The sequence below is a fragment of the Natrialba sp. PRR66 genome (assembly GCF_034808065.1).
In the GTDB taxonomy this organism is placed as follows: Archaea; Halobacteriota; Halobacteria; order Halobacteriales; family Natrialbaceae; genus Natrialba; species Natrialba aegyptia.
This window is the reverse complement of the sequence record NZ_JAXHGN010000003.1, coordinates 626,894-678,397: the sequence shown is the minus strand read 5'-3', so window position 1 is coordinate 678,397 and position 51,504 is coordinate 626,894. Positions and strand designations below refer to the sequence as shown.

General features: G+C 64.0%; 58 protein-coding genes (1 of these 58 running past the window's edge). 26 read left to right on the top strand and 32 right to left on the bottom strand.

From position 1 onward, the window contains the following. Nucleotides 1-130 precede the first annotated feature (130 nt). The 3 genes from SM755_RS13835 to SM755_RS13825 form a co-directional block, all read right to left on the bottom strand. Nucleotides 131-586, bottom strand: coding sequence for a zinc ribbon domain-containing protein (locus SM755_RS13835; RefSeq protein WP_323173162.1), 456 nt, complete (start codon nucleotides 584-586; stop codon nucleotides 131-133). A 149-nt stretch (nucleotides 587-735) separates the two neighbouring features. Continuing rightward, nucleotides 736-1,458: a type I 3-dehydroquinate dehydratase gene (locus SM755_RS13830; RefSeq protein ID WP_323173161.1), complete on the bottom strand. Its 723-nt coding sequence runs from the start codon at nucleotides 1,456-1,458 to the stop codon at nucleotides 736-738. Between the two features lie 102 nt (nucleotides 1,459-1,560). Continuing rightward, nucleotides 1,561-2,541, bottom strand: coding sequence for a transcription initiation factor IIB family protein (locus tag SM755_RS13825; protein WP_006664828.1), 981 nt, complete (start codon nucleotides 2,539-2,541; stop codon nucleotides 1,561-1,563). A 215-nt stretch (nucleotides 2,542-2,756) separates the two neighbouring features. Between SM755_RS13825 and SM755_RS13820 the strand changes: the two genes are divergently transcribed. The 3 genes from SM755_RS13820 to SM755_RS13810 all read left to right on the top strand — a co-directional run bounded on the left by SM755_RS13820 (nucleotide 2,757) and on the right by SM755_RS13810 (nucleotide 4,466). Beyond that, complete coding sequence (locus SM755_RS13820; protein WP_323173160.1) at nucleotides 2,757-3,299, top strand: inosine/xanthosine triphosphatase; 543 nt, start codon at nucleotides 2,757-2,759, stop codon at nucleotides 3,297-3,299. A gap of 193 nt (nucleotides 3,300-3,492) precedes the next feature. Further along, complete coding sequence (locus tag SM755_RS13815; RefSeq protein WP_006110412.1) at nucleotides 3,493-3,714, top strand: hypothetical protein; 222 nt, start codon at nucleotides 3,493-3,495, stop codon at nucleotides 3,712-3,714. Between the two features lie 77 nt (nucleotides 3,715-3,791). Then, complete coding sequence (locus tag SM755_RS13810; RefSeq protein ID WP_323173159.1) at nucleotides 3,792-4,466, top strand: HAD-IA family hydrolase; 675 nt, start codon at nucleotides 3,792-3,794, stop codon at nucleotides 4,464-4,466. A gap of 60 nt (nucleotides 4,467-4,526) precedes the next feature. Here SM755_RS13810 and SM755_RS13805 read toward each other — a convergent pair whose 3' ends face one another. The 4 genes from SM755_RS13805 to SM755_RS13790 all read right to left on the bottom strand — a co-directional run bounded on the left by SM755_RS13805 (nucleotide 4,527) and on the right by SM755_RS13790 (nucleotide 8,466). Then, nucleotides 4,527-5,165, bottom strand: coding sequence for a MarR family transcriptional regulator (locus tag SM755_RS13805; RefSeq protein ID WP_323173158.1), 639 nt, complete (start codon nucleotides 5,163-5,165; stop codon nucleotides 4,527-4,529). A 204-nt stretch (nucleotides 5,166-5,369) separates the two neighbouring features. Beyond that, a complete protein-coding gene (locus SM755_RS13800; protein ID WP_006664832.1) occupies nucleotides 5,370-6,563 on the bottom strand; it encodes an SPFH domain-containing protein in 1,194 nt (397 codons plus the stop codon). A 65-nt stretch (nucleotides 6,564-6,628) separates the two neighbouring features. Continuing rightward, a complete protein-coding gene (locus SM755_RS13795) occupies nucleotides 6,629-7,393 on the bottom strand; it encodes an NfeD family protein (protein WP_323173157.1) in 765 nt (254 codons plus the stop codon). A gap of 101 nt (nucleotides 7,394-7,494) precedes the next feature. Beyond that, nucleotides 7,495-8,466 (bottom strand): NDP-sugar synthase, encoded by a 972-nt coding sequence (locus SM755_RS13790; protein ID WP_323173156.1) that lies wholly within the window; start codon nucleotides 8,464-8,466, stop codon nucleotides 7,495-7,497. A 157-nt stretch (nucleotides 8,467-8,623) separates the two neighbouring features. Between SM755_RS13790 and SM755_RS13785 the strand changes: the two genes are divergently transcribed. Continuing rightward, nucleotides 8,624-8,917, top strand: a complete 294-nt coding sequence (locus SM755_RS13785; protein ID WP_323173155.1) for a transcriptional regulator — start codon at nucleotides 8,624-8,626, stop codon at nucleotides 8,915-8,917. A gap of 295 nt (nucleotides 8,918-9,212) precedes the next feature. Further along, nucleotides 9,213-9,587, top strand: a complete 375-nt coding sequence (locus SM755_RS13780; protein WP_323173154.1) for a hypothetical protein — start codon at nucleotides 9,213-9,215, stop codon at nucleotides 9,585-9,587. Between the two features lie 48 nt (nucleotides 9,588-9,635). Here SM755_RS13780 and SM755_RS13775 read toward each other — a convergent pair whose 3' ends face one another. From SM755_RS13775 to SM755_RS13750, 6 genes are all read right to left on the bottom strand, one after another. Further along, on the bottom strand, nucleotides 9,636-10,121 hold the full coding sequence (locus SM755_RS13775) for a Rieske 2Fe-2S domain-containing protein (protein ID WP_323173153.1): 486 nt from the start codon (nucleotides 10,119-10,121) through the stop codon (nucleotides 9,636-9,638). A gap of 79 nt (nucleotides 10,122-10,200) precedes the next feature. Beyond that, complete coding sequence (locus SM755_RS13770; RefSeq protein ID WP_323173152.1) at nucleotides 10,201-11,106, bottom strand: aminotransferase class IV; 906 nt, start codon at nucleotides 11,104-11,106, stop codon at nucleotides 10,201-10,203. Then, nucleotides 11,103-11,834, bottom strand: coding sequence for an aminodeoxychorismate/anthranilate synthase component II (locus SM755_RS13765; protein WP_323173151.1), 732 nt, complete (start codon nucleotides 11,832-11,834; stop codon nucleotides 11,103-11,105). Before SM755_RS13765 ends, SM755_RS13770 begins: the two co-directional genes overlap by 4 nt. Continuing rightward, the gene (locus tag SM755_RS13760; protein ID WP_323173150.1) at nucleotides 11,827-13,686 is read right to left on the bottom strand and encodes an anthranilate synthase component I family protein; all 1,860 of its coding nucleotides are present in this window, start codon (nucleotides 13,684-13,686) and stop codon (nucleotides 11,827-11,829) included. The genes SM755_RS13765 and SM755_RS13760 overlap by 8 nt, the downstream gene beginning before the upstream one ends. A 129-nt stretch (nucleotides 13,687-13,815) precedes the next feature. Further along, a complete protein-coding gene (locus SM755_RS13755) occupies nucleotides 13,816-14,628 on the bottom strand; it encodes a helix-hairpin-helix domain-containing protein (RefSeq protein WP_323173149.1) in 813 nt (270 codons plus the stop codon). A gap of 85 nt (nucleotides 14,629-14,713) precedes the next feature. Next, nucleotides 14,714-15,529, bottom strand: coding sequence for a shikimate dehydrogenase (locus SM755_RS13750; RefSeq protein ID WP_323173238.1), 816 nt, complete (start codon nucleotides 15,527-15,529; stop codon nucleotides 14,714-14,716). A 146-nt stretch (nucleotides 15,530-15,675) separates the two neighbouring features. On the opposite strand from SM755_RS13750, the gene SM755_RS13745 reads away from it, so the two are divergent. The 3 genes from SM755_RS13745 to ftsZ all read left to right on the top strand — a co-directional run bounded on the left by SM755_RS13745 (nucleotide 15,676) and on the right by ftsZ (nucleotide 19,442). Then, entirely contained in the window at nucleotides 15,676-16,728 is a 1,053-nt protein-coding gene (locus SM755_RS13745) for a calcium/sodium antiporter (protein ID WP_323173148.1), read from the top strand. Nucleotides 16,729-16,791: 63 nt separating this feature from the next. Then, nucleotides 16,792-18,135, top strand: a complete 1,344-nt coding sequence (locus SM755_RS13740; protein WP_323173147.1) for a D-aminoacyl-tRNA deacylase — start codon at nucleotides 16,792-16,794, stop codon at nucleotides 18,133-18,135. 158 nt (nucleotides 18,136-18,293) lie between these two features. Then, nucleotides 18,294-19,442, top strand: a complete 1,149-nt coding sequence (ftsZ, locus tag SM755_RS13735) for a cell division protein FtsZ (protein WP_323173146.1) — start codon at nucleotides 18,294-18,296, stop codon at nucleotides 19,440-19,442. Between the two features lie 150 nt (nucleotides 19,443-19,592). Here ftsZ and SM755_RS13730 read toward each other — a convergent pair whose 3' ends face one another. Together SM755_RS13730 and SM755_RS13725 are read right to left on the bottom strand one after the other, a co-directional pair. After that, the gene (locus tag SM755_RS13730; protein WP_323173145.1) at nucleotides 19,593-20,303 is read right to left on the bottom strand and encodes a hypothetical protein; all 711 of its coding nucleotides are present in this window, start codon (nucleotides 20,301-20,303) and stop codon (nucleotides 19,593-19,595) included. 132 nt (nucleotides 20,304-20,435) lie between these two features. Continuing rightward, nucleotides 20,436-20,771 carry a 2Fe-2S iron-sulfur cluster-binding protein gene (locus SM755_RS13725; protein WP_006664847.1) on the bottom strand — a complete coding sequence of 112 codons (336 nt, stop codon included), beginning with the start codon at nucleotides 20,769-20,771 and terminating at the stop codon, nucleotides 20,436-20,438. 220 nt (nucleotides 20,772-20,991) lie between these two features. On the opposite strand from SM755_RS13725, the gene SM755_RS13720 reads away from it, so the two are divergent. Continuing rightward, a complete protein-coding gene (locus SM755_RS13720) occupies nucleotides 20,992-22,407 on the top strand; it encodes a geranylgeranyl reductase family protein (RefSeq protein WP_323173144.1) in 1,416 nt (471 codons plus the stop codon). Between the two features lie 240 nt (nucleotides 22,408-22,647). Here SM755_RS13720 and SM755_RS13715 read toward each other — a convergent pair whose 3' ends face one another. Both SM755_RS13715 and SM755_RS13710 read right to left on the bottom strand, forming a co-directional pair. After that, the gene (locus SM755_RS13715) at nucleotides 22,648-23,829 is read right to left on the bottom strand and encodes a M48 family metalloprotease (RefSeq protein ID WP_323173143.1); all 1,182 of its coding nucleotides are present in this window, start codon (nucleotides 23,827-23,829) and stop codon (nucleotides 22,648-22,650) included. A 156-nt stretch (nucleotides 23,830-23,985) separates the two neighbouring features. Then, the gene (locus SM755_RS13710; protein WP_323173142.1) at nucleotides 23,986-25,257 is read right to left on the bottom strand and encodes an amidohydrolase; all 1,272 of its coding nucleotides are present in this window, start codon (nucleotides 25,255-25,257) and stop codon (nucleotides 23,986-23,988) included. Nucleotides 25,258-25,441: 184 nt separating this feature from the next. On the opposite strand from SM755_RS13710, the gene SM755_RS13705 reads away from it, so the two are divergent. Next, on the top strand, nucleotides 25,442-26,164 hold the full coding sequence (locus tag SM755_RS13705) for a class I SAM-dependent methyltransferase (protein WP_323173141.1): 723 nt from the start codon (nucleotides 25,442-25,444) through the stop codon (nucleotides 26,162-26,164). 39 nt (nucleotides 26,165-26,203) lie between these two features. Here the strand turns inward: SM755_RS13705 and SM755_RS13700 are convergent, their stop codons facing one another. Then, a complete protein-coding gene (locus tag SM755_RS13700) occupies nucleotides 26,204-26,545 on the bottom strand; it encodes an uS10/mL48 family ribosomal protein (protein WP_006664852.1) in 342 nt (113 codons plus the stop codon). Between the two features lie 109 nt (nucleotides 26,546-26,654). Here SM755_RS13700 and SM755_RS13695 point away from each other — a divergent pair, with 109 nt between their 5' ends. Both SM755_RS13695 and SM755_RS13690 read left to right on the top strand, forming a co-directional pair. Beyond that, complete coding sequence (locus tag SM755_RS13695) at nucleotides 26,655-27,092, top strand: bis(5'-nucleosyl)-tetraphosphatase (RefSeq protein WP_006664853.1); 438 nt, start codon at nucleotides 26,655-26,657, stop codon at nucleotides 27,090-27,092. A gap of 191 nt (nucleotides 27,093-27,283) precedes the next feature. Next, nucleotides 27,284-28,333 (top strand): DUF5787 family protein, encoded by a 1,050-nt coding sequence (locus tag SM755_RS13690; protein ID WP_323173140.1) that lies wholly within the window; start codon nucleotides 27,284-27,286, stop codon nucleotides 28,331-28,333. A gap of 339 nt (nucleotides 28,334-28,672) precedes the next feature. Here SM755_RS13690 and SM755_RS13685 read toward each other — a convergent pair whose 3' ends face one another. After that, entirely contained in the window at nucleotides 28,673-29,176 is a 504-nt protein-coding gene (locus SM755_RS13685) for a DUF5797 family protein (RefSeq protein ID WP_323173237.1), read from the bottom strand. A gap of 160 nt (nucleotides 29,177-29,336) precedes the next feature. Beyond that, complete coding sequence (locus SM755_RS13680; protein WP_323173139.1) at nucleotides 29,337-30,629, bottom strand: MFS transporter; 1,293 nt, start codon at nucleotides 30,627-30,629, stop codon at nucleotides 29,337-29,339. Nucleotides 30,630-30,745: 116 nt separating this feature from the next. Between SM755_RS13680 and SM755_RS13675 the strand changes: the two genes are divergently transcribed. Continuing rightward, nucleotides 30,746-31,003: a hypothetical protein gene (locus tag SM755_RS13675; protein ID WP_006664858.1), complete on the top strand. Its 258-nt coding sequence runs from the start codon at nucleotides 30,746-30,748 to the stop codon at nucleotides 31,001-31,003. Between the two features lie 110 nt (nucleotides 31,004-31,113). Next, nucleotides 31,114-31,422 carry a transcription factor S gene (locus SM755_RS13670; protein WP_323173138.1) on the top strand — a complete coding sequence of 103 codons (309 nt, stop codon included), beginning with the start codon at nucleotides 31,114-31,116 and terminating at the stop codon, nucleotides 31,420-31,422. A gap of 93 nt (nucleotides 31,423-31,515) precedes the next feature. On the opposite strand, the gene SM755_RS13665 is transcribed toward SM755_RS13670, so the two are convergent. Further along, the gene (locus SM755_RS13665) at nucleotides 31,516-32,286 is read right to left on the bottom strand and encodes a methyltransferase domain-containing protein (protein ID WP_323173137.1); all 771 of its coding nucleotides are present in this window, start codon (nucleotides 32,284-32,286) and stop codon (nucleotides 31,516-31,518) included. Between the two features lie 28 nt (nucleotides 32,287-32,314). Beyond that, on the bottom strand, nucleotides 32,315-32,704 hold the full coding sequence (locus tag SM755_RS13660; protein ID WP_323173136.1) for a nascent polypeptide-associated complex protein: 390 nt from the start codon (nucleotides 32,702-32,704) through the stop codon (nucleotides 32,315-32,317). Between the two features lie 181 nt (nucleotides 32,705-32,885). On the opposite strand from SM755_RS13660, the gene SM755_RS13655 reads away from it, so the two are divergent. Both SM755_RS13655 and SM755_RS13650 read left to right on the top strand, forming a co-directional pair. After that, nucleotides 32,886-33,500, top strand: coding sequence for an HD family hydrolase (locus SM755_RS13655; protein WP_323173236.1), 615 nt, complete (start codon nucleotides 32,886-32,888; stop codon nucleotides 33,498-33,500). 113 nt (nucleotides 33,501-33,613) lie between these two features. Next, nucleotides 33,614-34,297: a TetR/AcrR family transcriptional regulator gene (locus tag SM755_RS13650; RefSeq protein WP_323173135.1), complete on the top strand. Its 684-nt coding sequence runs from the start codon at nucleotides 33,614-33,616 to the stop codon at nucleotides 34,295-34,297. Between the two features lie 892 nt (nucleotides 34,298-35,189). On the opposite strand, the gene SM755_RS13645 is transcribed toward SM755_RS13650, so the two are convergent. Both SM755_RS13645 and SM755_RS13640 read right to left on the bottom strand, forming a co-directional pair. Beyond that, entirely contained in the window at nucleotides 35,190-35,948 is a 759-nt protein-coding gene (locus SM755_RS13645; protein WP_323173134.1) for a glucose 1-dehydrogenase, read from the bottom strand. Between the two features lie 263 nt (nucleotides 35,949-36,211). Next, nucleotides 36,212-36,700, bottom strand: a complete 489-nt coding sequence (locus SM755_RS13640) for a PUA domain-containing protein (protein ID WP_323173133.1) — start codon at nucleotides 36,698-36,700, stop codon at nucleotides 36,212-36,214. A 119-nt stretch (nucleotides 36,701-36,819) separates the two neighbouring features. On the opposite strand from SM755_RS13640, the gene SM755_RS13635 reads away from it, so the two are divergent. Beyond that, nucleotides 36,820-37,008 carry a hypothetical protein gene (locus SM755_RS13635; RefSeq protein WP_323173132.1) on the top strand — a complete coding sequence of 63 codons (189 nt, stop codon included), beginning with the start codon at nucleotides 36,820-36,822 and terminating at the stop codon, nucleotides 37,006-37,008. Nucleotides 37,009-37,164: 156 nt separating this feature from the next. Here SM755_RS13635 and SM755_RS13630 read toward each other — a convergent pair whose 3' ends face one another. Together SM755_RS13630 and SM755_RS13625 are read right to left on the bottom strand one after the other, a co-directional pair. Continuing rightward, entirely contained in the window at nucleotides 37,165-37,662 is a 498-nt protein-coding gene (locus SM755_RS13630) for an NYN domain-containing protein (RefSeq protein WP_006664867.1), read from the bottom strand. 95 nt (nucleotides 37,663-37,757) lie between these two features. Continuing rightward, nucleotides 37,758-38,582, bottom strand: coding sequence for a M48 family metalloprotease (locus tag SM755_RS13625; protein ID WP_323173131.1), 825 nt, complete (start codon nucleotides 38,580-38,582; stop codon nucleotides 37,758-37,760). Between the two features lie 401 nt (nucleotides 38,583-38,983). Between SM755_RS13625 and dapA the strand changes: the two genes are divergently transcribed. From dapA to SM755_RS13590, 7 genes are all read left to right on the top strand, one after another. Next, nucleotides 38,984-39,946, top strand: coding sequence for a 4-hydroxy-tetrahydrodipicolinate synthase (dapA, locus tag SM755_RS13620; RefSeq protein ID WP_323173130.1), 963 nt, complete (start codon nucleotides 38,984-38,986; stop codon nucleotides 39,944-39,946). Continuing rightward, nucleotides 39,943-40,716, top strand: coding sequence for a 4-hydroxy-tetrahydrodipicolinate reductase (gene dapB / locus SM755_RS13615; RefSeq protein ID WP_323173129.1), 774 nt, complete (start codon nucleotides 39,943-39,945; stop codon nucleotides 40,714-40,716). The genes dapA and dapB overlap by 4 nt, the downstream gene beginning before the upstream one ends. Beyond that, nucleotides 40,713-41,549, top strand: coding sequence for a 2,3,4,5-tetrahydropyridine-2,6-dicarboxylate N-succinyltransferase (locus SM755_RS13610; protein WP_323173128.1), 837 nt, complete (start codon nucleotides 40,713-40,715; stop codon nucleotides 41,547-41,549). Before dapB ends, SM755_RS13610 begins: the two co-directional genes overlap by 4 nt. Nucleotides 41,550-41,639: 90 nt before the next feature. Then, nucleotides 41,640-42,416 (top strand): aldo/keto reductase, encoded by a 777-nt coding sequence (locus tag SM755_RS13605; protein WP_323173127.1) that lies wholly within the window; start codon nucleotides 41,640-41,642, stop codon nucleotides 42,414-42,416. 75 nt (nucleotides 42,417-42,491) lie between these two features. Next, the gene (locus SM755_RS13600; RefSeq protein WP_323173126.1) at nucleotides 42,492-42,758 is read left to right on the top strand and encodes a hypothetical protein; all 267 of its coding nucleotides are present in this window, start codon (nucleotides 42,492-42,494) and stop codon (nucleotides 42,756-42,758) included. A gap of 105 nt (nucleotides 42,759-42,863) precedes the next feature. After that, nucleotides 42,864-44,102 (top strand): diaminopimelate decarboxylase, encoded by a 1,239-nt coding sequence (gene lysA, locus SM755_RS13595; protein ID WP_323173125.1) that lies wholly within the window; start codon nucleotides 42,864-42,866, stop codon nucleotides 44,100-44,102. A gap of 1 nt (nucleotide 44,103) precedes the next feature. Next, the gene (locus SM755_RS13590) at nucleotides 44,104-45,213 is read left to right on the top strand and encodes a M20 family metallopeptidase (RefSeq protein ID WP_323173124.1); all 1,110 of its coding nucleotides are present in this window, start codon (nucleotides 44,104-44,106) and stop codon (nucleotides 45,211-45,213) included. Nucleotides 45,214-45,572: 359 nt separating this feature from the next. Here the strand turns inward: SM755_RS13590 and SM755_RS13585 are convergent, their stop codons facing one another. Further along, a complete protein-coding gene (locus tag SM755_RS13585; protein WP_323173123.1) occupies nucleotides 45,573-45,911 on the bottom strand; it encodes a cupin domain-containing protein in 339 nt (112 codons plus the stop codon). A gap of 242 nt (nucleotides 45,912-46,153) precedes the next feature. On the opposite strand from SM755_RS13585, the gene SM755_RS13580 reads away from it, so the two are divergent. After that, nucleotides 46,154-46,516, top strand: a complete 363-nt coding sequence (locus SM755_RS13580) for a GNAT family N-acetyltransferase (RefSeq protein ID WP_323173122.1) — start codon at nucleotides 46,154-46,156, stop codon at nucleotides 46,514-46,516. 153 nt (nucleotides 46,517-46,669) lie between these two features. After that, entirely contained in the window at nucleotides 46,670-47,134 is a 465-nt protein-coding gene (locus tag SM755_RS13575) for an AAA family ATPase (protein WP_323173121.1), read from the top strand. Between the two features lie 52 nt (nucleotides 47,135-47,186). On the opposite strand, the gene SM755_RS13570 is transcribed toward SM755_RS13575, so the two are convergent. From SM755_RS13570 to SM755_RS13550, 5 genes are all read right to left on the bottom strand, one after another. Then, the gene (locus SM755_RS13570) at nucleotides 47,187-48,035 is read right to left on the bottom strand and encodes a hypothetical protein (RefSeq protein ID WP_323173120.1); all 849 of its coding nucleotides are present in this window, start codon (nucleotides 48,033-48,035) and stop codon (nucleotides 47,187-47,189) included. A 136-nt stretch (nucleotides 48,036-48,171) separates the two neighbouring features. Further along, nucleotides 48,172-49,212, bottom strand: a complete 1,041-nt coding sequence (locus SM755_RS13565; protein ID WP_323173119.1) for a dipeptide epimerase — start codon at nucleotides 49,210-49,212, stop codon at nucleotides 48,172-48,174. Further along, complete coding sequence (locus tag SM755_RS13560; protein WP_323173118.1) at nucleotides 49,209-50,222, bottom strand: DUF1611 domain-containing protein; 1,014 nt, start codon at nucleotides 50,220-50,222, stop codon at nucleotides 49,209-49,211. Before SM755_RS13560 ends, SM755_RS13565 begins: the two co-directional genes overlap by 4 nt. A 61-nt stretch (nucleotides 50,223-50,283) precedes the next feature. Then, nucleotides 50,284-51,222, bottom strand: coding sequence for a Vms1/Ankzf1 family peptidyl-tRNA hydrolase (locus SM755_RS13555; RefSeq protein WP_323173117.1), 939 nt, complete (start codon nucleotides 51,220-51,222; stop codon nucleotides 50,284-50,286). An 84-nt stretch (nucleotides 51,223-51,306) separates the two neighbouring features. Then, nucleotides 51,307-51,504: the 3' portion of a DUF5802 family protein gene (locus SM755_RS13550; RefSeq protein WP_323173235.1), read on the bottom strand. Its footprint extends 225 nt past the window's final position; 198 of the gene's 423 nt are visible here — the last part of the coding sequence; its start codon lies beyond the right edge, outside the window; its stop codon occupies nucleotides 51,307-51,309.

Genomic DNA, 51,504 nt, shown 5'->3' with positions numbered 1-51,504 from the left:
CGTTTGGTGGTCGTCGTTTGGTGGTCGTCGTTTGGTGGTCGTCGTTTGGTGGTCGTCGTTTGGTGGTCGTCGTTTGGTGGTCGTCGTTTGGTGGCCGTTGCTTAGTGGTCGTCAGTCGTTGTTCAGCAACTCAGTGGTTTCGAGACTCGTCCGTCGCGTTGACAGCACCCGCCGTCTCGCCCTCACTGGCGGGCGGCGACTCGAGTCGAGTCGTACACCAGTGACAGAACGACAGGTCCTCGTCGAGTTCTTTGCCGCAGGTTGGACAGGTTGGCCCGTCCGCGTCGGTACTACCCCGGCCGGGAGGGACTCCCAGCGCGCGGAAGGTCGCGTCGATTGCGGCGAACAGCGCGATAAACGAGAAGAGGAACTGGGTGATCCGCTCGGTTTCCTGTGTTGCGATCGTCATACTATCGGCGAACGAATCAGCCGCAGCGATTTCTGCTGTCGGCAGGAAGAACAGTCCCGCAGCGATAAACAGCCCTCCGAAGGCGAACGCGCGAAGCCAGTCCCGAAGCAGCGCGTGGCCGGCTCCAGGGACGAGAAGAGAGAGCCCACCTATAACGAGCGCACGAAGCCAAGTCATCGTACCTAGTCCTCGGAGTGCCAGCCCCTTAACATTCCGATTCGTTTCGATAGTCACGCACGAGAGACGATCACTGAAAACGGACTCTCCAGACGAAATAGAGATCCCTGCAGCCAGATCGTCCCGCTCGAGCAACGAAACGAGTCAGTTCACGCAGTCGAGGGGCCATCCGCTTGCAGTCGCTCGACGAGTTCGGCGAGCGTCTCGAGGTCGTACTGCCCCGGTGCCGTCGCCCGCTCGGGGACGACTGGAGCATAGCCGATCCGCGAGCCGTAGATCGGGGCGACAGCCCGGGTGTGGCTTCCGGCCTCGCCCATCGCCATCGTCGCAATATCGTGTCCAGCGGCGGTAAGTTGCTGGGTTACCGTGAGCAACGCCAGCGCATCCTCGCGATCGGCAGCCGTTACGGCGAGTTTGCCGACGTCGCCGTACTCGCAGGCCTCGGTAAGCGTCTCACGCATCTCGACGGCACGCGGCGTCGCCTCGAAGTCGTGGGCCGAAACGACGACGCTCACGTCGCGTTCTCGTGCCGCTTCGCGGGCGTCAGTCGCCGCCGTCGCACCCGCCCGAAGCGACTCGAGTTCGATATCGATCGCCTCGACGGCGTCAAAGCGAGTCGCCGCGGCAAGCGTCTCGAGTCGGCCATCGTCAGTCGCTTCGCCGCCCTCCCACGCGGCCCGATTCGTGGCGAGAATCGGCACCGAATCGGGAGCGGACGCAAACTGATCGTCGTACGCCTCGAGCGCGGCGACCGGCTCGCTCGCCAGATCCATTCTGAACTCGATCGCGTCGGCGAACTCGCGGGCGGCCGGTTCCTCGCTGAGATCGGTAGTCGACGCGGCGAGCGTGAACGAATCGAACTCGAGAGCCATACCGGGACCGTAGACGGGCGGGAGAAAAACGGTGTCGGTCCGGCGAGTGTTGCGAGAGAGGCGCTGATGCAACGTTGCTGCCGACCGAATCAGGGAGACCGATTACGCCAGTCCGAGCGTTTCCTCGGCTTCGAGAAGTTCGTGATAGCGATTTCGGATGGTTACTTCGGAGATGTCCGCAACGTCGGAGACGGCGGCCTGCGTGGTCTTCTCGTTGGTCAGCAGTGCGGCGGCGTAGACGGCCGCGGCGGCGAGTCCGACCGGGGACTTGCCGGAGTGGACGCCCTTTTCCTTGGCGTTCTGGAGGAGTGCACGAGCGCGGTGTTCGGCTTCGTCGGAGAGGTCGAGTCCCGACGCGAATCGCGGAACGTAGCTCTCGGGATCTGCGGGCTGGACTTCGAGTCCCAGTTCGCGAACGACGTAGCGGTAGGTGCGCGCAATTTCGTTTTTCTCGACGCGGGAGACGTCGGCGATTTCGTCGAGCGAGCGGGGAACGCCGGCCTGGCGGGCGGCGGCGTAGACGCAGGCGGTCGAGACGCCTTCGATCGAGCGGCCGGGAAGGAGGTCTTCGTCGAGTGCGCGCCGGTAGATAACGGAGGCTGTCTCGCGGACGTTCGTCGGCAGGCCCAGCGCGCTTGCCATGCGGTCGATTTCGCCCAGCGCCTGCTTCAGGTTGCGTTCCTTGGAGTCGCGGGTGCGAAAGCGTTCGTTCCACTTGCGCAGGCGCTGCATCTTCTCGCGCTGGCGAGAGCCAAGCGAGTTCCCGTAGGCGTCTTTGTTGCGCCAGTCGATGTTCGTCGAGAGCCCCTTGTCGTGCATCGTGTTCGTCGTGGGTGCGCCCACGCGGGACTTTTCGTTTTTCTCGGCGGCGTCGAAGGCGCGCCACTCGGGGCCGCGGTCGACGGAGTCTTCCTCGACGACGAGCCCGCAGTCCTCACAGACGGTTTCGCCGTGTTCGTCGTCGACGACGAGGTTGCCTGCACACTCCGGACAGACCAGGTCGCTCTCTTCGGTTTCGGTCTCCTGTTCGGCCGTCTCTTGTTCGCTACGCCGTACTCTCGTGTTTGATGATGTGTTTGTCATACGATGGCAAATACTGCCCGGACAGGCGATTGCAAAAGCCCGGACGGATTCGTTACCTACCCCGTTCCGGGACACACGGGTTAAGGATTTCGGAATCTGCGCTCGATACCGCTCGAAAACGCGTAATTCGTCCGAACAGGGATGATAGATGACGATAGAACGAGCGGCCGAATCGAACCGGCCGAGCCAAGTACGAACGGCCCTCACTGCCGGCCATGAACGTCGCCGTTGGCAGCACGAATCCGGTCAAAATCGGGGCCGTCGAACGGACGCTCGAGCGGTTCGAGCCGACAGTTACGGCCGTCACGGTCGATTCCGGCGTTTCCGAACAGCCCTGGTCGGTCGAGGAGACGATTACCGGCGCGCGCAACCGCGCTCGCCGTGCGTACCGGGCGCTGGCGGACGAATCGGACGGTGAGATACCCGACTACGGCGTCGGGCTGGAAGGCGGCGTCGCCCGGTTTGACGGCACAGACGGCCTCTCGCTGATCATGTGGGCAGCCGTCACGGACGGCACGCACACCGACGTCGGCAGCGGCCCGTCACTGCGCCTCCCCGACGACGTGACCAGTCGTCTCGAGGCCGGCGACGAACTCGGCCCGGTGATGGACGACCTGCTCGAGACGACCGGCGTCGCCGAAACCGAAGGCGCTGCCGGCGTCCTAACCGACGGCCTCACCGACCGAACGCAAGCGCTCGCGGAGGGCGTCGCGTGTGCGTTCGGACCGTTTTTGACCGGCTACTACGATCGAGAGTAGCCCACGAACCTGATGGTCAGCCACGCCAGAGAGTCAACGCACTGAACGTATTAACTGGCCGTACCAACTTCCCCTTTCGAGACGATTATCGATCGATTACTTCCCCATGAAACCGCATGCAGGCGGCGGGTTAACTTCACGTACCAAACCCCCTAAGGGAATCACCGCCGTGCCGAGTAGTATGAGCACCGCAATGGCCCCCGACCTCACGAGCAAACAACGCCAGATCCTGCAGTACTTCCGGGAACACGCAGCCACGAAAACCTACTTCAAATCCCGACTCATCGGACAGGAACTCGGCATGACCGCAAAGGAGGTCGGCTCGAACATCAGCGCCCTGCAGGAAGGCAACTGCGACGTCGAAATTGAGAAGTGGGGCTACTCCTCGAGCACCACCTGGAAGGTCAGTCTCTAAGGCTGCCACCTCACCGCCCACGGGACACCTGTTTCCCTCGCCTTTATTCGCTCCTCCGTCCACCTCGTTACTACCGAATGCCACTTCCGATCCTCTTCGATATGGACGGCATCATCCTCGAGGGCCCGCGAACCAGCCCCCAGGTGTACGCCGACGCCGCCGACACCGCCCTCGCCGAACTCGATGCCACACCATCACCAGCCCAGCGCCGCGATCTGCAACGACACGATACGGACCACCTCTCGGAGCACTGCACCGCACTCGGTATCGACCCCGACCGATTCTGGGCCATGACGGAACGGTACGCCTCCGACGGCACCCACGATCGACTTCGATCGGGCGACCGGGGCCGCTACGATGACACCGTCGTTCTCGACGAACTCGCCGAACGCACGACCCTCGGCCTCGTCACCAACAACCGCCACCAGACCGCCGAGTTCGTCGCCGACCACTTCGAGTTCGAGTTCGATGTCGTTCGCGGGCGCGACCCAACCATCGACGGCTACCGCCGCCGAAAGCCAAATCCCTACTACATTGAAGATGCCCTCGCAACACTGGGCATCGACGACGACCCGCGAGGACTCTACGTCGGCGACTTCGAGAAAGACGTCATCGCCGGCACCGCTGCCGGCCTCGAGACCGCGTTCGTTCGCCGCCAGCACAATCGCGACCTCGACTGTCCCGCCGACGCGACCTACGAACTCGACTCACTGACCGAATTGTCGACGCTACTCGACGACCTCGACCGCTAAGCGCTGAGTGTTGAGCGCTGAGTGCCGAGTGCGAACTCGATTCGAGTCAGCACGTGCCGGTTAGAACTCGCGCGCATCGTCCGCATAGTCATAGGCCAGATGCTGATCCGCGTTCCGCGCGAGTCGCATCGCTCGCTCGCCAAACGAGTCCGCGTGGCGCACGACGAGCAGGAGCACCGTGGTCGGGCGCTCGACCGTATAGCCACCCTCGCGGGAGAGCAGTCCCGCCTCCTCGAGTTCACCCGCGTACTTGCTCACCGTCGGGGCGGACACGGCGAGTGCGTCCGCGAGGTCGCCGCCGGTCGCGTCCGGGTCCGAGAGGAGTTCGACGAGCATGCCGCGAGGAGTCTCGCGGCGAAGGTAACCGAGTGCGTGTTTTTCGAACTCGTCGAAACGGTTCGCGAGGACGAACCGTTTGTAGTCGCCATCTCGGTAGCGCTCGATCGTTCCGGCGTCCGTCAGGTGACGCAGGTGGTGTTGGGTTTCGCCGGTTCCGAGCTGGAGATCGTCTCGGATTTTCGAAAAGTGTGCACCGGGTGTCGTGGAGAGGTAGCCAGTGATCGCGTCACGAGCGTCGTTATCGCCCGTTTCAGCCGACGCCGTCTCGGAGAGGCCAGCAAGCGGGGAAGCAGCACCAACGGCGGCAAAGCGGCGCAAGGTGGCTCGTTTCTCGTCGTCGACCCCGTCGGACGATGTCATGAGTGTCTATCGACCGAAAGGACCTGTACCGTAAAACAGGTTTCGCTCCCTCACTCGAATTGAAAGCGAAGACAGTCTCGTTTCTGAAGCGGTTGCGTCTCGGGCGGGACGAAAAAGTCGGTTGCACTCGGAGCAGCTGCCCGAGTTCAGTTTGGATTGCCGCGGGTTGTGTGGGTTAAACGGGAGCGAGTCAGCGATTAGGTATCAGTTAGTCGTCGCTGAATCGTCCGTTTCCGATGAGTCGCTCTCGCTTACAGGAGCGCCGCCGTCGGTCTGGCCTTCCTGGAACTCCTGGTCCATCTCTTCGATGACATCGTCGGGGTCGGAGATGCTGGCAGGGTCCTGGCCCTCCTTGATTGCCTGTGCTTCTTGTTCCATCGCCTCGACGTCCATATCGGCCTCTTGGTCGATCTCGCCGATGATCTCGCTGATATCGTCGAGACCGATCAGTTCGCGAGTCTCCTCGTCGAATCCGAGGCTCTCGAGTTCAGTGCCGTCTTCCTTGACGTCGCTGCCGGAGAGGTGTTTGCCGTAGCGCCCGAGCATCGAGGAGAGTTCCTGCGGGAGGACGAACGTCGTGGACTCGCCCTGGCCGATATCGGCGAGTGTGTCCATGCCCTTGTCGATGACGGCGCGTTCGCCCATGGATTCGGCCGAGCGAGCGCGCAGAACGGTCGAGATGGAGTCACCCTGCGCTTCGAGGATCTGGCTCTGCTTTTCACCCTGTGCGCGGATGATCTCACTCTGTTTGTCACCTTCGGCCTTCTCGACGGCGCTGCGGCGTTCACCCTGTGCTTCGAGGATCATGGCGCGGCGCTTACGCTCGGCGGAGGTCTGTTGCTCCATCGCGCGCTGGACGTCCTTCGAGGGGTTGACCTCGCGGACTTCGACGCTCTCGACGCGGATCCCCCACTCGTCGGTGGGTTCGTCGAGTTCCTGGCGGATGCGGGCGTTGATCTCCTGGCGCTTGTTGAGCGTGTCGTCGAGTTCCATGTCGCCCAGGACGGCACGGAGGGTGGTCTGGGCGAGGTTGGAGACGGCCTTCTTGTAGTTGTCGACCTCGAGGAACGCCTTCTTGGCGTCCATCACCTTGATGTAGACGACGGCGTCGGCCGTAACGGGCGAGTTGTCGCGGGTGATGGCTTCCTGGCGGGGAACGTCGAGCGTCTGCGTTCGCATGTCGAACCGGTAGGTGTTCGAGACGAACGGCGGGACGAAGTTGATACCGGGTTCGAGGAGTTTGCGGTACTCACCGAAGACGGTGAGGGCTCGTTTCTCGTACGCGTCGACGATCTCGATCGCACTGAGGAGTGCGGCGATGACGAGGACGAGGACGAGTGCACCGAGGAACAGTGCAATACCACCGGCGGTCTGCAGGGGGAACAGTTCTACGACCATAATCTGCCCTTGTGGCGGTGACGGGAAAAGTGTTCCCGTATTTACCTAAGGAAGCCGAACTCACTTCAGGAGTGGTCTGTTTCGGAGAGGGATTCGTTGAGAACGGATGATGAGTGGGACTGGGACCTGGGCTGCGTGTCCGTCTCGGCGTCCACACTGTCCTCGTCCTTGCCATCACTCTCTCTATCGCCATCGCCATTGTCATCGTCATCGCCCTCGAAATCGGAACTCGACGAGCCGGTCGTCGTCTCCGTGTCGGTACCAGCGTCGGTACCGTCATCGTCGACCGCCTCCGGTTCGGTCGCCTCGCGTTCGGTATCCGTCGACTCCGTCGCGAGCGCCCGATCGATTTCGTCATCGCCGATCGACCCGAGCGATTCGACCGTCAGGACGTTGCCGCCGCCCGGATCGATGACGATGACTTCCTCGCCCTCCTCGATCGTGCCGCTGGTCGTCCGGGCGCTGTAAAACGGCGCAAAGCCGCCATCCTCGAGTTTTACCTCGCCGCCACGGGTCGAGACCGTCTCGGTGACGTAGCCCGTCGAGCCCGACAGGGAATCGGAGTCGGACGTCTGGGCCGTCCCCTTCCCGCCGTAGAAGTCGAACTCGTTGTAGATGTAGGCGGCGACGATCCCGAAGCCAAGCGTCAGTGCTGCCAGAACGAACAGGTTCAGGGGTCCCGGGAAGAGGACGCCGATCAGCCCTGCACCGACCAGTGCGACACCGATAACGATGAGATGTGCCCCGGGGGAGAGGGCCTCGAGCAGCATGAGGACGAGACCCACCGACAGGAGCAACAGCGGCGCGTTCCCAGCAAGGGCATCAAGCATGGCTGATGCTACGGGCTCACCCCGATTAAATGTTTACTGCTGATCATGCTTCTCCCTCCCTCTATCAGAACACGGAAAATGAGTGCGACACGGACTGAATACTAGGGCGAGCCGTTCGTGATCGTCGTGTGCGCCCCGATGAGCGCGCCCGCCAGATCGAGATCTTCGAGATACGTCCCCTCGTCGATAATCGACCGACGGATATCGCCGTTCTGGACCGTCGCCGACGGGAAGATGACGGCGTGGTCGACCGTCGTACCCTCAAGCGTTACGTCACCCATCACGTGGACGTTGTCACCGATTGTGACGTTCTCGAGCGCCGCCGAATCGGCGATCAGCGACTCGCCGTCGAGGTGCCAGGAGACGGCGTCGAGATAGCTCTCGGGCGTCCCGATATCGAACCACGCACCCTCGAAAGTGTAAGCGTACGTCGACTCGCGGTTCTGGAGCCACTGGACGAACCAGCCGGGCTCGTCCGGGTTGTTCCCCTCCTCGAGATACGTCGGGAGTAAGGAAAGCGAATCCTGTGGGAACGCATAACAGGCTATCGAAACGAGCGTACTCCGCGGATCGTCGGGTTTCTCCTGAAAGTCGATGACGCGGTCGCCCTCGAGTTCAACCAGGCCGTAGGATTTGGCTTTCTCCCGCGAACCGACATCGTAGGCGGCAAGCGTTGGTGCATCCTGTTCCTGGAAGTAATCGAGGAAGTCGTCGATATCGAAACTGATCAGGTTGTCGCCGGCGATGATCAGCAGGTCGTCGTCGACGTTCTCGCGGTCGATCAACTGGGCCAGCGCGCCGACGACGCCGAATTTGTCGTCCTCCTCGGTCGTGTCCTCGATCGAGAGTTTGGGTTTGTCGAACTCGCTGTCGGCGAGGTGTGCCTCGAAGTCGGCGGCGAATCGCTCGTTCGTACTCACGAACACCTCGTCGATTCGCTCGTCCGCTTCGAGTTCAGCGAAGATTCGGTCGATCACGGTCGAGTTACCGATCGGGAGGAACATCTTGGGCCGATGTTTCGTGATCGGCCACATGCGAGTCGCATAGCCACCCGCGAGGACGACGGCCTTCATGAGGACGTGTTCATCTGCTGGATGTAAGTTACTTACCCTTTCATGAAACACCCCGGCTCTATCGGGCGATTCGGCGGTGCTGCTTATTTCCAGTAGTAGTGAGGGCCGCTGTAAGGAGAGCGCCAAACCGATAACAGTTGGGCGCGAACCCATCCGTATGCGAGAGGCCGACGAAACGACCCGGCAGCGACTCGCCGACGCGCTTCGTGCCGAGCCAGCGACGCCAAGTGAACTCGCAGTGCACCTCGAGCTGACGCCGGAGGCGGTACTTCGACACGTCGAACACGTTTCTCGGTCGGTCGATGCAACGGACGAACAACTCCTTGTTGCACCACCGCGGTGTCGAGACTGCGGCTTCGAGGAGTTCGACGACCTGGTGAATCGTCCGTCCCGATGTCCCTCCTGTAAGAGTGAGTCGGTCGCGGAGCCGACGTTTACGATCGAGTCGTAATACTGTAACCGAGCGTCTCGAGGGACAGTGTCTGTGGCCCTCACTGCGTCACTACCCGCGTTCGAGACACTCATGGAGGCCGATAGATAAGGAATCGAGAAAAATCCACCCTCACTTCGACACTAATATTTAGTGGGGACCCGAGAAATGGGGACATAGTCTCGAACACTCGATCGAGATTCCCGCTCAGATCGGACCCATGCGACTGCCCACAGCGAGGTCCCCACGCGACTGCCCGCGGAGACGGCCACACACGAACACCCACCGCACGCTACTCACAGCCCCACTATCACACATGACTGCAACCTCTCACTCAGCCGTCGACTGTGCCGAGTTCATCCTCGCAGCCCTCGACTGGCTCGAGGCTCGCGACGACCTGACGGACCCGACAGCCATCGACGACGCGTTCGAACTCCTCGCCAGCGAACGACGGCGCCTGTTTCTCGAGGTGATGACCACTTACGAGGACGATCTGACCCTGCCCGACGTGGCGGAGGAGGTTGCCGTCCGCGAAACTGACACGGCAGTGGCCGAACTCCCGGCCGATCGAGTCGCGGACACGTATATCTCCCTGTATCACGACCATCTGCCGCGACTCGTCGACGCCGGCCTCATCGAGTACGACCAGGAACGCGACCTCGTCCGTCCCACCGCGATCCGACAGCGCTAGCACTCGCTGCCAGAACCGACTAGTGAAAGTCACGGTCAAAACCCGCCGTCAGAACTCGACGTTCGAGGTCGACGTGAGATCGTCGTCCGTCTCGACCGGGCCGCGGCCGACGAACTCGTAGTCGTCATCGGTCAGGTAGACAGCACCGTCCGCGACCGTCACGTCGAGTGCAGCGAGCGTCGCGCCCTCGCAGGGGCCGTACGTACACAGCCCGGAGTCAGCCTCGAAATACGCCCCGTGGTTCTCACAGACGAGTTCATCGTTGCGCATGGCCGCGCCGGAGCCCTTGTCGAGTTTGATGTGCGTGAAGTGCTGGCAGAAGTTGAGCCAGCAGGCGACCTCGGATCGCTCGCCGGAGTCGGCTGCGGTTGTGACGAGAATCGCCTCCTGCGCAGATTCAGGCGCGTTCGTACGACCGTCGCTTGCGGACTCGGTCGATCGGTCTGGCGTCCGTTCTGCAACCCGAAACAACAGCGTCGAGTTCGTCGGCACCTCGGAAAGCGCTGCGATCCGCCGCTCGGCGTCGATCCCCATCGGTACGCAGTTTTGAGCGGCGCGTGGTCAACGTTTCGACTCGGCGACTCGCTTCGAGGAACGATCGCCCCGCTCAGAGTCAGTCTCTCCCGCCGGGCCGCGAATAACACGTCCGCTCGACGAGTTCGTCGTACAGTCTCGACAGCTGCGCCGTGATCGGCCCACCGCCGATCGCGGTTCCGTCGAGGCGCTCGATCGGGCGCAGTTCCCACGTCTGATTCGTGAGAAACGCCTCGTCGGCGTCGGCGACGGTTTCGAACTCGTAGGCACCCGTTCGAACCGGCACGTCGGTCGTCTCGGCCAGTTCGAGGACGAGTTCGCGCGTGATGCCCGGAAGCACCGAGCCGTCGGTCGAGGGGGTATAGAGGATGCCGTCTCGGACGAAAAATAGGTTGCTCGTCGCGCCTTCGGCCACAAAACCTTCGGTATCGCACATGAGCGCCTCGTCGGCCTGCGAATCGGCGGCGGCGAGTTCGGTTCGAGCGAGGATGCCGTTCAGGTAGTTGTGCGTTTTCGCGCCTGACGGAAGCGCGTCGTCGGGGATGCGCCGCGTGTCGACCCGTCGAACGGTCGCCGGTGCATCCCAGACCGGTTGCCCGTCGAGACCGCCGCGGGGGAGTGGGTTGACGTAGACGACGACTGTCGGCTCGACATCGGGTCGGGGCGTCAGTTTTCCGGGCTGGACGCCCCGTGTGATCGAGAGGCGGAGGTAGGCGTCGTCGAGTTCGTTTGCGTCGAGGGTGTCCCGGATGCGCTGGTGGAGGTCGTCGGCCGACAGCCCGTGGTCGAGCGAGAGCGCCTCACAGGTCCGTTCGAGGCGATCGACGTGGCGATCCCACTCGAAGACCGTGCCGCCGTAGGCGCGAAGCGTCTCGAAGGCGGCGTCGCCGTAGCGAAAGCCGCGGTCGTCGACGCTGACAGCGGCCTCGCTCGCGGGAACGAGTTCACCGTTGACGTGATACTGGTGCTCGGATCGATCAGTCATTGGTGAGTCTCCACGTCCGAGGCGTCGGCTGCGAGCCGACAGAAGTTTTCGATGAGTTGTTTGCCGAGTGCAAGCGTGATGTCGTCGTCGATATCATTGCCGTCAGGGGTGTCGGTGTGAGGATCGTGGTCGGTCGTCGATTCTACTGCTGCCGGGCGCGTCAGAATGCTCTCCGGATGGAACTGCACGCCGAAGTGGGGTTTCTCACGGTGGCGGACCGCCATCGAAATACGCTGATCGTCGATCGTCCGTGCCGTCTCGACGAGCGAGTCCGGCAGCACGTCGCGCTCGACGGCGAGGGAGTGATAGCGCCCGACCTGGAACTGCTCCGGGAGGCCGGCGAACAGGCCCGCTCCGTCGTGGCTGACCGTCGACGGTTTGCCGTGGACGACCGACGGCGCGTGGCCGACCGGCGTCCCGTGGGCCGCACAGAGGGCCTGGTGTCCGAGACAGACGCCGAGGATCGGGTAGTCGGTTTCGGCGAACAGCGGCACTGAGACGCCGGCCTCCCGCGGCGTTCCCGGGCCGGGAGAGACGACGATTCCCGTCGGATCGAGTTCGCGAACGGTGTCGAGATCGAGAGCGTCATTGCGGCGGACGAGCACCTCGCCGGCGTCGGGGACTGCGGCCGCGTGGGGTGTCGAAACGGCCTCGCCGACGTACTGGACCAGGTTGTAGACGAACGAATCGTAGTTGTCGACGACCAGAATCCGGACCGGGTCAGTCACGCGACTCACCGCCGTTTGCGTTTGTGTCTGGGTTTGGGTCTGGATCTGTGTCCGTGTTCGCGTCCGCGTCCGCGTTCGCATTCGTGTTCGTGTTGGTATTTGTGATCGCAGTGTCGGAATCCTCCCCGTCGTCGTCGAGTTCCATATCGGCCCGGTCACCCAGCGCCTCGTCGACCGCGTTCAACAGCGCACGAGCCTTGGCGAGCGTCTCGTCGTACTCGCGGTCGGGGTCTGAGTCGTGAACGATCCCCGCGCCGACGCGGAGGTGGAACTCGTTTTCGTGACGGACCAGCGTCCGGATCACGATGTTGAGCGTCGCTCGGCCGTCGAACCCGAAGATGCCGACGCTTCCCGTGTACGGGCCGCGACGGGTTGTCTCGAGTTCGTCGATGAGTTCCATCGTCCGGGGTTTTGGCGCGCCCGTAATCGTGCCGCCCGGAAACACGGCTGCGACGGCGTCCGCGAGCGATACCCCCTCTCGGAGCCTGCCGGTTATGTCGGAAACGAGGTGCATCACCTCCGCGTAGCGGTCGACCCGACGATACTCGGCCACGTCGACGGAACCGTATTCGCAGACCTTTCCCAGATCGTTGCGTTCCAGATCGACCAACATTGCGTGTTCGGCGCGCTCCTTCTCGTCCCGCCGCAGGTCGGCCTCGAGTTCGGCGTCCGCGGCCGGCGTCTCTCCGCGTGGTCGCGTGCCCGCAATGGGTTCCGTTCGGACGACGGCACCGTCGCGCGCGTGCTGACCGCGCCCACGAGCAGTCGCCGAGCGTTCGAGCAACAGTTCCGGGCTCGCACTCACCAGATCGACGGCACTGAACTCGAGCAAGCAAGAGTAGGGAGCCGGATTCACGCGGCGGACGGCGTCGTAGGCAGCGACGGGATGAACCGCCGCGGGGGCAACTAACCGCTGGGAAATATTCGCCTGAAAGGTCTCTCCATCCCGAACGGCCGCTTTGACCCGACGGACGCGTTCGGCGAACGCCTCGCGGCCACACTCGCTCTCGAAGGTCGCCGCGGGCGTTTCGACCGGCGGCGCTCCGACTCCCGGATCACCCTCTCGAATCCGACCTGCGAGTTCGAGCGCGCGCTCGCGACCGTACTCGTAGGCGGCCCCGAGTTCGTCCTCGGTCGACCCGAACCGGAACCGGGGCTCGTTCGCGCGGGCGGCGACAGCAGCTGAACTCGTCGCCGCCTGTCCCTCCTTGGTGCTATCGATCAGCGGGCACGCCGTAATCCGGAGCGTAACCGCATCGTCGGTCGGGGCCTGCCAGGACGCCAGCCGGTCGTACACCGCGACTTCGAGCCGGGGCAGTCCGCGGTCGTCGTCGGCCGCGTTCGGAAGCGCTTCGAGTTCGCGGGCGATGTCGTAGGAGAGCCAGCCGATCGCGCCGCAGGGGACGGGAACGTCACAGTCGCCGCGGGCGAGCGTCGTCCCTGCGAGCAGGGAGTCGAGCGCGGTGAGTGACGGGGAGTCGGATCCGCGCGCGCCGACGGACGGACTCCCGTCGGCGTCGTCCGACCTGGTGACCGCCTCGGCACCGACCGTTACCCGATCGATCGGGTCGATGCCGAAGTATCCCCAGCCCGACTGCCCGCCGGTCGTCTCGAGAATGGCACTTCTCGGCCGGCCGCCTTCCGCATCAGTGGTTGCGTTGAACTCGTCTCTCGAGACACGTGCGCGGCGGTACGCAAGGAACGGGTCCGAAACGGTGAGTCGGACTTCGACCGGCACGCGAACGCACGGATCATGTGTCGTCGGCGTAGCGTCGCCATCCATCGAGTTCAGTGACTCGCGGGCGACGGCGCGAAAGGCCGCACGCGAGGTGATGACACGCGGGTCGCTCATAGCCGTCGAGAGGAGCCAGTACCCTAATCATGTTGCGATTCATACAGCGGTCCAACGTGAGCCAGGAAGACGAGAAGCGAGAGTTCGAAGATGGATCCTCGCCACCAGCCGCTTGCGGTACTTCCAAATTTAGCGGACTTCAGCCCTGTCGATCCAGCCCTGGATCCGCGTTTCGGAGATGTCCGTCGCGTCGGCGAGTGCGGCTGCATCGGCGTCGGCAAGTTCGGGGATGGTGTCGACGCCGGCACCGGCGAGTCGGTCGGCGTAGGCCGGTCCGATACCCTTGATATCCGTGACCGGATCACCCTGTTCGGCGGTGGCGTCGGATTCGGCCTGTTCGATGGGGTCGTCGTCCTGTTCAGCTGCCTCGTCGGCCTCGGGTTCTTGCTCCTGCTCGGGTTCTTCTGTCGGTTCCTCATCACCCTCCGCTCGTTCCGAAAGATCGGGCGTCTTGTCCGCTGTCGGCGCTGCATCCGTCTCCGTCGGCCCTGTTGCCTCGGCGGGTTCGGCTGCCTCGTCGGGTTCGTCGGGCGTCTCGGTTACTGACCCTGTCGACCCAGCGGCACTCGTTTCGGCTGCGGCCGATTCCGACTCGTCGGTGTCAGCGTCGGAATCGGAATCAGTCCCGAGATCAGTATCAGTATCAGTATCAGCGTCAGTTCCAGTATCAGCATCCGCATCACCATCCCCTGTCACATCATCATCATCATCATCAGCCGCAGACGGTTGATCGGCCGACGAAGACGTGGACGCGGACGTAGATGTGGACGACGCGGACGATGGTGCTGGCGCACTCTCGGCACCAGTATCGTCTGCTGCCCCTTCTTGCTGGTCACCCGCCCGTTCCCGTTCGACCGTCACACCGACTTCCCGAGACCCTCGGCGATCTGTACTCGAGTCGCCGAGACCCAACAACGACTTTAGCTTTTCGAGGATTGCCATTGTCCCGACATAGTCGTCTCTGTCACTTAAATTCGTCTGATACGACGGGCCTGAAACGCACGAATTACCGCGCTCCGCGCCGGCGCTACAACCGCGACCGCAACGCCCGGTTCATCTCGTCGACCGGAGCATCGCGGCCGGTCCACAGTTCGAACGCCTCGACGCCCTGGTAAAGCAACATCCAGGCCCCGTCGACCGTCTGCGCACCGACCGCCGCGGCATCTCGAAGTAGGCGCGTCTCGAGCGGGCGGTAAACGGCGTCCATCACGACGAGTTCAGCGTGGAGCGCATCGGCCGGCACCGGCGTGGCGCCGTCTTCCATGCCGACGCTGGTGGCGTTTACCAGCACGTCGGCCTGCGCGAGGAGGGAGTCGAGCGTGTCGGCGGCGAGGTCGTGACCGGTCGCGCCCGGAACGTCGGCGGCAAGGTCGTGGGCCGTCGACTCGGTGCGGTTTGCAATCGCGACGTCCGCGCCCGCGTCCGAGAGCGCGAACGAAATCGCGCGGCCGGCACCGCCGGCACCGACGACGACGGCGGCGGCGTTTTCGATCGTGACCTCGTGTTCGCGGAGCGCGCGCAGCGCACCCGCGGCGTCGGTGTTGTATCCGGTCGGCTGCTCGGCCGCGCTGTTCGAGAAGTCGATCGTGTTGACCGCCCCGATTCGCGCGGCCAGATCGTCTGGCTCGACGAGATCGAGCGCGTCCTGTTTGAACGGGATGGTCACGTTCAGCCCCGTGATTCCGAGCGCCGCTGCGCCGTCGATCGCGGCGGCGAGATCGTCCGGTTCGGGTTCGAAGGTGACGTAGCGGGCGTCGAATCCGAGTTCGTCGTAGGCGGCCTCGTGCATCGGCGGCGAGAGCGAGTGGTCGACGGGGTTGCCGAGCAGTCCGAAGACGTCCATAGCCATGTCTGGCTCTGGTTCGACGCGGCGAGGGTATAATGGGTGTGGCTTCGGACCGGCTGGACGAGCGAAAGACGGAGAGACGAACGCGAGTCCCACTCTGCCGTCTCGAATCGCTTATACTCCCCTCGTGAGTACCACCGGTCGTGTCTGGCGAAACCCTCCTGCCGATCCTCCTGCTCGCGGCCGGCGTGGTCGCCCTCTATGTCGGCGCTGAACTCCTCGTCGCCGGAGCCAGCCGGCTCGCGCTGGGGATCGGGCTCCGGGCCGCGACCGTCGGCGTCACCGTCATCGCGTTTGCGACCACCGCACCCGAACTCTTCGTGTCGACCATCGGCGCGCTGAACGTCTCGACCGACATTGGACTCGGCGCGATCGTCGGCTCGAACATCGCCAACATCGGGCTCGTCCTCGGCGTCTCGGCGCTCATCCGTCCGCTGCCGGTCGGGGAGACGGTCATGCGTCGCCACGTCCCCGTCATGGGACTGGCCGCGCTCTTACTGGTCGTTCTCGGGCTCGACGGCACGCTCGGGCGCATCGAGGGGATCGTCTTCCTGCTCGTACTCGCCGGGTTCACCGGCTACCTGCTGCACAACGCCGGGAACGATCCGATCGCGATGGACGAGCTTCCCGACGATGTCGCCGACAGCGAGGCCGAGAACGACACCAGTGCTGCGGACGGTAGCGGCCGCGAGACATCGGATGCAACGAATACCGCGGAGACGACGGCAACGACCACCAGCACCGCGAGCGACATCACCCTCCGCGACATCGCACTCGTCCTCGCCGGCCTGCTCGCGCTCCTCGTCGGCTCGCGCTGGCTCGTCTCCGGCGGCACTGACCTCCTGTCCGCACTCGGCTTCTCCGATCTCTTCATCGGCCTTACCGTCCTTGCCCTCGGCACCTCGCTTCCCGAACTCGCCGCCTCGGTCGTCGGTGCGATCCGCGACGAAGCCGGCTTCGCCATCGGCAACGTCGTCGGCTCGAACATCTACAACATCCTCGCCGTCCTCGGCGTCGTCGCCGTCATCACGCCGATCGACATCGCACCCGGAACGCTCCGGTTCGAGTTCCCCTTCCTTATCGCCGTCACCGTCATGGTCGTCGGGCTCATGGCCTACGGCCGGCGGCTCACGCGCCGCGACGGCGTCGCCCTCATCGCCGGCTACGGCGTCTTCATCGCCCTGCTCGCGCTCTGAGACGGGGACGAAAGGGAAAAGCGAAAGCGGGCGACTTAACGACGAGCGCTTCGCAGAACGGATATGAGCGACAGCGACACGACCGCGACCCTCGCAATCGTCGAAAGTCGCGCCGACCGCGCCTCCGTCCACATCTGCGACCACCTGCGCGAACTCGAAACCTGGGAGAGCCACCGAGACGAGCGCCGCCCCGACGACGACGGCGGCGGCACCTACTACACCACCGACGGGGCCGAACTCCGCACCTTCGAAACGCTGCACATCGAACTCGAACGACCCGCCGCGGCGTTCGACTGCGACCCCGACTTGCTCGTCTTCGCCTCGCGTCACTCGGGCGACACCGGCGCGTTGCTGACCGGCCACTTCACCGGTAACTTCGGCCCGGCCGAGTTCGGCGGCGAGGACGACACCGTCGCCGCGGCCTGCCCGAACGCCCTCGCCGAACTGCTCGGGGCCTTCGACGAGTTCGCTCCCGACGACTACGAAGTCGGCATGGAGTGCACCCACCACGGCCCGACCGACGTCGGCTGTCCGTCCCTGTTCGCCGAACTCGGCAGCGACGACGAGCAGTGGGACGACCCCGCCGGTGCACGGGCCGTCGCCCGCGCGATTCTCTCCCTCCGCGGCGTCGCCCCGCACCGTCGGAAACAGATCGTCGGCTTCGGCGGCAACCACTACGCGCCCCGGTTCGAACGAATCGTCCGCGAGACGCCCTGGGCGGTGGGCCACATGGCGGCCGACTGGGCGCTTGACGAGATGGGCCACCCGACGGCCCACCGAGACGTGCTCGACGCGGCGTTCGCGGCCAGCGACGCCGACATCGCGCTCCTCGACGGCGACTGGCCGGTTCTCGAGAAGACCCTGACCGATGCGGGCCACCGCGTCGTCAGCGAAACGTGGCTCCGCGAAGTCGGCGACCGCTCGCTCGAACTCGTCGATGCCGTCGAATCCGAACTCGGTCGCGTCGACGACGGGATCCGCTTCGGCGATCAGGACACCGAGTCGTTCACCGTGGTCGATCTGCCGGGCGACCTCATCGACACCGCGGAAGGGATCGATCCGGACGCCGTTCGCGCCGCCATCGAGGAGCGAACCGTCGCCTTCACCACCGACAACGGCGGCAGCCGCGTCGGATCGCGGGCCGTCGTTCCCGAACCCACAGCGCGGACCGCAATCATCGAGGACCTCGCAGTGCTCCTCGAATCGGCCTACGAAACGGTCACGGTCGAAACGGACGCCGTCGTCGCCGAAAAAACCGCCTTCGATCCCGAACTCGCGCGGGAACTCGGCGTCCCCGAGGGACCGAAGTTCGGTGAACTCGCGAACGGGTCCCCTGTCACGGTCGATGGTGAATCGATCGGTCCGGACCGCGTGCGGAGCCAGCAGACTGACCGGTTTTTGATCTGACTGGTTCGAACAGCGGGAGTAAGAGTATCTTACTCGGTTCCGGCCCCCAGTCATCACGCAAAAAACACCTGATAGGTAATACAGGAGTAACATGTCAGCCAGGTGGCTGACGTGTAGGGGAAAGGTAATTATGCTCCATGGTTTAGAAGGGGGCAAGAATGGACTCACTCATCGACGACGCCATCGACGAGGCCGAGGACGGGGAGTCGGCCGACGCTCCCGTGGACGGTCAGTCGGTCGACGAGTCAGCGAGCAGACAGACGGGGACGATGACGGACGACGAACTGGAAGACGTTCTGCAGGATCTGCAGACGGACATCACCGCCGTCGGCTGCGGCGGTGCCGGTGGCAACACCATCAACCGCATGCACGAGGAGGGCATCCACGGCGCGAAGCTCGTCGCCGCCAACACGGACGTCCAACACCTCGTCGAAATCGAGGCCGACACCAAGATCCTGATGGGCGAGGAGAAGACCGGCGGCCGCGGTGCCGGTTCGCTCCCGCAGGTCGGCGAGGAGGCCGCCCTCGAGAGCCAACAGGACATCTACGACGCCATCGATGGCTCGGACATGGTCTTCGTCACGGCCGGACTCGGCGGCGGCACCGGAACCGGTTCCGCACCGGTCGTCGCGAAAGCCGCCCGCGAGGCCGGCGCACTGACGATTTCGATCGTCACGACTCCCTTCACCGCGGAGGGCGAGGTTCGCCGGACGAACGCCGAAGCCGGACTCGAGCGCCTTCGCGACGTGTCCGACACCGTCATCGTCGTCCCGAACGACCGACTGCTCGACTCCGTCGGCAAACTCCCCGTCCGCCAGGCGTTCAAGGTGAGCGACGAAGTGCTGATGCGCTCGGTCAAGGGTATCACCGAACTCATCACGAAACCCGGCCTCGTCAACCTGGACTTCGCCGACGTGCGGACCGTGATGGAACGCGGCGGCGTCGCGATGATCGGCCTCGGCGAGTCTGACTCCGAAGCCAAGGCCGAGGACTCGGTCAAGACCGCCCTGCGATCGCCGCTGCTCGATGTCGACATCTCCGGCGCGAGTTCGGCGCTGGTCAACGTCACGGGCGGCAACGACATGTCCATCGAGGAGGCGGAAGGCGTCGTCGAGGAGATTTATGACCGGATCGACCCCGACGCGCGCATCATCTGGGGGACCTCGATCGACGAGACGCTCGAGGGGAGCATGCGGACGATGATCGTCGTGACGGGCGTTCAGTCGCCCCAGATTTACGGCCGGCCGGACGGCGAAGAACCGGTCCAACCCGAGATGGACGCCGACGACATCGACTTCGTGGACTGATAGCGGTGGATCGCTGACGAGGAACGACTGGCGATGAACTGACCGACTGGCTTGGCGGCCGGTCGATCTAGCGGTCGGTCGGTAGACCGGAAACGCTCGAGACGTCGTCGATACGAGCCTGAAGCTGATTCTGAGCGTCGCCGGGCGGCGCTAGTCTCTCATTGCGGCCCAAAACAAGCGGAGGTTTGTCCCGAGATTGGACACGAGAGCACGCGGAAATCGTCTGCGTGCGCCGGCAAGCGCCTCGTCGAGCGCGTCGGTCGCGTCCTCGAAGACGCCCTCGCCGTGGCCGAACAGTATCCGTTCGGGTTCGAGTGCAGCGAACGGCGCTCGCGGTGGGAACAGTCTGGCCCCCAGCATGACGCCAATGCGTTCGTCGCCGACCGGGTAGGCCGACCCGGACGAGAGTAGGTCCGGAACGATGAGCGTTCCGTCGGCGTCGCGGTACGCGATTGCACCCTGGTAGAGCGAGAGCGGTTCGACACGGCGGGTTTCGAATCCCAGCGTGCCGAGAACGGACTCCTCGCGCTCGATCGGGGCGTCGACACGCGCTGCGACGCGATCCATCCACTGCGGGACGTGGACGGCGACGTCGTGGCGCGTCGCGATAGGGCCGGCGTCTCTGGCGTGATGGCTAGAGAGCACGGCGACGCCAGCGACCTCCCCGAGCTCCGCGATGAACTCGTCGATCCCGGGTGCATCGACGGGATCGACAAGCCAGACCTCGTCGCCGCCAGTACCTACGAGCGCGTGGCTTGCCCGCTCCCCATCCTCGTTCGGATGCGCGATCCAGCCGACACCGCCGCGCCATCGATCGATTTCTCGAAATCCCGTTGCAGATGACCGGTCGTAGGCGGGCATACACGCCGCATCTCTCTTCACCCGTAGTAAGGTTTGTCGCTCACCTTCGATAAATCAGCGTTCAAATCAGTGCAGACGATCGGACGAGGCCACTCGCAAGGAAGGAATCAGATCTGTTCGCTCCGATGCGTCTCAGTCATCCGCTGCAGCCGTCTCGCCCGCACCGCCCGCCTCGAGTTCACTTTCGATGCTCGGCGGATACTCCCCGCGGTCGAGTTTGAGATCGGATTGGGGGCGGGCCATACAGGTCAGTGCGTACGACTCAGCCTCCTCTTCGGTGAGCCCGCGAGCCGCCGGCTGGGTGACCTCGCCCTCGACGATTTCGGCCGAACAGGCCAGACACATGCCGACGCGACAGGAGTACTCCTGGGCGATTCCTTCCTCGAGACACCGGCTGAGAATGGTTTCCTTGTCCGAACAGGTGATCGTCTCACCCGTGCCGACGAACTCGATCGTGTAGTCAGTCATACGAGTAGCTACGAAGAACGGCACTAAAACTCTTTATTACGCTTCTGTCCTCGTTGATGGGACGAAACTCGCGGGATCGAACCTGTCGTCGAGCGAATGCCGGGCGGTTCGGACGCGAAACGGGGAACGTGGAAATCCGTCGCTGGGACGTATTTTGACCCCGAGCAGGGGACGGAGAGACCATAAAACGTTTTCTTACCGCGGTGTCCACAGTGTTGGTATGAGTACACAGGAACAGTCGGCTGCCGCGTCGACCCCCGAGGGTACGACCCACTCGCCGGATGTCGTCGTCGTCGGGGCCGGAACCGCGGGCTGCTATGCGGCGGCGACAATCGCACGCGACGGCTACGACGTCGTCGTCCTCGAACGCAAGACCGAGGACGAAGCAGGCCACATCGCCTGCGGCGACGCGCTCAAGGGAGCCGACGCGTTCCCCGAGTCGATCCCGAAGTCCCACCTCGAACCCGCGTTCACGAACACCGGCGTCGATCACGGCCGCTTCGAGATTCCACAGGAAGATACCGTCCTCGAGATCCCAATCCCCGGCGAACTGGCCGTTATCGACCGCTGGGAGTACGGCCGCCGGATCATCGATGGAGCCGAAAACGCGGGTGCCGACTTCCACTACGATACCGTCGTCCAGAACGTCACCCAGGAACCTGACGGCGGCCCCGTCACCGGCGTCGAAGCCGTCCACAAGGGCGACCCGCGCACCTACGAGGCCGAAGTCGTTATCGACGCCGCGGGATCGCTCTCCGTGCTCCAAGACCACGTCGATTTCTCGAACTCGACGTTCGACACCAACGTCGACTACTCGCACTTTTGCTCGGCCTACCGCGAGATCGTTCACGTCGAAGAGCCGGTCGAGTGGTCGGATGCGCTCGTCTTCAAGCCGACCGAACGGGCCGCAGGCTACCTCTGGTACTTCCCGCGAACGGAAACCGAGATCAACGCCGGCCTGGGCTTTCAGATGACCGAAGAGCCGATGAAACTCGTCGACGACCTCAAATACGATCTCGAGAACCGCGCCGAGTTCGACGGCGCGGCGGTCGACGACAAACTCGGTGCCGCACTGCCCACTCGCCGGCCGTACGACTCGGCCGTCCACCCGGGCTACGTCGCCATCGGCGACGCCGCCGGCCACGTCAACCCCACGACGGGCGGAGGCATCGCCGGGGCCGCCTACGCCGGCAAGTACGCCGCCGAAGCGATTATCGCGGGTCTCGAGGACGGCGATCTCGGCGAGAAGGCCCTCTGGGAGTACAACGAGCGCGTGATGGACCACTTCGGCGCGCGCTACGCCGCGCTCGACGTGTACAACATCCTCTCGACGGCCGTCGACGTCGACGAGTTGATGGGACTGCTCGCCGCGATGCCCGGCGAGAAACTCGCCGAGGCACTGTACTCTGGGAGTACCAGCATCGGCCCGAAACTCGCCCTCGAGAGCCTGCTCAACAGCCGCGGCCACTGGGGCACTATCTGGAACCTCTTCCAGACCAAACGCCGCGCCGACGACCTCCTCGAACTCTACGAGCACTATCCGGATCACCCCGCCGCGCTCGCACACTGGCAACAGCGCCGCGACGAGCTGATGGAAGCGGTGTACGAGACGACCGGCGCAGATCCGAAGTACTAGCAACGACATTTCACGCTGGATCCGTCGAGCTGGTGGCTTCGCCACACGGCGCAATGTCTCGGTAACAGCCGATAAAAAGCACTCCCCCTCTCGTTTCGGGTGCACAGAGCGTATTCCACGTCAGTCATCGGTCCGCCTCGGCGTCGCCGTTCGCGGTCGAGAACGTACAGATAGTCTGCTCTCCCCGGAGTGTGAGCTTCTCACGGTGTTCGATGCTCTCCCGGCCTGCGACAACGGATTTCACACGTGAGTGCGGAGTCGTTCGATTCGATTTTCGGTCGGCGGGTGCGTTCCCAACAGTTTCCGGTCGATGAACTGCCGCGTCCGATCGAAAAACCGGTGTTCCTCCCACGGAGGCGGTACGATCGAGAACGCCGCACCCGAGTCGTGGTGTCGGAGATCTGCTGCGGGACGGTGCTCGAGTTCAGTATCAAGTGTCTCGAGAGCGCTCGCCAACGAGGCAGGATCGCCGGTGATCGCGACGCATCCCTCGTCCGCGCAGTATTCGCGGTATCTGCTGACGATGGCGACGGACCAGCGGACCGCAGCGAGGACTGCCCCGGCCAAGATCATGATGGCGCCGTGCTCGTACCGTTCAACCATTTTCCACGCATACGCCGCCGGCACCGAGAGGATCGTCACCACTGCGGCATCTCGATTCTGGACGTGCGCGAGTTCGTGTGCGAGGACGGCGTCGAGTTCGTCGGCCTCGAGTACGTCGACAAGTCCGCGCGAAATGACGACGGTCGAACTCGTGGGGCGGTAGCCGGCGGTTGCGGCGATCGGAGTCGACGACGTTCCGAGTACGACCGTCGGCGACGGCACGTCGACCTGCCTGGCAAGGCGGTCGACGCGAGCCTGGACCGCTGCCCGTTGGGCCGCAAGTTCGACCGCTGGGTCCTCGGGCACGCGGGCAGAGTCCTCGAGTTCACGGAGCGCGGCCGCGTCGTCGGTCCATTCGCTGTAGACGACCCGTGTGAGGAGGGCTAGCACTGCGAGAACGCCGACCACGACTGCTGTCTGCTGGAGGTTGATCGCCGCACGCCAATCGGTGGACTCTGCGACGGCGAAGCCGACAAAGAGTCCCACAACCAGTGTGAGGAGTGTCGCGAGGGACTTTTGCCACTTCATGAGTACTTGTGAGGACAGCAGCCACTCACCGACGGATTCGACAGCGTCGGCGACGCCGTCATGAGCGATCCGATCGGAAAGCGTCCGATCCGGATAGAGCCACCGTATCGGTTTCGTAACGGCGATCCAGCCGGCGTACACGCACGTGAAGACCAGTCCGAAGATGAAAAAGATCGCCAGCAGCGTCTCGAGTTCGAGGTACAGATATACGACACAGATCGCAACGATGACGAACTCAACGGCAAGGATGGTGAGTTGGCCGAGTGTGACTAAGATAAGTGCGACAGTCATTCGAAGCCAGAGTCCGAGCCGGAATCGCGTCAGCTGGATCACCGACACGTCACCTCGGCCGGGTCGGGCCAAGCGGTGACTGTAGTGAAACGCACTGTCAGATATCTATACTGGTCGGATTATAATAACATTCTGGAATAACAGGACCGGAAACGACTACCGCTCGCTGCTGAGCCGTTCGATCGCACCAGCGAGCACAGCCACGCCGTGCTCGAGGCTCTCCTCGTCCACGTCGAACGTCGCGGTGTGATGACCACCGGGGTGGTCGGTCCCGATACCGACGTAGCAGGCGCTGCCGCCGTTGTCCTGAACCGCCTGCATCAGGAACGTCGCGTCCTCGCTGCCGCCGAGTTCATCTCGTTCGAGGACGGTTTCGACGCCCGCCGTTTCGCTGGCGACATCGCTGACGACGGAGACCAGATCGGCGTCGCTGGTCGCGCTGGGAGCCTCGGCACCGAGTTCGATCTCGACCTCGCAGTCGTGCATGTCGGCGGCGCTGTTGAGCACCTGGCGGGCGTTCGAACGCATGTACTCCATGAGATCGGTCGTCTTGCCCCGGACTTCGGCGACGATGCGGGCTTCCTCGGGGATGACGTTCGCGGCGCTGCCGCCCTCGACGACGCCGGCGTTGATCCGCGTCGGGCCGTCGCTGTGTCGGGGGATGCTGTAGAGGTTCTGGACGGCCGTCGCCATCGCCTGGACGGCGTTGCGCCCCTGCTCGGGGTGGCCGCCGGCGTGGGCCGGTTCGCCGGTGAACGTGGCTTCGAGGTGCGAGACGGCGAGGAAGCCGTCGATGCCGGCGACGATTTCGCCGGTCGGGTGATCGAGGCCGATGTGGGCGGCGAGCAGGGCGTCGATGTCCTGAATGTGCTCGCTCTTGGCCATCGACTTGCCGCCGCCGATGACCTCCTCGGCGGGCTGAAAGAACACTTTGAGCGTGCCCGAGAAGTCGCTCTCCGCGATAGCCTCGAGTACCCCCACGCCGATGGTCGCGTGAGCGTCGTGCCCGCAGGCGTGCATCGCGCCGTCGTGTTCCGAGCGGAATCCCTCAGCGGCGGGGACGTGGTCGGCGTCGTCAGACTCGGGTCGCGGGAGACCGTCGATGTCGACCCGCAGGCCGACCGTCGGTCCCTCGCCGCGTTCGAGGACCGCGACGGCTCCCGTGTAGCCGCCCTCGAGTTCATCGAGAACCGATCGGTCGATGTCGTACTCGCGAGCCTGTTCGTACCAGTCGGCCAGTTCGGCGTCGTCGGGGACAGCCAGCCGATGCTCGCCGGCGAGCGCGTCCGGGCCGACGTGGAGTTCGTCGAGTTCGAATCGAGACTCGAGTTCGGAGACGATGCGAGCGGTCGTGTAGAACTCGCGCCAGGCTGGTTCGGGTTTGCGGTGCAGGTCTCGCCGGAGTGTGACGAGGTCGCTATCGACCATAGCGGACTATTGTCGGGCGGTGTGAAAGGCGTGCCGACCAGTCGCGGTCGCGTCTCGTGGCGTCGGTCGATCACCGAGTTGTCTCGCTGCATGGATGGCGTCGTCGGTTGCGGTCACAGACGGTGTGTCTCGATACCGATGCACACCTAGCGTTAGTACCGGTGGCGAGTGAACTCGAGGTGCGATGTCACCAGATCCGTACGGCCGCGCCATCCGGGATCGCGTTCGGGGCGATCAAACCGAGCCGCTCATCCATCGAGACGGGCCGGAATCCGGCGAGCACCCCATCGGCGAGTTCTACCTCACGCCGTTCACCGGTGAGGGCGCAGACGGGGAGTGGATCGAATCGCGGCTGGAAGGACCGCTCCTCGATATCGGTGCGGGGGCGGGACGGCACGCGCGATACTTTCAAGAGCGGTTCGAGACGGTCGCCATCGAGGTGAGCGAGCACCTCGTCGAGACGATGCGCGAGCGCGGCGTTCGCGACGCGCGGCGCGCCGACATGTTCGAACTCCGGGAGTCGTTCGACCGAAATCGGTTCCGATCGGCGCTCGCACACGGTACGCAACTCGGCCTTGCGGGGTCGATGCAGGGACTACGGCGCTTTCTCGGAGACTTGGCAGTTGTGACCGCGCCCGAGGCAACGGCTGTTCTGGACTGTTACGATCCCACGGTCGCCGGCGCCGAGACACTGTGTGGGTACCGTCCCGATCCGACGCCCGGTCTGGCACACCGAGTATTGCACTTCGAGTACGAGGGTGAGGTCGGCGAAACGTTGCTCTTTCGGCTGTTCAGTCCTGCACGAGTGCGCGAGGCCGCCGTCGGGACCGGGTGGCACGTCGCGGAGATACGGCACGAATCCGGTGAAAATCAGGCCCATTACTGGGCGGTATTGGAGAAGCCGTAGACAGGAGAAAGCACGCACCCGTGGATCGACCGGGTGGGACTAGTTTCGGTTCCCGCGGCCTGCACCGTGAATCTGCTCGACTTCGGCCTCGATGTGAACCGAATCCGGAAAGTTCTGCGAGGCGATGTTACGGGCGAGGTTATCGTGCCCGTGAATCTCGAGTTCGCGAGTGAACACCGTGTAGTCCCACGAGTCGAAGCGGCGGTCGTCGTCTGCGTGCAGTCGGCAGGGCTGGGGGACCGATAGTTTCTTCGGCGGATGGGAGTGGGGACCCTTCAGGGCGGCACCCTTCCGCTCGGCGGTGGTTTTGATGTCGTCGACGATACCGTCGAGGGCGGCGCGATCGCCGCTCTGGAGTGTGAGACGGGTGACGAAGGTCATGGCTCGTAGTCCAATCGTCCACGGTCGGTGCGTAAAAACCTGCTGAGATACGTCTATGCGCGACGAACAGTCCGATATTCTCTTAACGTCGCATCTATTAGCACTGATAATGGCAGTCGAAGCTACGAGCGCAGGCGCGATCCTCTTCCGCGACACGCGGGGCCGGCGCGAGTATCTTCTACTCAAGAGCCGCCCGGGCGACTGGGAGTTTCCGAAGGGCGGTGTCGAAGGAGCTGAAGAGCTACAACAGACGGCGATCCGCGAAGTAAAGGAAGAGGCAGGTATCGATCAATTTCGCCTTCTCGACGGGTTTCGCAAGGACTACGATTACGTCTTCGAGGCGAACGGCAAGACGATTCACAAAACCGTTCACCTCTTTATTGCGAAGTCGTTCGAGGCGAGCGCTGAACTCTCGAACGAACACCGCGACCTGCAATGGCGCGACTACGAACAGGCAGTCAACACCGTCACACAGGACGGTCCACGAGAAATCTTGGAGGACGCCCACGAGTACTTAGACGAAATCTTGGACGAGGACGAAGCGTAAGCGGTCCCCGCCCGCCACTTGTGCGGTAGAGAGCGGCTGGACGGTCAGCGTGGGTCGGTAAGCGCGCCGCTCGGCGGTGACTACCGTTGCTTGACGACGACCGTTGCTGCGACGAGACCGGCGATGCGTTTAGAACCGTCCTCGCGAATCGGTCGAGCAGCGTTTTTCTTCCCCCGCGTCCAACGGCGTCCGTGAGCACGGACACTGCCGAGTTCAGCTTCGAGCTACGAACCTGCCGATGGGCCGAACGCGAGTGGCCACCGGACGAACGCGAGACCGACGCGTATCCGCTCGTCGCCCGACAGCTCGGAACGAAACGCCGCCGCTGGGACACGATCGTCCTCGAGTGCGATCCGAGCGCCCTTCGCGAGCGCGCGAAGTTCGGGCCGAAGCGACTCGACAGTGATCTATTACACGTCGTCCGTAACGCACCCCGAGCGTGGACCTATTATCGCGATGCGCTTCCCGACCCGGGGTACCCGTGGCGGTACGTCCGCGAATCGATTCACCGCGCCGCCGACCGTGACATTCTGGACACGCGCAAGCGGGGCAATCGAATCCAGATCCGCCGCAAGTGGTCCTACCCGATGTGGGTCGAGCGTATCGTCGCCATCGAGAACAAACCCGATCTGGATGCGAGCGCCGCCCGCGCCCTCGCCTCCCAACTCGAGTTCGACATCGGCATGGCGCTTGCGGACGAGGTCTGGGTCGCCACCCGGCAAACCGACGGCCGCGTCGAACCCGTGCTCTTCGAGGACCTACCGGTCGAGGCGGGCATCCTCGTCCTGAACTCGGTGACGCTCGATGCCGAAATCGCGTGGCATCCCCGCCAGCTTGCGGTCGAGGAGCCGGGAACGCGGATCGTAGAGCGCCCGAGCGGCGGCGATCGCGACGGGTCGGCGGCTCGCTTCGAGTTCGCTGATCCGGACGCGAAAGCCGAGACGAGACTCGCGATCGCCGAGCGGGCCTACGAGCGCGGCTGGCGGTCGTTCGTCGAGACGATGCGACCGGACTGTCGACGGTTTACGCTGCGCGAGGATGGGACACAGCTCGTGCCTTACTGTACGGCGAAGGACTGCCAGCCGACGGGGGCGGAGTGCCGCGGATCGTGTTCCAAGTTCGAACCGGAGCCGCCGGCTTGGCGGACGCGCGGCTGGCCGATCGAGGGCGGTCCCGGAAAACGGTGCCAACAACTGCTGGCGGCGCGACGGCGTCGACGACGGCCGGGACAGAACCACTAACGGCCGGTACCGACCCAGGGACCCACTATCAAAATCAGACGTAGACTGTCGAACTCGGATCCCGATTCGAATTCAGATTCAGACTCACACTCAGACCGTCGACTAGCAGTCGATGAAAAATCGATCACGAAGGCACACCCGCCTCTGCCGGCGGCCGCAGTACACAACTGAAAGTCGACTGTCCTATCGGGAGTGCTGGAGATACGTTGCGAGTAGATTCGGCTGGACAGTATCGACTGTGGTGCACAGACGCGATCGCACGAACCCGCTCCAGGCGAATACGCCCGACACCCGATCAACAGCGGCCCGTGCTACAGAGTCAGTGACCGAACGCAGCTCTCAGTCGGCAACCTCGACGTCGATCTCGTCGCGCGAAACGGCCAGCCGAAACGTCGGCACCGTCCGGTACTCGACCTCGACGACACCCTTCCGGCGCAGACTCTGTAACCCAGACCGAACGTCCTCGGCGTCGGGATCGACGCTGAACTCGTCCCGGAGCGCGTGAAGCACCGAGACGACGCTCTCGGACTCCTCGTCGGGACCGGCCAGCACGTCGACGATCTGGACCTGGAGTTCGGGAACGCGAACGCGGGAGGGAACGCCCTCGTTCTCGGGGTCGCTCTCAATACCGGGTTCGACATCGACCAGTTCGGCCGCCTCGGCGGTCGCGCGGATCAGACTGTTGTCGTCGCGAAAGTAGTAGTCGCCGAGTTCGTTCTCCAGATACTGGTGGACCTCACTGCCGCTCTCTAACCCCCACCGCTCTTGCAACTCGGCGTTTTTCGTCGGCTGTAACTCCACTACGTCGGCCAGCCGTTCGCTGGCCTCCTCCGAGAGCGTCATCGTCGAAGCGTACGGGGATGCGGTACTTTTGCGTTGCGTCCCGATTCCAGCGCTGCAGTGCGGGTCGTAGTGGCGCTGGCGGTCGGTTTTGTGCCGGTTTTGTGCCGGTTTCGTGGTGGTCATGTGTCGGTCCCGTGGCGTCGAATCAGATCGGTCTCGGTCAGTCGTCGCCGACGACCGGAACCGGCCGGGTGTGTTCGAGGGTTTCCTCGATCTGCGTGTAGACCAGGATTGCGCCGAGCGTGGCAAGCACCGTCCCGAAGATAAACGGCACTTCGAAACCGAACCCGACCAGTGCGCCCGAGGAGAGCGGGCCGATGGCGATGCCGAAGCCGAAGGCCATCGTCAGCACCGAGAGTTTCGAACCCGACTCGCCTTCGCCAGCGAGGTCTCCCGCGAGCGCGAGCGACGGTGCGAAGACCATCGCCCCGGCGACGCCCTGCAGGAGGCGGGCGACGAACATCGTCTCCGAGGTCGGGACGTACCCCTGTGAGAGCGTCGTCGGAATCAAGAGGAGCATCCCGCCGACGATGAACGGACGGCGACCGTAGCGGTCGCAGGCGCGGCCGATCGGCGTCTGGAGCAGGACCTGGGCGATGATAAACGCCGCAAACTGGAACCCGAACCAGACTTCCCCCTGTTGGAGATGCTCGTTGACCTGAATCTGGATGGTCGCAAAGAGCGCGATCGACGTCGCCATAAACAGCGAGGCGACGCCGAGCGTGAAGATCGGATCAAGCAGGTGCCGGCCGGACTGATCCCGGATCGGAATCGAGAGGTCCGCACCGGCGTTCGCTCGCGTCGTCTGCGGGTCGGTGATCAGCACGGTCACCAGCAGGAAGCTGATGACGGCCGTGATCGTCGCGATGTAGAACGCGGCATCGAAACCCGACACCGTCAGTTCTCCGATCGGAAGGCCGTACGGACCCGCGTTGACGACTGCGGCCGCGACGACCGGTCCGGAGCCAAATCCCACCAGCCGGAAGGTGTTGTAGACGCCCATGTTTCCGCCGCGGTCCTGCGTCGTCGCGAGTTCATTGACGAGCGCAACGGACGCCGGAATGATGAACGCGACGCTGACACCTTGCAGTGCGCGGATGACGACGAGCGAGACGTACGTTTCGGCGAACAGATAGACCGCGTTGGTCGTTGCGAGGCCGGCGAGACCGATCAGCACGAACCGTTTTCGGGCACCGGTTTGATCCGAGAGACGGCCGGTGAGCGGCTGAAAGCTGCTGTTGAAGAAACCGAACAGCGAGAGGATAACGCCGATGATCATCGACTCCGACAGGCCGAACGTCGTTCCACCGACGATGTCGCTTCCGACGTAGAGTGGGATAACGATGACCAGAAACGAGTTCCCGATTCCGTCCGCCATGCGGGCGAACGCGAGCGCGAGCACTCGCCGATCAACGGCAAACTGCGCAGCGACCAGTCGAACGAGACGTCGCATTGGTAGTGACGTGTGCCCCCTCGACCGATTAGCGTTTCGAACCGAAATGTCCTCGCGAGTGAGCGTCACCGCCGCTGATGGGGAGGTACAAGCCGGTAGACGGCGTTTTGTCTCCCATGGTATCGAGACTCAAACTGAACGAGATCGACGCTGCGTTCGAAACGCTCACCTACCCGGTGACGAGCGACGACGCGGCGGACGAGTTCAGCGACACGACGCTGGTGCTCGCCGACGGCGAACGGAACCTCGGGTCGCTGCTTCGGCAGCTGCAGACCGACCGCTTCGAGACGGCCGATGAACTCGAGGCGGAGTTACACAACGTGTTGCCCCGGGAGGCGGTGGGCGAGCCGTTTCAGTCGGAAGGAGAGGGCTGAGGGGGTTCGGATCTGCAAGGACCTGCGAGACGCACGGGGAGACGGGCCGGTAGCCGTCCCGTATCCAAACGGGTGGCTTAAGTCGCTCGACCGCCGTAAGCCGGACAACAATGGAGTTCTGTGACGAATGCGGTTCGATGATGAAAGCTGAAGACGGCGTCTGGGAGTGCGGTAATTGCGGGTTTACGAAACCGAAGGGCGACGCGGATCAGTACACCGTCACCGAAGATCAGGAGGCGAGTGAGGTCATCGAGTCCTCGGAGGAGACGTCGCTTCCCGAGACGGATGCAACGTGTCCGGAGTGTGGCAACGACCGCGCGTACTGGTACATGCAACAGATTCGCTCGGCCGACGAATCCGAGACGAGATTCTTCATCTGTACCGAGTGCGAGCACAAGTGGCGCGAGGACGACAACTAACGGGATTTTACGTGCGGTCTGTCGCGTCTTGCGGGAGCATAGCTGTCGCTTCGGATGTGTCGCCGGTTCCGGCCGTGACGGTGCAAAAAGACGCTATTCGTTCCGCGCGATCGTCAGATAACCCGTGTGACCCACGGGGGCCGTCGAGGGTCGGGAGCCGCGGTCGTCGAACTGCATCTCGCGTTGGATCGTCTCCCGCGTGCGGATGTTCGCGAGTTCGGCCGCGCGGGCCGCCTCGACGACCTCGCGGGTCGACTCGATGAACGGGCTGTAGACGGCGACGAAGCCGCCCTCGACCAGCAGGTCCGGAGCGTGCGGAACCACGTCCGCCGCATCGCCCGTGTCGAGTGTGAGTACGTCGAACGACGAGCGATCGAGGGTCTCGAGTTCAGCGGTCAGGTCACCGGTTCGAACGTCGACGGCGTCCGCGACGCCGCCCAGTTCCATGTTCTCGCGGGCGACATCGGCGAACTCGGCGTCGCGCTCGTAGGTGACGACCGACGCGCCGGCCCGGGCCATCGAGGCTGCGAGCACGCCCGTGCCGGTGCCGGCGTCGAGGACGCGGTCGCCGCGGGCGATCCCCGTCTCGCCGATCACCAGCCCGATGTCGCGGGGGACCATCGGCGCGCCCGTGCGCTCGAAGTGATGAAAGAGGTCCGGACCGCGAAGGCGTCGCACCTGAAACGCTTCGTCGAGATGCGTCTCGACGGTGTCGCCCGGCTCGACATCGGCGGGCACGTCGAGGATGCCGAGGTCGGTTCCCATCTCCTCGCCGGGCTGGACGAGGAACTCGCGGTCGCCGCGCACGAGGAGGACCGGCGACCGATCGGACGGCGCAGCCGTCCCGCTGGCAGGACCGCTCACGCGTACTCCCCTCGCTGCACGGGTCGGCTCACTCGAGGTCCTCGACCGCCGCGGCGAGGTCGCCGTCGTTCTCCTCGAGTGCGGTTCGAGCCTCGTTCTCGCTGACATCGGCTCGCATCGCGACGATCTCGACGTCGTCGTCCGGGATGGACGAGCCACCGTCGTCGGTGTCGGTGTCGGCATCGCCGCCGGCACCGCCGGCCGAGCCGGACTCGACCTGTTCCGGCGAGCCGATGATCTGGTAGGTCTCCTGGCCGCGAGCATCAATCTTGGTGACTTCGGCGTCGTTGAAGACGAGATCGTACTCGTCGGTGCGAATGATTACCTCCTCGGCGTCGACGTCCTCGGCGTCGATCCCCATCTGCTGCATCATCTGTTCCATCTTGCGCGGATTGAGTCCGCCGCCTCCTCCGAACATACCCGACACGTCGCCACCCGCGACCTTTTACTTTGTCGTTCCACCTGCGAACCGTCCGTTCCCGTCACTGCGCCCGCTCGCGCACCGACGGTGCCGACGATCGATGCCAGTATCGATACCGACCGCCCGTTCGCTCCACCAGAGCGATACGTTCAACCACCGGTATCCCATCAGGAACCCCATGGACGCTGAACTCGGCTCCCTACTTGAACTCCTCGAGTTGAAAGACGAGACGCGGACGGGATGGGACCTTCGCGGCGTCGAATCGCCGGAGTCGGTCGCAGCGCACACGTGGGGCACGGCGATGCTGTGCCTGCTGTACGCCGACCGTGCGGGTGAGGCGGTCGACCGCGAGCGAGCGGTTGCGATGGCCGTCGTCCACGACGCCGCGGAGGCACGAACGGGCGACGTTGCAACCAGAGCGACGGCGGACGACCAACGAATCACCGCGGAGACGAAAGAAACGATGGAGCGGGACGCTATCGCCGACCTTCTTAACCCGTTTCAGGACGACGAGCCGCGTCACCTGTGGAAGGAGTACGAAGAACGCGAGACGCCGGTTTCTCGATTCGTCAAGGACATGGACCTGGTAGATAACTGTCTCCAGGCACTCAAGTACGAGCGCGCGAATCGATACGATGAGAGCGATCCGACCGACGAGTTCAACGAGTTCGACGACCTCGACGAATTCTTCGCGACGGCCGCGCCGCGACTGCGGACGCCGATCGGCGAATCGTTGTTCGAGGCGATCAAAGAGCGATACGAACGAGAGATCGGGCGAGAGTGCCAGCTCTGACGGATCCGAAGGGGATCACGACCGAACGGAAGGGATTACTCGACCCGGCGGCGGATGGTCTGATACGATCGTGGCGGCGGGAGACCGACGGATCTGCGGCAGGCGGAAATACAATGACACGACAGCGAAACACCACCGACGACAGCGGAGAGCGAACGGGAAGCGGAGACGACCTCGATCCGGTCAAGCGAGAGATCATGGAGGCGACCTACCGGGCGCTTAGCACGCACGGTTACGGCGATCTCACGATACAGGCCATCGCCGACGAGTTCGACAACAGCAAATCGCTGCTGTACTACCACTACGACGGCAAAGACGAGTTACTGCTTGACTTTCTGGACTACGCACTCGGACAGTTCCTCACCGAGATTCAGGTCAGCGACGACGCCCCGGACGAGCAACTCCGGACGCTCATCGACACGCTCGTTCCAGAAACGCTGCCGGACGATCCCTATCGGGTGCAACTCGCGATGTTCGAACTCCGGGTGAACGCACCGCACGACGCTGACGCCCGAACCCAGTACCTGAAAGCCGACCGCGAACTGAAAACGCTGCTCCGGTCGATCGTCGAGCGCGGCATCACGTCCGGCGAGTTCGTTCCCGTTGATCCCGATCTCGAGGCCGAACTCTTCCTCTCGTTGCTTACCGGCACTCGAACGCGCCGGCTCACGGCGAACGACGAGTTCTCGATCGAGACGGCTCGCGCCGCGCTATTGACTCAGTTGCGCCGATTGAAGGTGGACGATGCTGCGCCGGCATCGCCGACGGCAGCGACTACTGATAGCGACGAGGCCTGAACTCGAGCGGGCCACCGAATCGTTGATGACCGACTTGATCGGGCGTGGACCAGAAGGATGTCATAGAACGATTCGCATAGTGTTTTTACCCCTATCTGAACTGAATTAATGGTTTACTACAGATGCGAACAGAACGGAAGAACACAATTTCCCTCAGCTATTAGTGAGCAAGGTTTGATAAAACGCCTATGGAACGGTTATACATCTATAACAGCGCTCTTGCAGTAATTGGACTGTCTCTTGGGTTCCCAGCAGTGCGATCGCTCATTTCTGGCGACCAGAGTATACCGATACTGCTTATGGCAGTCGGTGGGGGTGGGATGATTGTCAGTGCTGGCTACGAATCACTGCGAACCGACCCTGACGAGTTTAAAATCTCTGTTGCCGCCCTCTTTGCGCTAGTTGGTGCCGCCTGTCTGAGTCTTCTCGGAACTGTTCTCTCCGCAGTGTCTGGTCTATGAGCGACCTGTACTTATCGCCCGTCGGGGAGTCGCGGAGAAGGTATGTGAACCGTTCTATATTACCCTCCGGTTGCGGACTATAGCTGTTATCGAGGAGCCTTCTACGACTCGAGTTCGGGACACCGATCGACACCGGTTTGAAAATTCGTTCAATATAAAAACAACCCGGCGCGCTTACGGGACGACGGGCGACTCGAGTTCACCGTCAACAACGTCGCCACCGGCAACGCCACCACACCGATTACTGAACTCGATGAAGCGCAGTGGGGCCGCGTCGTCGAGACCAAGCAAAAGGCACCCCGCTCGGATTACAACACGAAACACCGGCAGTTCTCGAGCAGTAGCAGTGCGATTCGCTGGCTGTGTTCGACCCATATTGCGTTCGTGACCGGACACGCCCCACCGTCAACGGCGGCGAAACGGTGTCGGAGTTACGTCGCGAGCAGTCCGCCATCGATCGGCAGCGAGTGGCCGTTGATAAACGACGCTTCGTCCGATGCCAACCAGGCGACGGCGTCCGCGACTTCCTCCGGCGTCGCCATTCGGCCGAGCGGTTGGTCGGCGGTCAGCTGGTCGATCGCGCCGGGGTGCTCCTCGAGACTTCGTTCGACCATCGGCGTTTTGACCACGCCGGGACAGATCGCGTTCACGCGAACGCCATCGTCAGCGTACTGGATCGCGGCCGACTTGCTCAATCCGACGACGGCGTGCTTGCTCGCGACGTACGGTGCGGTTCCGTCCGCGACGAGTCCGGCGATCGACGACGTGTTCACGATACTTCCGCCGCCGCTCTCGATGAGCGCCGGAATCTCGTGTTTCAATCCCAACCAGACCCCGGTGAGATTGATATCCAGGACCTGGTGCCACTGCGCCGAATCGAGTTCAGTTAGTGGAGCCGTCTCCCCTTCGATGCCGGCGTTGTTGTGTGCGATATCGAGACTCCCGAACTCGTCGATGGCAGTCTCAACCATCGTTTCGACGTCGTCTTCGTCGGTGACATCGACGTCGACAAAGACGGCGTCGCCGCCTGCATCTTCAATGCGGTCGACGGTCTCGTGACCGCTGGCAGTGTCGATATCGGCGACGACGACGGCTGCACCTGCCGTTGCAAGCCGTTCTGCGGATGCCCGGCCGATACCGGACCCAGCACCGGTGACGATCGCGGTCTTGTTCGTGAAGTCTGCTTCCATTGCGAGACTGAACGTTCAGTTAATACATGATCCTTTTGGTGTCGTCGACTCGAAATATCGACTGCACTTATCACACGTTCGTCGGGGAGTTCGAATCGCAAGTCTAGGGTCGCTCGAGTTCACTAGCGATAGAGAGCGTACGACGTGTAAGCCAGAGCAGTAACGTGGTTGTTCGGGTCGGGGTCGATACGAGACAGAAGAACTCGTGTGGTCGTGCGTGTGGTCGTGTGTGGTTGTACGCGTCGTCGTTTCGAGGACGGCGGTTATTCCGCGGCTGGCGCGCCCTCCCGGACGTTCACGGCCATTCCGGTTTCGAAGTCCTCGATGGCGGCGGCGGCGAGTTCGGCGCGGCCGACGGCGAGGACCTCGCCGCGTTCGTGGACGACGAGGACTTCGTCGCCGGGTCGAATGTTCGGGCCAGTCTCGCGGACGAACTTGGCGAAGACGTTCTTTTCGTCGCGGACGAACGGTTCGCTCTCGTCGTCGACGACGACGCGATAGGCGGGGTATTCGAGTGCGGCATCCAGTCGTCGACCGCCCTCGAGACCGAGGGTGAAGCGGCCGTCGATTCCGAAGGAGACGATGCGGCCGGCTTCGGCGTGGACTTGCTGTGGTCGGCCGGAGGAGGTTCGTTTGACGGTGAGGGATTCGGTGGGTGGAAAGAGAGCCGTGCCTGTGCCTGCGCCGAACTGGTAGTCCGCGATGGTCCGAAGCGTCGAGAGGCCGGCGTTCCCGTCGGATGGCTCGCTCATTGGACGGTGTTTCGTGCGTCGAGTCGAAAGCCCTTCGATCGTCGCTGTCGGGCCGAGGTGAAAGGTGTCCTGACGGTAATCAGGGCTATTATATACATTGCGTTGGTAGTAGATCGTGAATGGACGTCGTACAGATCGTTCTCGGAACCGTCCTCCTCGCAGTCAGTGGGTTGGTTCTTGCCGGGCCGCAGATTCTGCAGACGAGTGCCGGCGGGTATCCCGTGGCTCTCTTCGTATCGGGACTGGCGCTGGTGCTTGGAGCGGTTGCGGTTGCGATCGATCTCGCACGGACGGCGACACCATCGTAACGGTTGTGTGGTGTTGGTGTCCGGTCAGTTGACCCGTCGCTGACAGAGTAAAGCGTCACCTGGGTAGCGCGCCGCTCAGACGGACTGCTGGAAGTTGGTTCTGGCGCATCCGCGACCGTCTACGAGTGCGCCCGAAAATCGGCACACCAGGCCGTCTCAGAGCAGGAACGTCTCGTGGCGGTCGCCCAGATCGAGGAACGTATCGGCTGCGTCGATCAGTTCGTCGGCCGTGGAGGATTCGAACGCCATGACTTCGACGCGGACGCCCTCGTGACGAAGGTGCGAGCAGAGTCGTGAGAAGTCACCATCACCGGTACACAACACTACCGTGTCGACGTGGTTAGCGAGCGTTACGGCGTCGAGGCTCATCCCGACGTCCCAGTCGGCCTTTTTCGTGCCGTCGGAGAACGTCTTGATGTCCTTGATCTTCGTCTCGAAGCCGATATCGACGAGGGCATCGAAGAAGCTCTCCTCCTCCGGTGCGTCCGCACGGATGACGTAAGCGATCGCACGGGTAAGCTGGCGGTCCTGAATGGCCTTCGAGAGGAGCGCAGAGTAGTCGATATTGCGACTGTGAAGGCTCTGTGCGGAGTGATAGAGGTTCTGGGCGTCGACGAGAACGGCGACGCGCTGGTCGGGATGGATATCGGTCACACCTACTGGTGGGCCGTGCAGCCTAAAAAATCGCGTCGTTCGTGGGCCAGCAGACGAGTCAGTGCAACGGAGATAGCGGACAGCGTGATCGATCGCTACTGACGGAGTTTCTCGAGGCGCTTTTCCATCGGCGGATGCGTCGCAAACAGCCGTTCGAGCAATCCACGGTCCGCGTTGAAGATACACAGCGCGCTCACGCTGTCATCGAGCGTCGACTCGCGACCCTCCGAACCCGAGGAAATCTTTTCGAGCGCGCGGGCGAGCGGTTCGCCGCTGCCGATGTACTGTCGGGCGTCCTCGTCGGCGACGTACTCTCGGTACCGCGAGATGGCGAGGACGAAGACCATGACGAACATCTGTGCGATGTTCGAGATGATCATCCCGACGAAGATGCTCCCGAAGCTGCGGTCGTCACCCATCATGTAGACGATGTAGGCGACCCAGCCGACCATCATCCCGATCGACTGTCCGACGACCATCGTCACGACGTCGCGGTTCTTGATGTGGGCGAGTTCATGTGCGATGACGCCCTCGAGTTCGTCGCGCTGGAGGAGGCTCATGAGTTCGGTCGAGACGACGACGATGCCGTTGCCCTTGCGGCCGGTCGCGAAGGCGTTGGGAACGCCCATCTGCTGGACCATCAGCGTGGGTTTCTCGATGCCCATGTCCCGGCTGAGGGATTCGGTCATCCGATGGATTTCCTGATACTGGCCTTCCTCGGGCATTTCTTCGGCGCGTCTGGTCGCCGACCAGGTGCCGATCTTGTACTGGATGAACGGGAGGACGAGCAGGCCGAGCAGAACGAGCGGCCACGCCTTCGTCCCGAACATCGCCAGGCCGAAGAGGCCGACGACCATGTAAAAGGCGAACAGGATCGAGCCGACGATCGCCATCCGCACCTTCAGACCGAAGTCTGTCATGGTCGCCTGTAAGTAATGCGACGGGATAAGTTTCGCGAAAAAGTATGTCTATCGGTAGCAAAGGTCTATCGCGGCTAATAGGGTCGTGAACACAATCGATAAGGGGTCGCGGGCCAGTCAGTCGTGTATGCGTCTCGTCGCTCGCCCGGTTGTCGCAGCTGCCGTGAGCGACGGCAACGCTCGTTTTTCGACCCTGTCGAAATCGAAACCGAAACCGAAACGCGTGTGAGTGTGCTCGTGGCGGCGTGGCATCCCGTCTCGGGCACGGTTCGACGGCACGCGACGGATCGCGAACCCGGTGATCGAGACGGAGTACGATCGGTTACCGCAGTGATTCGAGGCGACGACTCGACACACAAAAAGAGACAACACAGCGACACCTCACAGCACACACCGAACCCATGTCAACACAACTCACCCTTTCCGGCGTCTTCCCGGCGATGTGTACGCCGTTCGACGACGACGAACGAATCGACTTCGAAACGCTCCAGCAGGACGCACAGCGACTCGAGGCCGCGGGCGTCGACGGTCTCGTTCCGGTCGGCTCGACCGGCGAATCCGCGACGCTGACCCACGAGGAACACGTCCGCGTCGTCGAAGCCGTCATCGAGGCCGTCGACGACGTACCCGTCATCGCGGGCTCCGGGTCGAACAACACCCGCGAGGCGCTCGAACTCTCCGAGCGCTCGGCCGACGCCGGCGCGGACGGCTTGCTCCTTATCTCGCCGTACTACAACAAGCCCGAACAGCGCGGCCTGATCGAGCACTACCGTACGATCGCCGACGCGGTCGACCTCCCGCAGATCGTCTACAACGTCCCCTCGCGGACAGGCCGATCGATCGACCCCGACACCGCCGTCTCCCTCGCAAAGCACGAGAACATCGCGGGCTACAAGGCCGCAAGCGGCGACCTCGGACAGATAGGCGAGATCGCAGAGCGCACGCGCGAAGACGAGTTCAGCGTGCTCTCGGGCGACGACGCGCTGACCCTTCCGACCCTCTCGGTCGGCGGCACCGGGACGATCAGCGTCGCCGCGAACATCGAGCCCGAACGGACCTGCGCGATGGTCGGCGCGGCGCTCGACGGCGACTACACACGCGCACGAGAGATCCACCACGAACTCGGGCCGCTATTCCGCGACCTGTTCGTCGAGACGAACCCGATTCCGGTCAAGGAGGCGATGCAGATTCGCGGGTACGGCCCCGCACGGATGCGCCCGCCGCTGTCCCGACTCTCCGAGGAGCACCGCGACGAACTCGAAGCGGTGCTCGCCGAACTCGAGCGCGAGCCGACGGTTGCCGACGCGGAATCTGAATCGGAGTCTGAGTCTGAGTCTGAGTCGGAACCGGGAGGCGATCAATGACGGCCGCAACTCGAATCGGCGTCACCGGTGCGACCGGCCGGATGGGCCGCGAAGTGATCGCCGCCGTCGCGGACCACGGGAGCTGCGAGGTGGCGTTCGCGGTCAATCGCGAACCCGATGGGGAGACGGTCGACGGCGTCGCGGTCGACCCCGCGGCCGAGTTCGGGTCGCTGCTGGCCGCACACGAACCGCAGGCGGTGATCGACTTCACCGGCCCCGAATCGGCGATCGAGTACGCCCGTGCCTGCGCGGACGCCAAAGTCGCGTTCGTCACCGGCACGACCGGCTTTGACGACGAGCAGCTCGCCGTGCTCGAAGACGCGGCCGGCGAGATTCCGGTCCTCCGCGCGCCGAACTTCGCTCGGGGCGTGCAGGCGCTCGTGAACGTCATCGGCGACGCCGTCAAGAGCCTGCCGGGCTACGACGTCGAACTCGTCGAGACTCACCACAACGCGAAGCGGGACGCCCCGAGCGGGACCGCGAACCGACTGCTCGACGAGATCGAGGCCAACGGCGAGTTCAGTGAGCGCACGCACGGCCGCGAGGGAGAGGCCCCCCGCGAGGCTGGCGAGATCGGCGTTCACGCGCTCCGCGCGGGCGATATTACGGGCGAGCACGAGATTCTGCTCGCAGGGAATCACGAGGAGGTTCGCCTGACCCACCGCGCCGAGGACCGCGGCGTCTTCGCCGCCGGCGCAGTCGACGCGGCGGCCTGGATCGCTGGACAGAAGGCGGGAAGCTACAACTTTGCGGATGTGATCGACGAATGAGTGCACTCGAGACCGAAATCGATGACCTGTGGACACAGTACGACAACGATGAACTCGACGCCGATAGCGCCGGCGAGGACGCGTTCGCGACGCTCGATTCGTTCCTCGATGCGCTGGAGGACGGCGAGATCCGCGCGGCCGAGAAGCACGACGGCGAGTGGGAAGCAAACGCCTGGGTCAAGCAGGGCATCCTGCTTAACTTCGGCCTGCGAGCGACCGAACCCCGCGAATACGGTGGCGTCACGTACAACGACGTGCTCCCGCTTGCGAACTCGAGCGACTACGCCGCACGCGGCAGCCGCAACACGCCCGACGGCACCGTCGTCCGCCGCGGCGCGCACATCGGCTCCGACTGCATCCTGATGAGCCCCGCGTTCGTCAACATCGGCGCGCACGTCGGCGACGGGACGCTCGTCGACTCCTGCGATACGGTAGGCTCCTGCGCTCAGATCGGCGCGAACGTCAAACTCGGCGCGAACACCCTTATCGGAGGAGTGCTGGAACCCGTCGAAAACGCGCCCGTCATCATCGAGGACGACGTCTCGCTCGGGGCCGGCTGTCGCGTCACGAGCGGGTTCGTCGTCGGCGAGAACAGCGTCGTCGGCGAGAACACCCTTCTGACGCCGCGCATCCCGGTTTACGACCTCGTCGAGGAGGAGGTCATCTACGGCGAACTACCCGCGGACCGGCGCGCGTTCACGCGATTCGTCGAATCGTCGGTCAGCGATCACGACCTGTTCGAGGGCGGCGCGTACAAGCCCGCCGTCGTCGCCACCGACCTGGAGACGGAGACGCTCGAGGCGACCGAGCGCGAGGACGCGCTGCGGGAATAAGCTCCCGGGACTCTTCTGACCGAACTCGACCGCGATCCGCACCGCCCGCGAGACGAGTTCACTTACGTACTGTCGGTCCGTGAACTCGGTATGGCTTCGCCGCTTGATCTCCCGCCCGTCGGCCTGGGGACGATGGGGATCGACGACCCCGCCGTGATTGAAACGGCGCTCGACCTCGGCTACAGACACCTCGATACGGCACAGATCTACGGGAACGAGGCCGTCGTCGGCGAGGGACTGGCCCGGAGTGCCGTCCCACGAGAGGACGTGACGGTCGCGACGAAAGTCTGGGCCGACAGCCTCGCGCGGGCCGACGTACGCCGGACGACGGCGGAAAGTCTCGACCGCCTGGGGCTCGAGTCGGTCGACCTGCTGTACGTCCACCGCCCCGTCGAGACCTACGACCCCGACGAGACGCTGCCGGCCTTCGACGACATTCGCGACGCCGGCACCATCCGCGCCGTCGGCGTCAGCAACTTTTCCCGTGCTGAACTCGAGACCGCGCGGGCCGTCCTCGACGCGCCGATCGCGGCCCACCAGGTCGAGTTCCACCCGCTGTTTCAGCCGGACGACCTGCTCGCCCACGCCCGCGAGCACGGCTATCCGCTCGTGGCCTACTCGCCGCTCGCGAACGGTCGCGCGGGGGAGATCGACGCGGTCGTCGATATCGCCGAGAATCACGACGCGACGCCCGAAGCGGTCTGTCTCGCCTGGCTGGCCGCGAAGGAGGGCGTCGTGACGATCCCGAAAGCCAGCAGCGCCGCGCATCTCCGGGCGAACCTCGACGCCCAAGACCTCGAACTCGACCCGGCCGAACGCGAGCGCATCGACGCGATCGAGCGGACCGACGAACTCTTTCCGGAGTGATTGCCGATCCCGACGGGAGTCGCGCGGCCGAACTCGAGCCGAGCGTTCAAGTCGCCGTGCGGTCAATCGGGTGACGTGAACTGGGAATCGGCCGTCGTGTTCGGACTGTTCGCCGTCGCCTGCGGTCTCGCCGCCTTTCGGGCGCGGACGGACGACTGGACCGCCCGCCGCACGATCGGCGTCGGCGTCTTTCTGGCGGGTGCGGCCGCCGGGCTATTTCTCGATGAACTCGTACCGATCCCCTCGATTCTCGCCCCGTGGATCGAACCGATCGCCGCCAGCGTGATGGTCGTCGGCCTCGTCGTCGCGTGGACGCACGCAGACCGCGAACGGACCAACTGACGCCGGTATGTGGTGGCCGAGAGTAACCGACACCCGGAAACCGGCGTGCGAGACGCGGGCACGAAACCCAAACCCTTGACTCCTCGCGGTCACTTGTGGTGATCAATGACCACCCATGCGGATTCGCCGCCCGTCCGTCGGCTCGCGGACTGGGACCACGACCGACTCGAATCTCTCGCCGAGGAGTACGACACGCCGCTTTACGTAACCGACCTCGACCGCGTTAAGGAGAACTACGCCCGTTTCTCGTCGGCGTTTCCCGACGCCCGCGTCATGTACGCCGCGAAGGCCCACACGGGGAAGGCCGTTCTCGAGGCCGTCCTCGAAGCCGGCGGCGACATCGAGTGTGCGGCCTGGGGCGAACTAAAGCGCTCGATCGACGCCGGCGCGGACCCGAACACGCTCCAGTACACCGCGGTCAACCCGCCAGATCGCGACCTCGATTACGCGACCGACCTGGCCGACGACGCGCCGGGACTAACGATCACCATCGGCGCGACGGATACGCTGGACCGGCTGCAAGCGCGCGGCTACGACGGCCGCATCGCCATCCGCATCAACCCCGGGATCGGCACGGGCCACCACGAGAAGGTCGCCACCGGCGCGGACGCGAAATTCGGGATCCCCTACGAGCGCGTTCCCGATGTCGCCGACCGCGTTCGGCAGGAATTCGAACTCGTCGGCCTGCACGCCCACGCGGGCAGCGGCGTCCTGACCGAGGGCCTCGAAGAGCACTGTCGGGCCATCGAGCGCGTCGGCGAGATGGCCCGCCGCGTCGGCGACGAGAGTCTTGAGTTCGTCGACGTCGGCGGCGGCTACGGCGTTCCCTACCGCGAGAACGACGAGCCGCTGGACCTCGAAAAAACGTCGGCGCTGGTCCGCGACGCCGTCGGTGAACTCGACGCCACGCTCAAGCTCGAACCGGGCCGATACGTCGTCGCCGATGCGTCGCTCATCCTGAGCGAGGTGAACACGATCAAGGAGGCCCCTGACACGACGGTCGTCGGCGTCGACGCCAGCCTGGCGACGCTGATCCGGCCGGCGATGTTCGGCTCCTACCACCCGATGTACAACGTCAGCGCACCCGAGCGTGAGTCCGAACCGGTGACCGTCGGCGGGCCGGTCTGTACCAGCGCGGACGTCTTCGCCCACGACCGGCCGATCGCTCGCCCGGAGCGCGAGGACGTCATCGCCATCGGAAACGCGGGTTCCTACGGCTATGAGCTGGCGAGCCAGTTTCACTCCCAACCCCGGCCGGCGGAGGTCGCACTCGAGGGCGGCGAGGCCCGCGTCGTGCGCCGACGGGAGACGCTTGAGGACGTGACCCGCGTCGAACAGGATTGAGATGGGATTCGATATCACCTCGTTCCACGCCGATGCGGTTCGGATTCCGTCCCACGAGGACGTATCCGAGATGCGCGAGTTCGTGCTCGAAACGCTGCGGGAGGCCGGTCACGAGCCGACGGTGGACGACCTCGGGAACGTGCTCGCGACACGGGGCGGCGAGCGTGACGCCGCCGGCAATGGGCCCCACATCGTCCTCAACACACACATCGATACGGTGCCGCCGCACGTTCCGTACGAACGCGACGGCGACGTGATCCGGGGCCGCGGAGCCTGCGACGCCAAGGGACCGCTCGCCGCGCTGGTCGCGGCGTTCCTGCGCGTCGAACCGGCCGCCGGGACGCTGACGCTGGCGATCACGACCGACGAGGAAACGCTGATGACCGGTGCCGAGGGCCTGCGGGAGCGGCTCTCGGCGGACGGGTACATCGTCGGCGAACCGACGGGCCTCGACGTCTGCATCGCCGCCCGCGGACAGTGCGAGGGTGTCGTGACGATCGCAGGCGAGAGCGGCCACGCCGCAAGCGTGCCCGCCAACCGTAATCCGATCGCCGCGCTCTCGCACGTGCTCGATGCGCTTCGAGACTACGACGAGGTGGCGGGACCGAGCGAGGACGCGGTGCTCGGAGACCCGAAACTGACGCCGACCGTCCTCTGTGGCGGCGATGCCTCGAATCGCGTCCCCGAGCGCTGCCGACTCACGTTCGACCGGCGCAGCGTGCCCCCGGAGACGAGTTCATCGTTCCGCGCCGATCTGGCCGAATTTCTCGCGGACCGGGTACCTGCGGAATTCGATGTCGAGGTCTCGGTCGACCTCATCCGACCCGACACACCGTTCCCGCGGGCGTTCGTGACCGACGAGGACGCCGAACTGGTTGGCACGCTACGGGCGGCAAGCGGCGGCGCGGTCCGGCCGTTCGGCGCGGCGACCGAGGCCGGCTTTTTCGCGGCCGATGCGCCGACGGTCGTCTTCGGACCGGGCGTGCTCGCCGATGAGGAGGGGGCCGTCGCCCACGCCGAGCGCGAGTATGTCCGCCTCCCTGCTGTCGAGTCCGCCGCGGACGTACTCGAGGCAACGCTCGCCGAACTCGTCGGCTGTAGTAGCCGCTGAAAGCCAGTGCACACCTGATCGCACAGCCGTCGTGCGAGCGGTGTGTAATTACTGCTTCGCGAGGAGGTACAGCAGCCCGATGAGACAGACGACCGTAATGAGAACGAGACCCGCAGTTGCGATTTCGGGAAACAGTCGCTCGACCATACGCCGGCTTGGGAAGCAACCGGCAAAGGAGTATTGATTCCGCGGATAAACCCGGACGTGTTCACGGTCGGAGCATCGACAGCCGTCACATACGATCTCAGACGGGCTGTTGTCGGGTAATTCCGGCGCAGCTGCGACCGTCCGTGAGTGCGCCAGGCGATCGATAATCGGTAATCGGTAATCGGTAGAGCAGACCGTCTCGGTTCGATGGACTACAGCGGTGCACCGACCAGTATGAGCTTCGCCCGCTCGTCGCCGCGATTGAAGATTTTCCGGCGCTCGTCCGGATCGAGCCGCACGAGTTCATCCGTCTCGAGCGTGAGCGTCTCGTCGTCCAATTCAACCTCGACGGTTCCGGAGACGACGTAGTAGATCTCCTCCTGGCCGGTCTCGGATTCGTCGTGTGCTTTCCCCTCCGCACCGGGTTCGAGTTCGAGGACCGAGAACCCGAGGTGGTCGGTCTCGAGTTCGTCCTTGAGGAACCACATGCCGCCGTACTCTTCGGGAATGATCGATTCCGGATCGGTCTTCGTTGCCGTATCGTAGCTCATGCATGTGTCTTTGCGTTCGCAGTTCCTAAATCGATACGGGAAGCGGGTGTGTAGACAATCGCTTGACTGTATACGAGGAAAAATATATTATCTGACAATCCTTGGATATGGGTATACGTGATAGAATGCTGAGGATACGAAAAGCAACCGCTGTAGATTCAGAGGATATGATTCGAATACAGCGTGACTCGCTACGGTTGCAAGCAGTGAATGAATACTCTCCAGAGCAGTTAGCGTATATGATGGCAGTCGATGACGACCGTTCGTTGATTCCTCCAGAGAAAATAAAGGCAGATAATTATAAATACATTATCGCTGAGCAAGATGGACTATCCGTGGGATATGGTAGTATAGATATTGATAGGGGATTATTGGCAGCAACGTTCGTTGATCCTTCTGTGGCTCGACAAGGGATCGGACGGACGATAGTTGAAGAATTACAATCGATTGCACAAGATAATGACATACATCTGCTGAAAACATATGCTTCACTCAACGCGGCAGGATTTTATGAGCAATTGGGGTTTCAAAAACAGGATTGCGTGGATGTAGGTGGAGAGAGTGGACCTGATATTCCAAGTGTGCTGATGGAGAAGCAGCTTTGATCTACCCTATCTGGATGCGCTAAGCCACTTTCCGCGCTTTTAATCCACTTGACGTCAGCGTGCAGATGTTTGATGAAGTCGATGATGGCAGAACATCAGCGATGAGTGCCACCACCTATATACTCCACACGGCCGCTCCTAGAACTGCCACCCGTGATCGTCGTCATCTGCGGCCCGCCCGGTGCCGGCAAAACGACTCTCGCTACCCGACTCCGGGACACGCTCGCCGCCCGCGGGCAGCCGACTGAACTCGTTCACTCGGACGACTACTCGCGGCGCACCTACGATCGACTCTACGAGCGCGTTCGCGACGTGCCGGCGGGCACGATTGCGATCGTCGACGGAACCTTCTACCGGCGGTCGTGGCAGACGCAGTTTCGCACTCTCTCGACTGTGCGGTTCGTCCACGTCACCGCAAGCCTCGAGACGTGTCTCGAACGGAATCGCGAGCGCGACGATCCGATCGACGAGCAGGGCGTCCACGTCGTTTACCGCGAGTTCAGCGAGCCGGAGGCGGACGTACGGATCGATACGGACGAGTGTTCGGCGGACGAGGCGGTTGCCCGGATTCTGGCCGCGATGGGATCGTGGGGGTGGGTCGAGGTTCGAGAGGGGTGACGCGGAGGCGCGATCGGTGCGGCGACCGGTGTGTCAGCGATCGGGGTCAGAGTCAGTTCAACAGGGGAATCTCGTCCGGGAGGCGGTCGGGAGTCACCGCGTCCGGGAGGACCTCCCAGCCGAGTTCGTCCGCTCCGGGATCGGCGTCGGTCTCGAACCCGGCGTCGGCCGCGGACTCCTGGTCGCGGGCCGAGGCGGGCGGAGCGTCGTGGGCGTAGACGCCCTCGGGATGGTCGACGGCCCAGACGTGGAGCATACAGGGCGTTCGACACGGCAGGCTGAACTCGATGTCATCGGTCCCCTCGTAAACGTGCCGGTAGTACCACCAGGCGAAGCGCCCGGGAAGTCCGGTGTGAGCGTGCCAGGGCGAGCAGCGACCCTCACTGTCGTCGTACACCGCCATCGGTTCGACAGCCTCGCCGTCACGGGTCGCGATGAACATGACCCCGATCGCGCGCCAGGACTGGGTATCGACCAGCACCGATTCCGGTCGCTCGGGGTCCAGTACGGTTTCGTCGCCGATGAACTCCGGGGAGAGCCAGTGCGCGTAGCCGTTTTCCTCGGTCACGTCGAGCGTGTCGAAGTACGGCTTGAATCCCGCGTCGAGCAGCGCGCCGACGGTCGGATACGTTTCCGCGAGCGTTTCCCGGACCGCCGACTGGAGTTCGGTCGTCGCCGAATGGTCGTCGGCACACCCGTCCACGGTCGTCCCCTCGCAGTGGGTCATACTCGGTTCGATGGTTGCGTCGGGACAGTCTCCGAGCGGTACCGGCGACAGCCCGGCGGCGTCGGTTCCGTCCGCGGTCGCTCGTTTCGCGCCGAGGACCGGCACCGCCGCCGAAGCCCCCGACGCTTGCAGTACCGTTCGTCGAGAGATTCCTGTTCGCTCACCGTCGGTCATGCTAGTTGGTGCCACGGCAACCGCCGTTGTAAACGATGGTGGCGATTCGAGAGACTGTATTTCGGAGCAAAAGCACGCGTCAACAACGAAGCGAACGACTCGTGGCCGTGGATAAGCGAGAGTGGTTAGAGGGGTGCTATTCGATTCGCGCACCCGTTCCCGGCCGCTCGAGTTCGGCGAGTGCCAGCCGGCCGTTCGGCATCGGGACGCCGTCGTAGGGGTCCGCATCGAGCAGGAGCGAGCCGTCGAGGTCGACGTAATCGAGCAGCGGCGCGAGGTGGCAGGCGGCCGCGATCGAGGCGTTGGACTCGTTCATGCAGCCACACATCACCTGCAGTCCGTGAGCGCGGGCGGCGTGGATGATCCGTTTGGCCTCCCGGAGGCCACCGCACTTCATGAGTTTCAGGTTCGCGATGTCGTAGCGGTCCGCGATCCGCGGAATATCGTCGACCGTGATACAGGATTCGTCGGCCGCGATCGGCAGCGCCGCGTTCTCGTAGACGAACCGCTGGCCCGCCGAGTTCTCCGCGGGGATCGGCTGCTCGACGAACGCGAGGTCGAACTCGGCGAGCCGATCGATCTTCGAGACCGCCTCGCGGGGCGTCCAGGCCTCGTTGGCGTCGACGAAGAGTCGAACGTCGGGTGCGACCTCCCGGATCGTCCGAATACTCTCGATATCACGGTCCGTGCCGAGTTTGACCTTCAGTGTGCCGTAGCCGCGTTCGAGGGCGGTTTCGGTCTTCTCGCGCATCGTCTCGACGTCGTCGATACCGATCGTGTAGGAGGTTTCGAGGGTCTCCCGCGGGTCGAGTCCCCAGTAGCGATACAGCGGGACGTCGAGTTGCGTCGCCGCGAGGTCGTGCACCGCGATGCTGACCGCACAGCGGGCAGCCGGGTTGCGCTCGACGGTTTCGCGCAGCCGGCGCTCGATGCGCGCGAGCTGGTGGGGGTCGTCCACGTCCTCGACGACTGCGAGCAGATCGGGCAGGACCGCTTCGACCGTCGCGGCGGTCTCGCCGTAGTGAGACGACGGGCCGGCACCGCCGATGCCGACGTTCCCCTCGTCGTCCTCGATGTGGACCGTCACGACCTCGGTCTCGGTCGTCGTCCCCCGCGAGATCGTAAACGGGAACTCGAGCGGCAGCGACCGGCGTTGAAACGAGGTCTCGAGCGTCATAGCAGGCTCTCGAGCACGTCGTCGGTGTCCTCGCGGATCACGTCCGTCGCAGGAGCACCGAGTTCAGTTGCGAACTCGTCGATCGCCTGCGCCGCGGCGTCGTCCTCGAGTCCGGCCGTGTTGAGCGCGCCGGCGACGACATCGGCGTCGGAGACGGGCGCGGCGAGGCTTTCGTAGAGATCGACGTAGGTCTGAATCGAGGGCAGCGAGAACGACTCGTAGCCGTGGATAACCTCTTTGCCGGCGGTGTGACAGAGGACGAGTTCGTCCGGCATCGAGCCGTGCAGGATGCCGCAGGTGACCGCCGAGTAGGCGGGGTGGACGATGCTCCCCTGGCCCTCGACGAAGAGGTAGTCGTGCTCGTCGCCCTTCTCACGGATCATCTCCTCGACTGCGCCGGCGGTGAAGTCCGAGACGACCCGGTCGATCGGGTTCCCCCAGCCCTCGATCATGATCCCGGTCTGGCCCGTCGGAATCACGGCGGCGTCGTGGCCGGCCGCGCGGGCGTCGCGGGCGAGTTCCATCGTCGTCGTCATCTTCCCGACCGAGCAGTCGGTGCCGACGGTCAGGATGACCTCGGCGTCGACTTCGCCGGCGAGGCCCTCGCTTACCGTCAGGTCCTCGGGCGGCTTGCGAACGTCCCGCAACTCGCCGCCGTGTTCGGCCGCCAGCCGACTGAGCTCGTCGTCGTCTTCGAGGAAGTGGTGCAGACCCGAGATCACGTCACAGCCGCGTTCGAGGGCGACGCGGATGTCTTCGCGCCAACTGTCTTCGAGTCCGCCGCCGATGGGGGCGATGCCGATGATCAGGGCGTCGAGGTCGTCGGCGAGGGCGTCCATGCCGGCGACGATGGGGGCGTCCTGAACGTCGGGGACGTAGTCGTTGACCTGCCCGCCTGCGGTTTCCCGGTCGAGGACGGCGGCGACGTCGTAATCGGCGTACCGGAGGATGCCGAGTGCGGTTTTGGCGCGGTCGGGAAACTGCTCGTGTGCGAGGATTGCGACGCGCATATCGAGGAATGTCCGAGGGGGCACTTAACGATAGAGTTCGGCGAGGGGAGTGCCAGTTTGGCTACAGGACGAACAGTGTCGTTGTCCAGAAGGTGCCGTAGGCGTCCTCGAGAGCTGATTTCGGATCGCCGGTCGCATCAACCGCTTCGGTTGCCGCCGGCTCGACGGCCGTCTCCTCGGCGAGCGTCTCGATGACGCCGCGTTGCCCGGTGAGAAAGAGGCGATCGATCTCGGTGTCGTCGTACACGTCGGTCAGCGTTTCCCGGCATCGGTCGAGGTGGGCGTCGATCTGATCGTCGCGAATCCGTTCGAAGCGCGCCTGGGAAAACCCGCCCTTGGAGTGGCTGCCCTTCACGTCGCTCTCGAAGCCCCGGTATTCGATGCGATCGTCGTCCTCGTAGACGCCGACTGCAAACAGGTCGGCCCTGACGACCGCGAGCGCGTCGCGTCCCGTCGGCAGGAACCACTCGCGATCGAGCGCGAACCGGTCCGTCCACCCCGCGGGCACGTCGCCCTCGTCCGGAAGGACCGGCGGATCGAGCGCGACGGAGACGAGGCCGGCGTCGTCGACACAGAGCAGGCAGGGCGCAGCGGCGTCGACGAGGGCCGCCCGGTCGCCGAGCACGGCCGCGAGTTCGTCGTCCGGAGCGAACTCGTCGGACCCGGATTCCACGACCGTTGTCACCGCTCCCTCCGGTCCCGTCCGAACCGACCGGAGCCTGTCGAGCACGTCGGCGAGGCGGCCACCGCGAAGCGTCTCGCGCCGCCTGAACGCGAGCGAGTCGTCCTCGTCGGTATCGATGCGCTCGAGTTCGCCTTCCAGTTGGGCGATTCGATCCTCGAGCCGGTTGACTCGCTCCTCGGCGTCCTGTCTGGCGGTCGTGGCCTCGGCTCGGCGGTCGGTTTCGGCCTCGTAGCGCGCCTGTAGCCGCTCGGTTTCGTCCTCGAGTTCGGCGATGCGCTCCTTGAGCGACGCGCGTCCGAGCAACTCATCGAGCATCTGACCGAACAGGTGCGACGAATGTACTTCTAGCTCCCGGTCTCCGTTCGCGTTGGGACCGTCAGCGGCTCCGATCGCGATCGCTCACATGCCCGCGTTCCTGAACTCGTCATCGTCGGCGGGGGTGTCGTCGCCATCGGTAGCCCGTGCCCAGGATACGGACGGGTCCCAGCCGTCGACGAACGAGAGTAACTGCGAGGCGCACTCGCGACGGGCGAGCAGGACCTCGCGCAGGGATGGCGGGTTTCGAACATCCATGCCGTCGAGGAGCGTTTCGGGCAG

Bases quoted from the DNA above. Each gene is read 5' to 3' on its own strand.
- SM755_RS13835 (WP_323173162.1), bottom strand. From the start codon at position 586: ATGACTTGGCTTCGTGCGCTCGTTATAGGTGGGCTCTCTCTTCTCGTC.
- SM755_RS13830 (WP_323173161.1), bottom strand. From the start codon at position 1,458: ATGGCTCTCGAGTTCGATTCGTTCACGCTCGCCGCGTCGACTACCGAT.
- SM755_RS13825 (WP_006664828.1), bottom strand. From the start codon at position 2,541: ATGACAAACACATCATCAAACACGAGAGTACGGCGTAGCGAACAAGAG.
- SM755_RS13820 (WP_323173160.1), top strand. From the start codon at position 2,757: ATGAACGTCGCCGTTGGCAGCACGAATCCGGTCAAAATCGGGGCCGTC.
- SM755_RS13815 (WP_006110412.1), top strand. From the start codon at position 3,493: ATGGCCCCCGACCTCACGAGCAAACAACGCCAGATCCTGCAGTACTTC.
- SM755_RS13810 (WP_323173159.1), top strand. From the start codon at position 3,792: ATGCCACTTCCGATCCTCTTCGATATGGACGGCATCATCCTCGAGGGC.
- SM755_RS13805 (WP_323173158.1), bottom strand. From the start codon at position 5,165: ATGACATCGTCCGACGGGGTCGACGACGAGAAACGAGCCACCTTGCGC.
- SM755_RS13800 (WP_006664832.1), bottom strand. From the start codon at position 6,563: ATGGTCGTAGAACTGTTCCCCCTGCAGACCGCCGGTGGTATTGCACTG.
- SM755_RS13795 (WP_323173157.1), bottom strand. From the start codon at position 7,393: ATGCTTGATGCCCTTGCTGGGAACGCGCCGCTGTTGCTCCTGTCGGTG.
- SM755_RS13790 (WP_323173156.1), bottom strand. From the start codon at position 8,466: ATGAAGGCCGTCGTCCTCGCGGGTGGCTATGCGACTCGCATGTGGCCG.
- SM755_RS13785 (WP_323173155.1), top strand. From the start codon at position 8,624: ATGCGAGAGGCCGACGAAACGACCCGGCAGCGACTCGCCGACGCGCTT.
- SM755_RS13780 (WP_323173154.1), top strand. From the start codon at position 9,213: ATGACTGCAACCTCTCACTCAGCCGTCGACTGTGCCGAGTTCATCCTC.
- SM755_RS13775 (WP_323173153.1), bottom strand. From the start codon at position 10,121: ATGGGGATCGACGCCGAGCGGCGGATCGCAGCGCTTTCCGAGGTGCCG.
- SM755_RS13770 (WP_323173152.1), bottom strand. From the start codon at position 11,106: ATGACTGATCGATCCGAGCACCAGTATCACGTCAACGGTGAACTCGTT.
- SM755_RS13760 (WP_323173150.1), bottom strand. From the start codon at position 13,686: ATGAGCGACCCGCGTGTCATCACCTCGCGTGCGGCCTTTCGCGCCGTC.
- SM755_RS13755 (WP_323173149.1), bottom strand. From the start codon at position 14,628: ATGGCAATCCTCGAAAAGCTAAAGTCGTTGTTGGGTCTCGGCGACTCG.
- SM755_RS13750 (WP_323173238.1), bottom strand. From the start codon at position 15,529: ATGGACGTCTTCGGACTGCTCGGCAACCCCGTCGACCACTCGCTCTCG.
- SM755_RS13740 (WP_323173147.1), top strand. From the start codon at position 16,792: ATGAGCGACAGCGACACGACCGCGACCCTCGCAATCGTCGAAAGTCGC.
- ftsZ (WP_323173146.1), top strand. From the start codon at position 18,294: ATGGACTCACTCATCGACGACGCCATCGACGAGGCCGAGGACGGGGAG.
- SM755_RS13730 (WP_323173145.1), bottom strand. From the start codon at position 20,303: ATGCCCGCCTACGACCGGTCATCTGCAACGGGATTTCGAGAAATCGAT.
- SM755_RS13725 (WP_006664847.1), bottom strand. From the start codon at position 20,771: ATGACTGACTACACGATCGAGTTCGTCGGCACGGGTGAGACGATCACC.
- SM755_RS13720 (WP_323173144.1), top strand. From the start codon at position 20,992: ATGAGTACACAGGAACAGTCGGCTGCCGCGTCGACCCCCGAGGGTACG.
- SM755_RS13715 (WP_323173143.1), bottom strand. From the start codon at position 23,829: ATGACTGTCGCACTTATCTTAGTCACACTCGGCCAACTCACCATCCTT.
- SM755_RS13710 (WP_323173142.1), bottom strand. From the start codon at position 25,257: ATGGTCGATAGCGACCTCGTCACACTCCGGCGAGACCTGCACCGCAAA.
- SM755_RS13705 (WP_323173141.1), top strand. From the start codon at position 25,442: ATGTCACCAGATCCGTACGGCCGCGCCATCCGGGATCGCGTTCGGGGC.
- SM755_RS13700 (WP_006664852.1), bottom strand. From the start codon at position 26,545: ATGACCTTCGTCACCCGTCTCACACTCCAGAGCGGCGATCGCGCCGCC.
- SM755_RS13695 (WP_006664853.1), top strand. From the start codon at position 26,655: ATGGCAGTCGAAGCTACGAGCGCAGGCGCGATCCTCTTCCGCGACACG.
- SM755_RS13685 (WP_323173237.1), bottom strand. From the start codon at position 29,176: ATGACGCTCTCGGAGGAGGCCAGCGAACGGCTGGCCGACGTAGTGGAG.
- SM755_RS13680 (WP_323173139.1), bottom strand. From the start codon at position 30,629: ATGCGACGTCTCGTTCGACTGGTCGCTGCGCAGTTTGCCGTTGATCGG.
- SM755_RS13675 (WP_006664858.1), top strand. From the start codon at position 30,746: ATGGTATCGAGACTCAAACTGAACGAGATCGACGCTGCGTTCGAAACG.
- SM755_RS13670 (WP_323173138.1), top strand. From the start codon at position 31,114: ATGGAGTTCTGTGACGAATGCGGTTCGATGATGAAAGCTGAAGACGGC.
- SM755_RS13660 (WP_323173136.1), bottom strand. From the start codon at position 32,704: ATGTTCGGAGGAGGCGGCGGACTCAATCCGCGCAAGATGGAACAGATG.
- SM755_RS13655 (WP_323173236.1), top strand. From the start codon at position 32,886: ATGGACGCTGAACTCGGCTCCCTACTTGAACTCCTCGAGTTGAAAGAC.
- SM755_RS13650 (WP_323173135.1), top strand. From the start codon at position 33,614: ATGACACGACAGCGAAACACCACCGACGACAGCGGAGAGCGAACGGGA.
- SM755_RS13645 (WP_323173134.1), bottom strand. From the start codon at position 35,948: ATGGAAGCAGACTTCACGAACAAGACCGCGATCGTCACCGGTGCTGGG.
- SM755_RS13640 (WP_323173133.1), bottom strand. From the start codon at position 36,700: ATGAGCGAGCCATCCGACGGGAACGCCGGCCTCTCGACGCTTCGGACC.
- SM755_RS13635 (WP_323173132.1), top strand. From the start codon at position 36,820: ATGGACGTCGTACAGATCGTTCTCGGAACCGTCCTCCTCGCAGTCAGT.
- SM755_RS13625 (WP_323173131.1), bottom strand. From the start codon at position 38,582: ATGACAGACTTCGGTCTGAAGGTGCGGATGGCGATCGTCGGCTCGATC.
- dapA (WP_323173130.1), top strand. From the start codon at position 38,984: ATGTCAACACAACTCACCCTTTCCGGCGTCTTCCCGGCGATGTGTACG.
- dapB (WP_323173129.1), top strand. From the start codon at position 39,943: ATGACGGCCGCAACTCGAATCGGCGTCACCGGTGCGACCGGCCGGATG.
- SM755_RS13610 (WP_323173128.1), top strand. From the start codon at position 40,713: ATGAGTGCACTCGAGACCGAAATCGATGACCTGTGGACACAGTACGAC.
- SM755_RS13605 (WP_323173127.1), top strand. From the start codon at position 41,640: ATGGCTTCGCCGCTTGATCTCCCGCCCGTCGGCCTGGGGACGATGGGG.
- lysA (WP_323173125.1), top strand. From the start codon at position 42,864: ATGACCACCCATGCGGATTCGCCGCCCGTCCGTCGGCTCGCGGACTGG.
- SM755_RS13590 (WP_323173124.1), top strand. From the start codon at position 44,104: ATGGGATTCGATATCACCTCGTTCCACGCCGATGCGGTTCGGATTCCG.
- SM755_RS13585 (WP_323173123.1), bottom strand. From the start codon at position 45,911: ATGAGCTACGATACGGCAACGAAGACCGATCCGGAATCGATCATTCCC.
- SM755_RS13580 (WP_323173122.1), top strand. From the start codon at position 46,154: ATGGCAGTCGATGACGACCGTTCGTTGATTCCTCCAGAGAAAATAAAG.
- SM755_RS13570 (WP_323173120.1), bottom strand. From the start codon at position 48,035: ATGACCGACGGTGAGCGAACAGGAATCTCTCGACGAACGGTACTGCAA.
- SM755_RS13565 (WP_323173119.1), bottom strand. From the start codon at position 49,212: ATGACGCTCGAGACCTCGTTTCAACGCCGGTCGCTGCCGCTCGAGTTC.
- SM755_RS13560 (WP_323173118.1), bottom strand. From the start codon at position 50,222: ATGCGCGTCGCAATCCTCGCACACGAGCAGTTTCCCGACCGCGCCAAA.
- SM755_RS13555 (WP_323173117.1), bottom strand. From the start codon at position 51,222: ATGCTCGATGAGTTGCTCGGACGCGCGTCGCTCAAGGAGCGCATCGCC.